The sequence below is a fragment of the Micromonospora sp. SL1-18 genome (assembly GCF_047921505.1).
Lineage (GTDB): Bacteria > Actinomycetota > Actinomycetes > Mycobacteriales > Micromonosporaceae > Micromonospora.
Window position 1 is genome coordinate 112,011 of the sequence record NZ_JBLROA010000001.1, and the last position, 54,873, is coordinate 166,883.

Annotated in this window: 61 protein-coding genes and 3 pseudogenes (2 of these 64 running past the window's edge); 32 read left to right on the top strand and 32 right to left on the bottom strand. The window is 70.3% G+C overall.

Going from position 1 to position 54,873, the window contains the following annotated elements:
• Positions 1–452: the 3' portion of a TSUP family transporter gene (locus tag ACNAW0_RS00625; RefSeq protein ID WP_416285643.1), read on the top strand. The gene continues 34 nt to the left of window position 1, outside the view; only the last 452 of its 486 coding nucleotides appear in the window; its start codon lies off the left edge, out of view; its stop codon occupies positions 450–452.
• Between the two features lie 32 nt (positions 453–484).
• Here the strand turns inward: ACNAW0_RS00625 and ACNAW0_RS00630 are convergent, their stop codons facing one another.
• Positions 485–2,464: a heavy metal translocating P-type ATPase gene (locus ACNAW0_RS00630; RefSeq protein ID WP_416285644.1), complete on the bottom strand. Its 1,980-nt coding sequence runs from the start codon at positions 2,462–2,464 to the stop codon at positions 485–487.
• Positions 2,465–2,585: 121 nt separating this feature from the next.
• On the opposite strand from ACNAW0_RS00630, the gene ACNAW0_RS00635 reads away from it, so the two are divergent.
• Complete coding sequence (locus ACNAW0_RS00635; protein WP_416285645.1) at positions 2,586–3,032, top strand: heavy metal-responsive transcriptional regulator; 447 nt, start codon at positions 2,586–2,588, stop codon at positions 3,030–3,032.
• 258 nt (positions 3,033–3,290) lie between these two features.
• Here ACNAW0_RS00635 and ACNAW0_RS00640 read toward each other — a convergent pair whose 3' ends face one another.
• Positions 3,291–4,754, bottom strand: coding sequence for a PepSY-associated TM helix domain-containing protein (locus ACNAW0_RS00640; RefSeq protein ID WP_416285646.1), 1,464 nt, complete (start codon positions 4,752–4,754; stop codon positions 3,291–3,293).
• A 475-nt stretch (positions 4,755–5,229) separates the two neighbouring features.
• On the opposite strand from ACNAW0_RS00640, the gene ACNAW0_RS00645 reads away from it, so the two are divergent.
• Both ACNAW0_RS00645 and ACNAW0_RS00650 read left to right on the top strand, forming a co-directional pair.
• Positions 5,230–5,931 (top strand): YcnI family protein, encoded by a 702-nt coding sequence (locus tag ACNAW0_RS00645; RefSeq protein WP_416285647.1) that lies wholly within the window; start codon positions 5,230–5,232, stop codon positions 5,929–5,931.
• A gap of 91 nt (positions 5,932–6,022) precedes the next feature.
• On the top strand, positions 6,023–6,529 hold the full coding sequence (locus tag ACNAW0_RS00650; RefSeq protein ID WP_416285648.1) for a superoxide dismutase: 507 nt from the start codon (positions 6,023–6,025) through the stop codon (positions 6,527–6,529).
• A gap of 258 nt (positions 6,530–6,787) precedes the next feature.
• Here the strand turns inward: ACNAW0_RS00650 and ACNAW0_RS00655 are convergent, their stop codons facing one another.
• The 5 genes from ACNAW0_RS00655 to ACNAW0_RS00675 form a co-directional block, all read right to left on the bottom strand.
• Positions 6,788–8,374: an FAD-dependent monooxygenase gene (locus ACNAW0_RS00655; protein WP_416285649.1), complete on the bottom strand. Its 1,587-nt coding sequence runs from the start codon at positions 8,372–8,374 to the stop codon at positions 6,788–6,790.
• A gap of 72 nt (positions 8,375–8,446) precedes the next feature.
• Entirely contained in the window at positions 8,447–9,244 is a 798-nt protein-coding gene (locus ACNAW0_RS00660; protein ID WP_416285650.1) for a metal ABC transporter solute-binding protein, Zn/Mn family, read from the bottom strand.
• A complete protein-coding gene (locus ACNAW0_RS00665; RefSeq protein ID WP_416285651.1) occupies positions 9,168–10,052 on the bottom strand; it encodes a metal ABC transporter permease in 885 nt (294 codons plus the stop codon). The genes ACNAW0_RS00660 and ACNAW0_RS00665 overlap by 77 nt, the downstream gene beginning before the upstream one ends.
• Positions 10,053–10,055: 3 nt before the next feature.
• Positions 10,056–10,688, bottom strand: coding sequence for a metal ABC transporter ATP-binding protein (locus ACNAW0_RS00670; protein WP_416285652.1), 633 nt, complete (start codon positions 10,686–10,688; stop codon positions 10,056–10,058).
• The gene (locus ACNAW0_RS00675; protein ID WP_416285653.1) at positions 10,685–10,816 is read right to left on the bottom strand and encodes a hypothetical protein; all 132 of its coding nucleotides are present in this window, start codon (positions 10,814–10,816) and stop codon (positions 10,685–10,687) included. Before ACNAW0_RS00675 ends, ACNAW0_RS00670 begins: the two co-directional genes overlap by 4 nt.
• A gap of 92 nt (positions 10,817–10,908) precedes the next feature.
• Between ACNAW0_RS00675 and ACNAW0_RS00680 the strand changes: the two genes are divergently transcribed.
• A complete protein-coding gene (locus ACNAW0_RS00680; protein ID WP_416285654.1) occupies positions 10,909–11,094 on the top strand; it encodes a hypothetical protein in 186 nt (61 codons plus the stop codon).
• Positions 11,024–11,404, top strand: a complete 381-nt coding sequence (locus ACNAW0_RS00685; RefSeq protein WP_416285655.1) for an acyl-CoA dehydrogenase family protein — start codon at positions 11,024–11,026, stop codon at positions 11,402–11,404. Before ACNAW0_RS00680 ends, ACNAW0_RS00685 begins: the two co-directional genes overlap by 71 nt.
• A 56-nt stretch (positions 11,405–11,460) precedes the next feature.
• Here ACNAW0_RS00685 and ACNAW0_RS00690 read toward each other — a convergent pair whose 3' ends face one another.
• Entirely contained in the window at positions 11,461–12,204 is a 744-nt protein-coding gene (locus tag ACNAW0_RS00690; protein WP_416285656.1) for an integrase core domain-containing protein, read from the bottom strand.
• Between the two features lie 349 nt (positions 12,205–12,553).
• On the opposite strand from ACNAW0_RS00690, the gene ACNAW0_RS00695 reads away from it, so the two are divergent.
• From ACNAW0_RS00695 to ACNAW0_RS00705, 3 genes and pseudogenes are all read left to right on the top strand, one after another.
• On the top strand, positions 12,554–13,732 hold the full coding sequence (locus ACNAW0_RS00695; RefSeq protein WP_416285657.1) for a ferric reductase-like transmembrane domain-containing protein: 1,179 nt from the start codon (positions 12,554–12,556) through the stop codon (positions 13,730–13,732).
• A 525-nt stretch (positions 13,733–14,257) separates the two neighbouring features.
• Positions 14,258–14,764, top strand: a complete 507-nt coding sequence (locus ACNAW0_RS00700) for a DUF1775 domain-containing protein (RefSeq protein WP_416285658.1) — start codon at positions 14,258–14,260, stop codon at positions 14,762–14,764.
• A 323-nt stretch (positions 14,765–15,087) separates the two neighbouring features.
• Positions 15,088–15,685, top strand: a pseudogene (locus ACNAW0_RS00705) (sigma-70 family RNA polymerase sigma factor).
• Here the strand turns inward: ACNAW0_RS00705 and ACNAW0_RS00710 are convergent.
• Positions 15,682–16,266 (bottom strand): (2Fe-2S)-binding protein, encoded by a 585-nt coding sequence (locus ACNAW0_RS00710; protein ID WP_416285659.1) that lies wholly within the window; start codon positions 16,264–16,266, stop codon positions 15,682–15,684. The pseudogene ACNAW0_RS00705 and the gene ACNAW0_RS00710 overlap by 4 nt on opposite strands.
• 330 nt (positions 16,267–16,596) lie before the next feature.
• On the opposite strand from ACNAW0_RS00710, the gene ACNAW0_RS00715 reads away from it, so the two are divergent.
• Both ACNAW0_RS00715 and ACNAW0_RS00720 read left to right on the top strand, forming a co-directional pair.
• A complete protein-coding gene (locus ACNAW0_RS00715) occupies positions 16,597–16,734 on the top strand; it encodes a hypothetical protein (RefSeq protein WP_416285660.1) in 138 nt (45 codons plus the stop codon).
• An 11-nt stretch (positions 16,735–16,745) separates the two neighbouring features.
• Positions 16,746–17,296 (top strand): annotated as a pseudogene (locus tag ACNAW0_RS00720) (HAD domain-containing protein).
• Positions 17,297–17,320: 24 nt separating this feature from the next.
• On the opposite strand, the gene ACNAW0_RS00725 reads toward ACNAW0_RS00720, so the two are convergent.
• Complete coding sequence (locus ACNAW0_RS00725; RefSeq protein ID WP_416285661.1) at positions 17,321–17,536, bottom strand: hypothetical protein; 216 nt, start codon at positions 17,534–17,536, stop codon at positions 17,321–17,323.
• Positions 17,537–17,624: 88 nt separating this feature from the next.
• Between ACNAW0_RS00725 and ACNAW0_RS00730 the strand changes: the two are divergent.
• Positions 17,625–17,900 (top strand): annotated as a pseudogene (locus ACNAW0_RS00730) (methyltransferase domain-containing protein); the annotation flags it as partial.
• Positions 17,901–17,968: 68 nt separating this feature from the next.
• Positions 17,969–18,211, top strand: a complete 243-nt coding sequence (locus ACNAW0_RS00735; protein WP_416285662.1) for a GTP-binding protein — start codon at positions 17,969–17,971, stop codon at positions 18,209–18,211.
• Between the two features lie 154 nt (positions 18,212–18,365).
• Here ACNAW0_RS00735 and ACNAW0_RS00740 read toward each other — a convergent pair whose 3' ends face one another.
• Together ACNAW0_RS00740 and ACNAW0_RS00745 are read right to left on the bottom strand one after the other, a co-directional pair.
• Entirely contained in the window at positions 18,366–19,013 is a 648-nt protein-coding gene (locus tag ACNAW0_RS00740; protein ID WP_416285663.1) for a choice-of-anchor M domain-containing protein, read from the bottom strand.
• 48 nt (positions 19,014–19,061) lie between these two features.
• On the bottom strand, positions 19,062–19,715 hold the full coding sequence (locus ACNAW0_RS00745; protein WP_416285664.1) for a choice-of-anchor M domain-containing protein: 654 nt from the start codon (positions 19,713–19,715) through the stop codon (positions 19,062–19,064).
• Between the two features lie 252 nt (positions 19,716–19,967).
• Here ACNAW0_RS00745 and ACNAW0_RS00750 point away from each other — a divergent pair, with 252 nt between their 5' ends.
• From ACNAW0_RS00750 to ACNAW0_RS00780, 7 genes are all read left to right on the top strand, one after another.
• Positions 19,968–21,428 (top strand): choice-of-anchor M domain-containing protein, encoded by a 1,461-nt coding sequence (locus ACNAW0_RS00750; RefSeq protein WP_416285665.1) that lies wholly within the window; start codon positions 19,968–19,970, stop codon positions 21,426–21,428.
• Positions 21,429–21,584: 156 nt separating this feature from the next.
• Positions 21,585–22,772 (top strand): WxL protein peptidoglycan domain-containing protein, encoded by a 1,188-nt coding sequence (locus ACNAW0_RS00755; RefSeq protein ID WP_416285666.1) that lies wholly within the window; start codon positions 21,585–21,587, stop codon positions 22,770–22,772.
• 64 nt (positions 22,773–22,836) lie between these two features.
• Entirely contained in the window at positions 22,837–24,429 is a 1,593-nt protein-coding gene (locus ACNAW0_RS00760) for a TIGR03773 family transporter-associated surface protein (protein WP_416285667.1), read from the top strand.
• A 2-nt stretch (positions 24,430–24,431) separates the two neighbouring features.
• A complete protein-coding gene (locus ACNAW0_RS00765; protein WP_416285668.1) occupies positions 24,432–26,033 on the top strand; it encodes an anchored repeat ABC transporter, substrate-binding protein in 1,602 nt (533 codons plus the stop codon).
• A 44-nt stretch (positions 26,034–26,077) separates the two neighbouring features.
• Positions 26,078–27,016 carry a choice-of-anchor M domain-containing protein gene (locus ACNAW0_RS00770; protein ID WP_416285718.1) on the top strand — a complete coding sequence of 313 codons (939 nt, stop codon included), beginning with the start codon at positions 26,078–26,080 and terminating at the stop codon, positions 27,014–27,016.
• Complete coding sequence (locus ACNAW0_RS00775; protein ID WP_416285669.1) at positions 27,013–27,756, top strand: anchored repeat-type ABC transporter ATP-binding subunit; 744 nt, start codon at positions 27,013–27,015, stop codon at positions 27,754–27,756. Before ACNAW0_RS00770 ends, ACNAW0_RS00775 begins: the two co-directional genes overlap by 4 nt.
• On the top strand, positions 27,756–28,685 hold the full coding sequence (locus ACNAW0_RS00780) for an anchored repeat-type ABC transporter permease subunit (RefSeq protein WP_416285670.1): 930 nt from the start codon (positions 27,756–27,758) through the stop codon (positions 28,683–28,685). Before ACNAW0_RS00775 ends, ACNAW0_RS00780 begins: the two co-directional genes overlap by 1 nt.
• Before the next feature lie 382 nt (positions 28,686–29,067).
• On the opposite strand, the gene ACNAW0_RS00785 is transcribed toward ACNAW0_RS00780, so the two are convergent.
• Complete coding sequence (locus tag ACNAW0_RS00785; RefSeq protein WP_416285671.1) at positions 29,068–29,640, bottom strand: hypothetical protein; 573 nt, start codon at positions 29,638–29,640, stop codon at positions 29,068–29,070.
• Between the two features lie 561 nt (positions 29,641–30,201).
• On the opposite strand from ACNAW0_RS00785, the gene ACNAW0_RS00790 reads away from it, so the two are divergent.
• Positions 30,202–30,462, top strand: coding sequence for a hypothetical protein (locus ACNAW0_RS00790; RefSeq protein ID WP_416285719.1), 261 nt, complete (start codon positions 30,202–30,204; stop codon positions 30,460–30,462).
• Between the two features lie 130 nt (positions 30,463–30,592).
• Here the strand turns inward: ACNAW0_RS00790 and ACNAW0_RS00795 are convergent, their stop codons facing one another.
• The gene (locus tag ACNAW0_RS00795; protein WP_416285672.1) at positions 30,593–31,354 is read right to left on the bottom strand and encodes a phosphopantetheine-binding protein; all 762 of its coding nucleotides are present in this window, start codon (positions 31,352–31,354) and stop codon (positions 30,593–30,595) included.
• A 49-nt stretch (positions 31,355–31,403) separates the two neighbouring features.
• On the opposite strand from ACNAW0_RS00795, the gene ACNAW0_RS00800 reads away from it, so the two are divergent.
• On the top strand, positions 31,404–32,126 hold the full coding sequence (locus ACNAW0_RS00800; protein ID WP_416285673.1) for a class I SAM-dependent methyltransferase: 723 nt from the start codon (positions 31,404–31,406) through the stop codon (positions 32,124–32,126).
• Positions 32,127–32,208: 82 nt separating this feature from the next.
• Here ACNAW0_RS00800 and ACNAW0_RS00805 read toward each other — a convergent pair whose 3' ends face one another.
• Positions 32,209–32,397: a hypothetical protein gene (locus tag ACNAW0_RS00805; RefSeq protein ID WP_416285674.1), complete on the bottom strand. Its 189-nt coding sequence runs from the start codon at positions 32,395–32,397 to the stop codon at positions 32,209–32,211.
• A 131-nt stretch (positions 32,398–32,528) separates the two neighbouring features.
• Here ACNAW0_RS00805 and rpmF point away from each other — a divergent pair, with 131 nt between their 5' ends.
• From rpmF to ACNAW0_RS00820, 3 genes are all read left to right on the top strand, one after another.
• A complete protein-coding gene (gene rpmF, locus ACNAW0_RS00810; protein WP_416285675.1) occupies positions 32,529–32,708 on the top strand; it encodes a 50S ribosomal protein L32 in 180 nt (59 codons plus the stop codon).
• Positions 32,705–33,943, top strand: a complete 1,239-nt coding sequence (locus ACNAW0_RS00815; RefSeq protein WP_416285676.1) for a GTP-binding protein — start codon at positions 32,705–32,707, stop codon at positions 33,941–33,943. The genes rpmF and ACNAW0_RS00815 overlap by 4 nt, the downstream gene beginning before the upstream one ends.
• A gap of 208 nt (positions 33,944–34,151) precedes the next feature.
• Entirely contained in the window at positions 34,152–34,610 is a 459-nt protein-coding gene (locus ACNAW0_RS00820; RefSeq protein WP_416285677.1) for a class I SAM-dependent methyltransferase, read from the top strand.
• 208 nt (positions 34,611–34,818) lie between these two features.
• Here ACNAW0_RS00820 and ACNAW0_RS00825 read toward each other — a convergent pair whose 3' ends face one another.
• From ACNAW0_RS00825 to ACNAW0_RS00840, 4 genes are all read right to left on the bottom strand, one after another.
• Positions 34,819–35,055, bottom strand: coding sequence for a transcriptional repressor (locus ACNAW0_RS00825; RefSeq protein ID WP_416285678.1), 237 nt, complete (start codon positions 35,053–35,055; stop codon positions 34,819–34,821).
• A gap of 410 nt (positions 35,056–35,465) precedes the next feature.
• Entirely contained in the window at positions 35,466–35,816 is a 351-nt protein-coding gene (locus tag ACNAW0_RS00830) for a methyltransferase domain-containing protein (RefSeq protein WP_416285679.1), read from the bottom strand.
• Positions 35,817–35,960: 144 nt separating this feature from the next.
• Positions 35,961–36,224 (bottom strand): type B 50S ribosomal protein L31, encoded by a 264-nt coding sequence (locus tag ACNAW0_RS00835; protein ID WP_416285680.1) that lies wholly within the window; start codon positions 36,222–36,224, stop codon positions 35,961–35,963.
• Positions 36,221–37,513, bottom strand: a complete 1,293-nt coding sequence (locus ACNAW0_RS00840) for a CobW family GTP-binding protein (RefSeq protein WP_416285681.1) — start codon at positions 37,511–37,513, stop codon at positions 36,221–36,223. Before ACNAW0_RS00840 ends, ACNAW0_RS00835 begins: the two co-directional genes overlap by 4 nt.
• 494 nt (positions 37,514–38,007) lie before the next feature.
• Between ACNAW0_RS00840 and rpmB the strand changes: the two genes are divergently transcribed.
• From rpmB to rpsN, 3 genes are read left to right on the top strand one after another with little or no spacing between them, the layout of a single operon-like run.
• Positions 38,008–38,244, top strand: coding sequence for a 50S ribosomal protein L28 (gene rpmB, locus ACNAW0_RS00845; protein WP_416285682.1), 237 nt, complete (start codon positions 38,008–38,010; stop codon positions 38,242–38,244).
• Positions 38,244–38,411 carry a 50S ribosomal protein L33 gene (gene rpmG / locus ACNAW0_RS00850; protein ID WP_013287204.1) on the top strand — a complete coding sequence of 56 codons (168 nt, stop codon included), beginning with the start codon at positions 38,244–38,246 and terminating at the stop codon, positions 38,409–38,411. The genes rpmB and rpmG overlap by 1 nt, the downstream gene beginning before the upstream one ends.
• 1 nt (position 38,412) lies before the next feature.
• Positions 38,413–38,718, top strand: coding sequence for a 30S ribosomal protein S14 (gene rpsN, locus ACNAW0_RS00855; RefSeq protein WP_416285683.1), 306 nt, complete (start codon positions 38,413–38,415; stop codon positions 38,716–38,718).
• Between the two features lie 407 nt (positions 38,719–39,125).
• Here the strand turns inward: rpsN and ACNAW0_RS00860 are convergent, their stop codons facing one another.
• From ACNAW0_RS00860 to ACNAW0_RS00890, 7 genes are all read right to left on the bottom strand, one after another.
• Positions 39,126–39,410, bottom strand: a complete 285-nt coding sequence (locus tag ACNAW0_RS00860; RefSeq protein ID WP_416285684.1) for an ArsR/SmtB family transcription factor — start codon at positions 39,408–39,410, stop codon at positions 39,126–39,128.
• A complete protein-coding gene (locus ACNAW0_RS00865; protein ID WP_416285685.1) occupies positions 39,407–40,237 on the bottom strand; it encodes a metal ABC transporter permease in 831 nt (276 codons plus the stop codon). Before ACNAW0_RS00865 ends, ACNAW0_RS00860 begins: the two co-directional genes overlap by 4 nt.
• Positions 40,234–41,103 carry a metal ABC transporter permease gene (locus ACNAW0_RS00870; RefSeq protein WP_416285686.1) on the bottom strand — a complete coding sequence of 290 codons (870 nt, stop codon included), beginning with the start codon at positions 41,101–41,103 and terminating at the stop codon, positions 40,234–40,236. Before ACNAW0_RS00870 ends, ACNAW0_RS00865 begins: the two co-directional genes overlap by 4 nt.
• A gap of 4 nt (positions 41,104–41,107) precedes the next feature.
• A complete protein-coding gene (locus ACNAW0_RS00875; protein ID WP_416285687.1) occupies positions 41,108–41,878 on the bottom strand; it encodes a metal ABC transporter ATP-binding protein in 771 nt (256 codons plus the stop codon).
• Positions 41,871–42,821 carry a metal ABC transporter substrate-binding protein gene (locus ACNAW0_RS00880; protein ID WP_416285688.1) on the bottom strand — a complete coding sequence of 317 codons (951 nt, stop codon included), beginning with the start codon at positions 42,819–42,821 and terminating at the stop codon, positions 41,871–41,873. The genes ACNAW0_RS00875 and ACNAW0_RS00880 overlap by 8 nt, the downstream gene beginning before the upstream one ends.
• A gap of 102 nt (positions 42,822–42,923) precedes the next feature.
• The gene (locus ACNAW0_RS00885; RefSeq protein ID WP_416285689.1) at positions 42,924–43,646 is read right to left on the bottom strand and encodes a TIGR03943 family putative permease subunit; all 723 of its coding nucleotides are present in this window, start codon (positions 43,644–43,646) and stop codon (positions 42,924–42,926) included.
• Positions 43,643–44,704, bottom strand: coding sequence for a permease (locus ACNAW0_RS00890; protein WP_416285690.1), 1,062 nt, complete (start codon positions 44,702–44,704; stop codon positions 43,643–43,645). Before ACNAW0_RS00890 ends, ACNAW0_RS00885 begins: the two co-directional genes overlap by 4 nt.
• Before the next feature lie 432 nt (positions 44,705–45,136).
• Between ACNAW0_RS00890 and ACNAW0_RS00895 the strand changes: the two genes are divergently transcribed.
• Positions 45,137–45,538, top strand: coding sequence for a Fur family transcriptional regulator (locus ACNAW0_RS00895; RefSeq protein ID WP_416285691.1), 402 nt, complete (start codon positions 45,137–45,139; stop codon positions 45,536–45,538).
• Positions 45,539–45,554: 16 nt separating this feature from the next.
• Here ACNAW0_RS00895 and ACNAW0_RS00900 read toward each other — a convergent pair whose 3' ends face one another.
• The 3 genes from ACNAW0_RS00900 to ACNAW0_RS00910 all read right to left on the bottom strand — a co-directional run bounded on the left by ACNAW0_RS00900 (position 45,555) and on the right by ACNAW0_RS00910 (position 48,087).
• Positions 45,555–46,538 (bottom strand): ATP-binding protein, encoded by a 984-nt coding sequence (locus tag ACNAW0_RS00900; RefSeq protein ID WP_416285692.1) that lies wholly within the window; start codon positions 46,536–46,538, stop codon positions 45,555–45,557.
• A gap of 129 nt (positions 46,539–46,667) precedes the next feature.
• Positions 46,668–47,705: an LLM class flavin-dependent oxidoreductase gene (locus ACNAW0_RS00905; RefSeq protein ID WP_416285693.1), complete on the bottom strand. Its 1,038-nt coding sequence runs from the start codon at positions 47,703–47,705 to the stop codon at positions 46,668–46,670.
• Positions 47,695–48,087: an SCO5389 family protein gene (locus ACNAW0_RS00910; protein WP_416285694.1), complete on the bottom strand. Its 393-nt coding sequence runs from the start codon at positions 48,085–48,087 to the stop codon at positions 47,695–47,697. Before ACNAW0_RS00910 ends, ACNAW0_RS00905 begins: the two co-directional genes overlap by 11 nt.
• A 1,081-nt stretch (positions 48,088–49,168) precedes the next feature.
• Here ACNAW0_RS00910 and ACNAW0_RS00915 point away from each other — a divergent pair.
• Positions 49,169–49,921 (top strand): YcnI family protein, encoded by a 753-nt coding sequence (locus tag ACNAW0_RS00915; protein WP_416285720.1) that lies wholly within the window; start codon positions 49,169–49,171, stop codon positions 49,919–49,921.
• Positions 49,922–50,408: 487 nt separating this feature from the next.
• Here ACNAW0_RS00915 and ACNAW0_RS00920 read toward each other — a convergent pair whose 3' ends face one another.
• From ACNAW0_RS00920 to ACNAW0_RS00930, 3 genes are all read right to left on the bottom strand, one after another.
• Positions 50,409–50,696: a hypothetical protein gene (locus ACNAW0_RS00920; protein WP_416285695.1), complete on the bottom strand. Its 288-nt coding sequence runs from the start codon at positions 50,694–50,696 to the stop codon at positions 50,409–50,411.
• Entirely contained in the window at positions 50,693–50,974 is a 282-nt protein-coding gene (locus ACNAW0_RS00925) for a hypothetical protein (RefSeq protein WP_416285696.1), read from the bottom strand. Before ACNAW0_RS00925 ends, ACNAW0_RS00920 begins: the two co-directional genes overlap by 4 nt.
• A gap of 606 nt (positions 50,975–51,580) precedes the next feature.
• Positions 51,581–51,742, bottom strand: a complete 162-nt coding sequence (locus tag ACNAW0_RS00930; protein ID WP_416285697.1) for a hypothetical protein — start codon at positions 51,740–51,742, stop codon at positions 51,581–51,583.
• A 7-nt stretch (positions 51,743–51,749) separates the two neighbouring features.
• On the opposite strand from ACNAW0_RS00930, the gene ACNAW0_RS00935 reads away from it, so the two are divergent.
• Positions 51,750–51,974: a hypothetical protein gene (locus tag ACNAW0_RS00935; protein ID WP_416285698.1), complete on the top strand. Its 225-nt coding sequence runs from the start codon at positions 51,750–51,752 to the stop codon at positions 51,972–51,974.
• A gap of 910 nt (positions 51,975–52,884) precedes the next feature.
• Positions 52,885–54,873, top strand: partial view of a DEAD/DEAH box helicase gene (locus ACNAW0_RS00940; protein ID WP_416285699.1) — the 5' portion only. The gene runs 1,308 nt beyond the window's last position; only the first 1,989 of its 3,297 coding nucleotides appear in the window; the start codon lies at positions 52,885–52,887; its stop codon lies off the right edge, out of view.

Here is a 54,873-nt window from a genome sequence, read left to right on the forward strand (position 1 = left end):
CCCACGCCCCGCTCGGGCCGCTCAAGCGGGTCCTCGGCGTTTTCCTCATCGCGGTGGTGCTTTGGCGCCGAGTCAATCCCCACCCGCGGCGGCCCGCGGACCGGGCGTTCGTCGGGGTGGGCGCGGGATCGGGGCTCGGGTCGGCGCTGCTGGGATCGGTGGGACCGCTGACCGCTCCGTTTTTCCTCGCCTACGGGATGACCCGCGCCGCCTACATCGGTACCGAGGCGGCCAGCGCCCTGGTCATGCACACTGCCAAGATCGCCGCCTACGGTGCTGGGAACCTGCTCACCGGCACCGTGCTCCTCTACGGCCTCGCGTTGACCCCGGCGACCCTGCTCGGCGCGTGGGCCGGTAAGAAAGTCATCGGACGCATCAGCGACCGACTGTTCGTGACCCTGGTCGAGATCGGCCTCGTCGCAGCCGGCGTGCTGTTCCTCCTCGGCTTCTGACCTGCCGCCCGCGCCATTCGCGCTTGTCAGATTCAGCGGTGGCGTAGCAGGCGTGCGGAGTTGGCGAGGATGCCGAGGTCGGGTACGGATTGGGCGGCTGCGGCGAGCATCACTGGCAGGATGCCGGTGGCGGCGAGGGTGAGGCCGAGGGCGTTGTAGCCGGCGGTGAAGCCGATGTTGACGCGGATCGCGCGGGCGGTGCGGCGGGCGATGCGTACGGCGTCGGCGACCAGGGTCCAGTCGTCGCGCATGAGCGCGATGTGGGCGGCTTCGATGGCGATGTCGCTGCCGGCGGCGCCCATGGCGATGCCGACGTCGGCTTGGGCGAGGGCGGGGGCGTCGTTGACGCCGTCGCCGACCATGACGACCCGGTGCCCGGCGGTCTGGTACTCGCGTACGACGGCGATCTTGTCTTCGGGGAGCAGGTTGGCGCGGTAGGCGATGCCCAGACGGTCGGCCAGCGGCGCGGCGGTCTGGGTGTTGTCGCCGGTGAGCACTTCGATGCGGGTCAGCCCGAGTCGCCGTAGTTGGGTGAGGGTGGTCTCGATCTCCGGGCGCAGGGTGTCGGCGGCGGCCAGCACCCCGATGAGTTGGTCGTCGGAGGTGACGGCCAGCAGCGTCTTCCCGGCGGCGGTCAACTGGCGTACGTGCGGGTGGTCGGCGGCGTGTGGCACCATCCGCAGTCCGCCGACGGTGACGGGCGTGCCGTGGATGCTGGCGCGCACGCCGTGGCCGGGGATGGCGGCGAAGTCGTCCGGCTCGGCCAGCGGCAGGCCGCGGTCGGCGGCGGCCGCGCGTACCGCTGCGGCGAGGGGATGCTCGGAGTAGCGTTCCGCCGAGGCGGCGACCGTGAGCAGGTCGGCCTCGGTGCGTCCGTCCAGGGGCACGATGTCGGTGATCTGTGGCCGGCCCGGGGTCAGGGTGCCGGTTTTGTCGATGAGCAGCACGTCGGCCTTGGCGAGCAGTTCCAAATATCGGCCGCCCTTGATGAGCAGGCCGCGCTGCGCTGCGGCGCCGACGGAGGCGAGCACGGCAACCGGGGTGGCCATCGCGAACGAGCAGGAGCAGGCCACGACCAGCACCGCGGCGGTGGCGAGGGTGTTGCCGGAGAGCAGGTACGTGGCGGCGGCCACGACGGCTACGACGGGCAGGTAGTAGGCGGAGAACTTGTCGGCGATGCGCTGCACCGGCGCCCGGTGAGTCTCGGCCTGCTCCACCATGGCGATGACCCGGCCGAAGGTCGAGTCACGGCCGACGGCAGTGGCCTGCACACGCAGCGCGCCGAGGCGGGCGAACGAGGCAGCGAACACCCCCTGGCCCGGACCGGCCTCGACCGGCATGGACTCGCCGGTAATCGCGGCTTGATCGATGGTGGCGTGCCCGGACAGCACGGTGCCGTCGACCGGGACCTGCTCGCCGGGCCGGACCACGACGATTTCCCCGACGCGGACCTGCTCCACCGGCACGTCGACCTCGACGCCGGCACGCTCCACCCGGGCGGTGCTCGGGGCGAGGGCGGTCAGTTCCCGCACGGCGCGGCGGGCCCGTTCCGTGGTGAACCGCTCGGCGTAGTTCGCCACGTGCATGAACAACACCACCACCACGGCGACCGGCCACTCGCCCACCGTGAGGGCGGCGATCACGCCGACGGTCATCAACGTGTGGGAGGTGACCCGCCGTCGCCACGCCGCCCGAGCGACGTTGGCGAAGATCGGGAAGCCGCCTGCGGCGACGAGCGTCAGACCCACCCAGAACGGCACCCGGTCGGTGAGCCGGTCGAACACCCCGAGCCATTCGCCGACCACGACGACCAGCAGCACCAGGCCCACCACCAGGCCGAACAGGGTCAGCACCGGCCGGGCGAACCCGAAACGGCCCGACGGACGGTCCGCCGGCGCGCATCCGTCGTCGCAACCGCAGCCGCCCATCTCGGGGGCCGGTGCCACGGCCGTGACGGGCAGCACGACGTCGCGTTTCGGCGACGCCGAAGGTGGTGGAAGCGTTTGGCTCATGGCAGCCCTCCCGGCACTCGCCCCCGCCGGCGACGGCCAGACGGGGTATTCGTTCATGCGGTTACGCTAAAACTTGGAGTCGACTCCAGAATCAACCCCGATCGGGAAGACGATCAGTGACATGCCCGACACCATCACACCGCGGACGACTTGGACGATCACCGAGGTAGCCCGCCGGACCGGCGTCACCGCCGACACGATTCGCTACTACGAGCGCATCGGCCTGCTGCCCGTCCCGCAGCGCACCGCCGGCTCTCACCGCCGTTACGGACCGGCCACCCTTGACCGGGTTCAGTTCATCCAGGGCGCGCAGCGGCTCGGCCTGACCCTTACCGACATCGGGAACCTGCTCGCCGTACGCGACACGGGCACATGCCCGTGCGAGCCCGCCGCCGGCCTGCTGCGGCGACGCATCAGCGACATCGACGCCGAGATGAGTCGGCTCGCCGCCCTCCGCGCCGAGCTGGTCACCATGGCCGACGCCCTACCCGCCGAAAGCTGCCCCAACCCCAGCCCAGGAACGTGGCAACCACCCCTGGGGCTGTCCCCAACCAGCCGGAGCGCTTGATGCAGTAGAAGGGCAGACAGCCCAGCAGGCCAGCGCCGACGTCGGCTCGGGCTGCGGACCGGTTTACCCGCCAACCCCGGCCCCCAGCCCTGCCCGATACCGTGTGGATCAACAAACCCGCAGATCTGCGGCCTGCCCATGCCCAGGTTGGTCGGTTTGTCCTGGGCATGGGCATAGCCCGACCGTTGACGCTGCCTCGAGTGTCCGGGCTGTGGGTGACGCTAACGGCTGTGCCGGGAGACGACGGCGGTCGGTGGCTTACTGGTTGGCTGGTGCCGGGGAGACCGGTGAGGGTTGGTCCCGCTGGCCACGGGCGGTGCTGATGATGACGTCGATGACGAGGAACGCGGCCAGCGGGATGCCGAACATGGGGATCACCCAGCCGATCGCGAACACCACCGGCACGCCGATGGCGATGGCCCAGGCGGGCAGCTTCTGCCAGGCGCCGCGGGCAGGTGGGGTGCCGACGATGGCGCGACGGTCGGCGCGGGTGGGGCGGCGTTGCCACCACATCCGGTATCCCCACACGATCACGCACAGCAGCCCGAGCGCGAGCGCGGCGAGCAGGATCTGGTTGGCGATGCCGAACAGTCGACCCATGTGCGCTTGGACGCCTAGTTTGGACAGCTGGGCCAGCAGCGGCCAGTCGGCGAAGTTGCTGCGGGCGACGACTGTGCTGGTGACCGGGTCGATGGTGGCGCGGTCCAGGTGCACCGGCCAGGTGTTGTCGACCTGGGTCACCGTCCACGCGCTGGCGGCGTCCTCGGGGATGCCGATCTCGACCGGCCCGGCCAGGCCGTGGTCGCGGGCGATGCGCAGCACGGTGTCCGCTGCGGCCGGGTCGACGGCGCTGTCCCCGCCGCCGGCGCCACCGTGGTGGCCGCCGCCGGCCGGCGGCGCGCCGCCTGCCAGGGCGGTGGCCAGCTGCGGCTGGTGCGCGTCGAGCGCGGTGAGAGCGTTGTCGAAGTTGCCGCCCGCGTACCGGGACCATGTCAGCCCGGTCGCGGACAGGACCAGTAGCCCGACGGCGATCCACACGCCGGTGGCCGCGTGCCAGCCCCGGGTACGACGCACGCCCTTCCCGGCGGTCAGGTCCGGCAGCAGCAGCCGGCGGGCTTTCGGATTCGCGCCGCGCTGGCGGCGCCACCACAACGCCAGCCCACCGAGGACCAGCACCCACAGCCAGCTCGCCGCGAACTCTGAGTAGTGGCGGCCGAGGTCGCCGAGGTGCAGGTTGCGGTGCAGGTCATCCAGCCAGGTGGTGGCCGGGGTGGAGCCCCACCACGTGGTCAGGGTGCCCTTCACCTCGGCGGTGTACGGGTCGACATAGACGGTGTGCTGTTTCTCGCCGAGCTCCGGCATGGAGAACACCACCTGGGTGGTGGCGTCGATGTCGCCGACGATGACACTCATCGGACTGCCGTCGGGGTGGGCAGCGCGGGCGGCGGCGACCTGCTCCGCGAGGGGCTTGGCGGTCGCGCCGGCGTGCGCCACCGTTAGCTTGTCGCCGTAGAAGAGTTGGTCGAGCTGCGGCGTCGCCGTGTACAGAAGGCCCGTCACTGCCGCGACCAGCAGGAACGGAGCGACCAGCACACCGGTGTAGAAGTGCAGCCGGACCAGCAGTGCGCTCAGGTCCGATGAGCGGCGGTTGGTGGACTGAGTTGGGGGTGGGGATGTAGTTGGTGCCTCGGCGGGCTGGTCGGAAACGTCGGTGACGGACATGGTTCCTCGTTCGGTCTCAGGGTCGGCCAGTGGCCGCCACGCTTGGTCCTGCGCACGACTGCACGCCGCGTCCCCACGTCACGGCGTGCCCGTCAGACGGCGGCAGGCTGCCGGCGCCCGTTGAATAGTCGATCGCCAGGGGCGGAAAGTTCCCCGCCACGGCAGCCCTGCATCGCGCAATCTCCGTCAACGAGGTCGGGGACTGGCCCCGCGCCCAACCGGGACCAACCAGATGCGCTCGGCTGCTGCAGGGCCGTCGCGCTGCAGCACGCACCGGCGCCCGACCCGTGAGGTCCGGTCTTGCTGTCCCGCCGCCTACCGTGGCATTCCGTCTCGGTGGCCGCTGGTGCCGCCGCAGCCGAGTTCGGGTTCGCCCGGTTCGAGGACGCCGGAACTATTCCCGCGTGACGGACGACTAGCAGAAGGTGCCGGGCACGCCGGCTGCCTTAGAAAGAGACGAAAAGGACGCCCTGATATGAATCGGTCCCTGCTCGCGAGAGCGGCCATCATCGCCGCTGCTGTCGCCGCCATCACCGTCGGGGTGGCTGGCCCGGCGTCGGCGCACGTCACCGTCAACCCGAAGGAGGCGACGCAGGGCGGCTACACCAAGGTCACCTTCCGTGTGCCGAACGAGAAGGACAACGCCAACACCACCAAGATCGAGGTCAACCTCCCGGCCAGCTCGCCCATCGGGTCGGTGTCGCTGAAGCCGCTGGCCGGGTGGACGGCGCAGACCGAGACGTCGAAGCTCGCCGCGCCGATCAAGGTCCACGACTCGGAGCTGACCGAGGCGGTCACGAAGATCACCTGGACCGCTGACGCCAACTCGGCGATCAAGCCGGGCCAGTTCCAGGAGTTCGACGTCTCCCTCGGCCCGCTGCCGGAAACCGACCAGCTCGTGTTCAAGGCCCTCCAGACCTACTCCGACGGCGACGTGGTGCGGTGGATCGACGAACCGACCAGCGGCGCCGAGCCGGAGCACCCGGCGCCCGTGCTGAAGCTGACGAAGCAGGACGCCGCCACTGCTGCCGCCGACCCCGTGGCCGTGGCCGAGACGAGCAACGACAGCGACAAGGACAGCAGCAACGGCAGTGCCTACGGCATCGCCGGCATCCTGCTCGGCCTCGCCGGCCTCGTCGCCGGGCTGCTCGCGTACCGCCGCGCCCAGCGCGGCTGACCCGGCGGACGCGCACCCGACCGCCGACCGGGCGCGGGCCGGCAGACGTACACCGGCTGCCGGCCCGCCGCATGGTGGTGCTCGCAAGACGATGCCAGGTCTGCGTGCTGACGACCCACCCCGCCACGATCAGTCCGGCCCGGCGGCGTACGTCAAGGGCAGCAACGACGCTCTGGAACAGCTGGCCGAGGCCCGCGACAAGGGCGACTTCGCCGCCCTGGTCGGGCTGGAGGAGAGCTTCGCGTTCAACCTGTCCGGGCACGTGTCCCACTCGATCGTCTGGAACAACCTCTCGCCCGACGGCGGCGGCCGCCCAGTCGGGGAACTGGCGGCGGCGATCGAGGAGCACTTCGGCTCGTTCGAAGGCTTCGCGGGTCAGCTGTCGGCAGCGACGAAGAGCGTGCAGGGCTCCGGCTGGGGCGTGATCGCCTCGGAGCCGCTCGGGCAGCGACTCATCGTGGAGCAGGTGTACGACCACCACGGCACCGTCGGGCAGGGCAGCAGCCCGCTGCTGGTCTTCGACGCCTGGGAGCACGCCTACTACCTGCAGTGCCGCAACGTCCGCCCGGACCACGTCGACCGGCTGTGGACCTGGTGAACTGGGCCGACGTCACCGCCCGCTTCGATGCCGCCCGCGCAGCCACGCCCAAGCTCTGACCGACGAGACGGGACCGGTTCCCATCGCGGCGGACCTCGTCCCACGCGCCGCCGGGGTCAAGGTCATCGCGGCAAGGCACCGCGGTGACCCCGCCGGCGCGGAGGCACTCCTCGCTTCGCTCGACTCGGCGCAGGCCCGCGCCCTTGGCTTCTACCTGCTCGCCGACCTCGCCCTCGGGCTTGTTTGGGCGCAGGCCGGTCAGCCCTGGACGATCTGGTCCGACAGTGCTGCGCGTGGTGCCCCGGTGACGCTCAGGATGCTGTCGAGCAGGGCTGCTTCGCCGCGCCAGGCGACGTGACCGTCCGGTCGGACGAGGACCGCTCCGGTGTGGTCGATGCCGCAGATGTTCAGGTAGCCGGCGAGGTTCGCCGGCGACAGCAGGTCGGGCAGCGGGTGGACGGCGACGGGGATGCCGTGTGCCCGCGCCCCGGTCACCGCCGCGTGCCAGGCTCCGGGGTCGCCGCCGGTGAGCAGGGTGAATCCGGCGCGGTCCAGGATATCGAGGGTGGATCGGGTGCGGTTCTGGTCCAGCCAGGCGTGGGGGAGTCGGTGGCCGGGTCGGCCGGTGGGGTTGAAGTCGGCGACCGGGTCGCCACCGGGAGCGGCGGTGCCGTCGGGCACCACGGCAGCCGAGGCGTAGTGGTAACCCAGGACGAGTCCTTCGCTGGGCCGACCGCGCGGGGGAGCGCTGGTGTGGTGGGCGGTGATCGTGTCGATCAGGCGCCGGTGGGACTCGATGGCGCTGGCCTGAGCGACCGGGCGGCGTTCGGGGTCGTAGGTGTCGAGTAGGGCGGCGCTGGCCCAGCCGTGGTGGACGGCGGCGAGTTTCCAGGCGAGGTTGTCGGCGTCGGCGATGCCGCAGTTCATGCCGAACCCGCCGTAGGGGGTGGTGACGTGGGCGGCGTCTCCGGCGAGGAAGACGGGCCCGGCGCGGAAGCGGTCGGCGACGCGGGCGGCGGCGTGCCACACCTGCCGGTCGACCAGTGTGATCGGCAGGTCCGGTAGTCCGGCGGCGGTGCGGATCAGATCGGTGCAGGCGGTGTCGTCGAGGTTGGCGAGACCGGGGTCGTCGCCGTCTGCGACGAGGTTGAACAGCCACCGGCGTTGGTTGTCGACGGCGAGGAATGCACCGTGCAGGCCCGGCCGGGTGATGGTGTACACAGCGCTGGGGCGGTCGACGACGTGCGGGCCGAGGTCGGCGTCGAAGAGGATGTTCAGGTTGTGCGACACCCCTGTGGGGCCGGTCATGCGTATGCCGAGCCGTTGGCGGATGCCGCTGCGGGCGCCGTCGGCGGCGACCAGCCAACGCGCGCGGATCTTCTCGTGCCTTCCGCCGCGCTTGAGCGTGGCGATGGTCCGGTCGTCGTCGATGCTCAGGTCGACCAGTTCGGTGCCGAAGTGGACGCGCCCTGGGTTGAGCCGTTCGGCATGGGCGCGCAGCAGGGGTTCGAGACGGTCCTGGGAGCAGAGCAGGGTGTAGGTGGGGCTCGGCACGGGCGGTCGGGAGTCGGGACCGGTGACGATGCGGGTGCCGTGCGGGTCGGTCAGGGTGCGGCCGGTGAAGAAGGCCAGGTGGTCGCGGGGCAGCCCGGCGGCGGTGATTTCCACCTCCAAGCCCCAGGATCGGTATATCTCCATGCTGCGGATGCTCAGGGCCCGGCCCTTGGGAAACGCGGCCGTCCGGGGGTGCCGCTCGACGAGCATCGCGGGGACGCGGAGCTGGGCGAGGCGGATGGCCAGGCTGAGTCCGACCGGCCCGCCCCCGATGACGAGTACGGGGATCATGTGGCCTCCTCGGTAAGGGCCGGTGGGGGTGCGGCAGCCGCACCCCCACCGGCCGGGCTGATTGGGTGTCGCTCAGGGCTTGAGCGCGGCGGTCAGCCGTTCGGTGTTGGTCTTGAAGACAGCGAGCAGTTCGAGGTCGGCGCCGGGGTAGTTGACGATGTCGACGCGGGTCGCGCCGGGGATGTCGGGGTTGGCGCCGGGCAGGTGCGCGTTGGCCAGTACCAGGGTCGGCTTCTTGGCGGTCAGGTCGGCGAGCTGGCTTGGGGTGACCGGCTGGGGCCCGTAGGTGCCCACCACCGTGATGCCGGCGAAATCGCCCCAGAACGCCATGAACAGGTGCGACGCCGCCGTCGGGGCCGGATTCGGCAGGGCGGCCTTCACCTGCTCGGACAGGGCCGTGTACTCGGTGTTGAAGGTGGAGATCCACGTGCCCGCGGCGGACGTGGTGCCGAACATCCCGGCGAGCCGCTGCACCTCGGCGGTGATTTTCGGCGGGGTGTTCTCCAGCTCTACGGGGACGAGTTTGCCGGAGCCGTCGGCGGCGTCCTTGAGCTTGGCGGCGAAGCCGTCGAACTCGGCGTAGAGGATGTAGTCGGCGCTGGCGACGGCGGCGAGATCGCTGGGCTTCGGGTCGTAGTCCGGTGGGTGTTGGACGCTGGGTGGTGCGATCACGGTGATGTTGGTTGCGCCGGCGGCCTTGGCCAGGGCGCCGACCCAGCTGGTGGAGGCGACCACCTTCGGCCCGTTCGCCGCCGCCGTCGACGCGCCGCTGCTGCTGGCGGGTGCCGGGTCGTCAGTGCTGCCGCATCCGCTGGCCAACAGGGACAGGGTCGCCACCGCGGTCAGCGCGGCGGTCCGTATCAATCGCATCATGTGCTCCTTCGGGAATCAGATAGGTGAGCAGGGTCAGGGTCCCCGCGACGAGGACGAGGACGGGGCCGGGCGGCTGGTCGAGCAGCAGCGCGACGGCGAAGCCGCCGCCGTTGCCGAGCAAGCCGAGCGCGACGGCCCACAGCACCATCGAGCGCAGGGAGCGGCCGAGGTTGCGGGCGCCCAGCGCGGGGAGGATGGTCAGGGCGTCGACCAGCAGCGCCCCGGTGAGTCGGATCGACGCGCCGATGGCCACGGCGACGACGACGAGCAGGGCGAGCAGCAGCGGTCCGGCGGCGACTCCGGAGCAGAGGGCGAGTTCCCGGTCGAACAGCAGCAGCGCGAGCTGCCGCCGCCAGCGCCAGAACAGCAGGTGGACGACCACGGTGAGTATGCCGAGGACAACGAGGTCGATCTCGCGGGTGGCGAGGATGGAGCCCCACAGCAGCTCGAACGCGCCGGTGGCGTTCACCCCGGACACGGACAGCACGAGCAGTGCGGCGGCGATGGCGAAGGTCATCAGTAGGCCCATCGCTCCGGGTAGTCCGGCGGGCCGCCGGGACAGCGGCGCCGCGCCCGCGCCGGCGAGGGCGCAGGCGGCCAGGCCGCAGAGCATCGGGTCCAGGCCGGTGAGCAGGCCGACGGCGATGCCGAGCAGCGCCACGTGCATCATCGCGAACCGCACGGCGATGATGTCCAGGCCGATGATGAAGACCCCGACGATCGGCAGTCCGACGGCGGCGATCAGCAGGCCGATTCCGGAGCGCTGTACGGCGGGCAGCGCCAGCAGGTTGAACAGTTGGTCCATAGCTCAGATCACCCGCAACCTTCCGGCGGCCATCTCCGCCACCCGGTCGCAGGCCCGCGACATCGCCCGGTCGTGGGACACCACGACCACGGTGACCGGCAGCCTCGCGAGCAGGGTGGCGATCTGTTCCTGGCCGTCGAAGTCCAAGGCGGCGGTTGGTTCGTCGGCGAACAGCAACCGGGCCCCGGCGGCGACCGCCCCGATGGCGCGGGCCAGGAATACCCGTTGCAACTGCCCGCCGGAGAGGGTGTGCAGCGGGCGGCGGCCCAGCCCGGCGACGCCGAGCCGGGCGGCGGCGTCGCGGGCCGCCTCTGGGTGGCCACCGCTGTCAAGCAGTTCGTCGACCAGCAGCGGAAACCGGCCCGGCGTGAGGCGTTGCGGCACCCAGGCCACGTCGCGGCGTCGACGCGCCCACTCTGCGCTGCGCCGCGCCCCGACGCCACCCACGGTGACGGTGCCGCCGGCTAGGGGATGCAGTCCAAGGGCGGCCCGCAGCAGAGTCGTCTTGCCGGAGCCGTTGGCGCCGGTCAGGGCGACGTGCTCGCCGGCGGCGACGTCGAGGTCGACCGCGTCGACCGCAGTGCGCCGGCCGTAGCGGCAGGTGACGGCGGTGAACGTGACGGCGGCGGCGGTCACGCTTCGACCCCGCCGGTGAGCTGTTCGACGCAGATCGCGTCCGCCCCTGAGCCGGCGCCGCCGGCCACGGTCACCCCGTCCAGCGGCGGACCGTCCACCCGGCTGTCCACCACTAGATCGCTACGCACCGGCAAACCCGGAGTGCGCTACGTTGATCGCCCACATGCACCAGTAGTCGGGTCGCGTTTGACTGCGGTTCCCTCGATTTTCGGGATTCGCCATGGATGACCTGCCGGTCCGCGTCGCGTCCTTCGTCACCGACCGGGTCATCCCCGCCGAACCCGTGCTCCTCGGCAGTGGAGCCGACGCCGCGCAGACCATGGCCACGCTGCAGTGTGCGGCCCGCGCCGCCGGACTGTGGGCACTGCCCTGCTCAAGCGCCTCGGCGGCCAGGGCCTCGACCTGACCACGTACCCACCACTTGCCGAAAGTCTTCGAAGCCGCACCAACATCGCCGCCGCCCGCCCCTCACCTCCGCCAGCGTCGACGCGATCACCATCGATGGCGATACCCGCATCGCCGTCGGCACCGTCAAGGTGGTGACCGCCCGCGCCCTGCACGCGGTCGTGGACCATGCCATCCAGGTACACGGAGCGGAAGGCCTGACCGACGACACACCGCTGCCGGCGCTGGCCTGCGCCGCCCGGATCCCCGACGGCCCCGACGAACTGCACATCACGACCGTGACCCGCCGTCTGTTCGCCCGGACTCCCTGACGCCTACCAGGGGTGCTCGTCCACCCTGTACCTGCCAAGAATGCCATCTGGGCAGCTCAGGCGGCGTGCTCGTATTCGTGAAGGACACCACCGAGGCGGTCGCGCCGGTGGATGTTCAGCCGGGCGAGTTGGTTCGGGTCGGTGATTGGTTCGGGGAGCGGCTTCAGCGGCCGGAGGTTCGCGATCCCCTGATGTGGTCGGTGTGGGTTGTAGAACCACTCGTACTCCCGCAGCGCATGTAGCAGATGCCGATGGTTCCAGATCAGCGTGCGGTCCAGCAGTTCGCGGCGGCAGGTCCGCACCCACCGTTTTATGATCGCGTTCATCCGGGGTACCTGGACGCCGCTGAGCACGACCTTGACGCCGGCGTCGGCCAGGATCGCGTCGAACAGCGCCGGATACTTGCCGTCCCGGTCCCGGATCAGGTATTTGACTTTCCCGCCGGTGCCTTCGAGATCCATCACGAGGTTGCGTGCGGCCTGGCCGACCAGGCTCCCTGGCCGGGCGCAGCACCAGGCCTGGATCGACCGTAGCGTGCGGGGCCGGCCGCGCCGCCTGGGCCGCGACAGCGTGGCGTGGCGGCGGGCGATCAGGTCACGGTGCCACTTAAGGATCGTGTCGGGGCTGGGCCAGCAGCCGTAGGCGCCGCAGGGTCGTCCTCGGCAGCGGGTGCAGCAGCGCGGCCAGCCACGCCGATCGACCGGCTCGAACCGGACCCGTTGCCCGCCGAGTTGGCGCTGCAACACCGCAAGTTGGTGACGCAACGACAGGATCTCGATGTCCCTTGTCGCGGTCGCCACCAGGCAGCAGTCGCAGCACCGTAAACGCGTTCGTGATGCCCAGGTAGGCCAGTCGCAGCAGCATGAGGCGGCATCATCGCGTAGTCATCGATGACGATGGTGGAGGGCGTAGCCGTCTAATTCAGACACCGGTACAGCCCGAGCATAGCCGTCAGGTGCCGAGCATGACCGAAGCCCGACCCTCGAAACCGCAGCTCACGAGTGGTGACCGAGTATCGGAGATAGGACAGCCTTTCGAGCACGATCTCGGAGGTGGTTGATGGGACGTCCCCCGGAGGTCTTCGTCCAGCCGGTCACGATGTCTGAGGGGCAGCGGCTGCAGCGGATCGGGCGGACGTCGAAGGACCTGGTGAAGCTGCGGCGGGCGATCGTGGTGTTGATGTCGGCGCAGGCCAGAGCATCCCGGACATCGCTCACTGTGATTATCGGGTGGTCCTTGTTAGCCTCGCAACGAAGATCGTTGCTGGCCGTTGAGGAGGCCTTGGTGTCCGACGTTCAAAAGATTCGCCAGCCACAGTGGTTCGACTTCGTCGCGTTTCGTCAAGACGTTCGCGCTGCCCTGGCCGACGCCACCGCGGCGCTCGTCATCACCCTGGCCGTCTTCTTCTGGCTCTACCAGCGCATCGAGTCCGGTTCGTCGATGACGCTGCAGGTGATGCCGATGCTGGCCGACGCCGACAAGTACTGGATGTACTGGATGTGCGAGGCGTTCGGATGGTCCGGCCTGCTGTGGGCGTGGATCACCGTGATGCTGGGGCTGCTCCGCTCCAGCCGTCACCTTGACTGGCTGCCGGTCTCCGTCGCCCGGATCGAGAAGTGGCACCGGACCACCAGCCTCACCACCATCGCGCTGATGTTCGGCCACGCGTTCTGGCTATTCGCCGAATTCGTCCGCGACAACGAGGGCCGACGCGGCTGGGGCGGGCGGACCTGGAGTGCGTTCGTCGACACGTTCGTCCCGGGGGCGTATGCCAGCGGCACGGGAAAGGTCGCCATCTTTATCGGGCTGCTCGCCTTCTACCTGGCCATCCCGCTCGGCCTCGCCTTCTACACGCGCAGGTCGATCGGCGCGCGGATCTGGCGGGTGCTGCACGCCTCGATCCTGGTGGTGTACGTCCTCAGCGTCTGGCACACCCTGCTGTACGGCACGAACGTGTGGTACGACGGCTGGTTCCGCACTACCGTCTGGCTACTCCAACTGCCCGTCGCCGCCCTGCTGCTGACCAGGCTGCTGGCACCGGCGCGCCGCCCCGGACAACGCAGGCTCGACCTGTTGGGACGCGCCGTAGCCCGCAGCTGCGCCGCGGCGACCATCGTCATGGTGCTCGCCGTGGCCGCCAGTGGGCGTGATGGCGGGCGCACTCCCGGTGCCGATGGCGCCGGACTCAACGTCACGCGCACCATGGTCTGGATCGGGCTCGTGGTGTTCATCGCCGCGGTCACCGCGTTCGTGTACCGAGCACAGCGCATCACCCCCTCACGACAGACCAGGACGGAGCGCGAGGAGGTCGAGAGTTCGCCCGTGTGATGCCGGGTAAGGGCGCTCCGTGTGTCATCGGAGGACGCGGCAGGCGACGGTGGTGATGTGAGGTTCGTCGGGGTCCTGCCATGAGCGTGCCGTGGCAGGCACCGAGTCTGCCAACGGCCGACCCTGGTAGAGCCCATTAGGGATACGACTACACCGACATGCGGAGATGGCTCCGTGGCCAGGGCACCACCCCACGCATCGCCCGCCGCGACGCCGAGCGGTATGCCCGGCTGAAGCGGGAGATCGCCGCTGCTGGGATCGCTCCTGGCAACTATGCGAGGGCGAAGACGGCCCTGATCCAGGCGCTGATGGACCGGGCACGGGCGGAAGGGCGCACCTCCAAGCTCTGCGGTGCTCGCGGGCGCGAGCGGACTCGGGGTGGTCGCGACGTTCACCGCTGGCCTGACCGAACGCAGCAATCTGAGCGAAGACGCGGCTGTGGGCCCTCAGGATACTGAGTCCGGTGCTGGGCTGGGGGCGGACTGCCTGACGGCGACGAGCATCGTGAGTCTCTGGAGGGATCGAGTGATCAAACTGATGCGACGTGCCGGTGTCGTCCTGGTGACCGCCGCCGTGGCGGTCGGCGTCGCCGCCGTGCCCGCCAGCGCCCACGTGGTGGCCACGCCCAACACCGCGGGCACCAAGTTCTTCCACACCGAGTTCCGGGTCGGGCATGGGTGCGCCGGCTCGCCGACCACAGCCGTACGGGTGCAGATCCCCGAGGGCCTGCACCTCGTCACCCCGGATCCGGTGCCCGGCTGGGAGGTCCGGGTGACCCGGGCGGTCGGCCAGGGTGTCGGCTACGGCCGGATCACTGAGGTGGCGTGGGTCGGCGGACCGCTGCCCGACCACGACGTCCAGCTGTACGGCCTGGGCTTCCGGATTGACGAGCAGGCGCCCGAGGTGCTGTGGTTCCCGACCATCCAGGAGTGCGAGGTGGGCGAGACCCGTTGGGAGCAGATTCCGCCCAGCGTGGCGGAGTGGCACAGCGTGCCGAGCCCGGCCCCGTACGTGATCAACACGGCCTGGTAACACGACCGGCGGTTGTGCCGCCGGTGCCACCCTCGGGGGACCTCGTCCGCAAGGGGACGGTCACCACCATCCGCTCTGGGCAGGCGACCCCGAGGGTGGCGGTGCCGGCCCGGGGCCGACACCGCGGTGGCCTGACCTCCGTTCTGGACGCCCGGCCGCGCGTCGACGGCGGCTGGGCCCCCGGCGGTGAAGCGTTGACGCCGAAGACATGGAATGTAACGATGCTCGGCCCCGGCACCTCAGGCCGTCGCCCGTACCACCCCTAAATGACCTCCATCCAGCGTTAGCTCTAGTTATAGATATCGATATGTGGTCTGTTCGGCATGCTGTCGACTAAGGTTGATGACGTCCAGATCACGACGTGGGCGTTAGCGGCCAAGGCTGGTGACCGTGTGGCCGCTACGGCGTTCATCGGGGCGACCCGGCCCGATGTGGTGCGGTTTCTCACGTATCTGATCGGCGTCCGTGAGGCGGAGGATCTCGCCCAGGAGACCTATCTGCGGGCGATACGCTCACTGCCCCGGTTCGCTGCTCGCTCGTCGGCGAAGGTGTGGCTTTGGCGATCGCCCGACGAGTGGTCGTGGACCACATCCGCTCGATCAAGGCGCAGCCCCGCATCACAGATTGGGAGAGTGGCAGATCGCCGCAGAGGGGGCCCACGCTCGACACTCGTCACGGCTCGAGGACCACGTGCTGCTGCGTCAGCTGCTTTGGGACCTGCCACAGGATCGGCGGGAGGCCTTTATTGCGACCCAGGTGAGCGGCCTCAGCTACGCGGAGGCCGCTCTGGTGTGCGACTGCCCTGTCGGGACGATCCGGTCCCGCGTTGCCCGTGCTCGCAAGAGCCTCGTCGCCGCCCTGCAGGCACGCGAAGGTCCCTCCAACGGTGAGCTGCCGGAGCGTCCGGCAGTTGGAAGTTAGCAGGTGTCACTCCTGCCCCTGACGGTTCTGGTGACGGCGGCATCCTGCAGCGGGCAATCGGCGCAGACGTGAGCGGCAGGGAGGCGATAGCAGAGGCAGCAACTCCGGCGGGTGACGCTGTCGACGATGAGCCCTCCGTCCTCGTCCACCGTGTGTCGCGCGGCGTCGCGTAGCAGCGGCGTGTCCAGAAGGCGAGCGGTGATCCGGCGTACGAAGGCATGGGACGGGCCGCCGCTGAGGGCGCGGGTGGCGCTGACGAGCATGGAGGCGCTGTTGCCCAACATCAGGCCGTGGGCGAGGCCGGCAGTCCGGCGGAGGGCCGCGTGCATCGGGTAGACATGGTCGTCGATGACGGTCTGCATGAGCAGTTCGGTTGTGGTGTTGTCATCGGCATGCCACCCATGGTGTCGGACGAGCGCGAACCGGGCACGTCCATCCGTGCCGTGCCGGCATCGCAGGTTACGCAGGTCTGGAATGATTTGGCCGACCGCGATCGCGCCGAGGGTGATCGACCACAGGCGCAGCGTGTGATCCAGGTGCATCGCGGAGGCTGCGACGCGCCGTTCGCAGTCGTCGAGCAATCGTCGATATGCCGCTCGCCAGCCCAATGAGATCCCGAAGCCGTCGCGTGCGCGCAGGCTACGCCGACGGGTACGGTCGTGGCTGCTTCCGCGCCGCGCGTGGCTGGACCGAGTCGCAAATTCACGCGGTGGAATCCGCCAACTCCTGTACTCGGTCGGACTTGCGGTCGCTGCCTCGGTTTTGGCGATCTCGGCCTTCGCGTTCAGCTACCCAGGTCTACTGCTGTTCGCCATCATGCTTCTCGGAGCGCTGATATGGTGCCGCAAGGACAACGGGTATTGGTGAACGACGTGATAGGTGCGTACGGCTCCACGCTGACGGAACCACGCATGATTGCCTACTTTCGGGCCGATGAGCCGCCGCGCGAGTGGCTGGACTCGGCTGCGCACCAATTCTGGCCGGATGTGGACTTCGGCAACGCGGGCGTACGCCGCCTCGCCGATCACGGGATCGGCACCGCGCGGTGACGGATCGTCCGCTGCTGTTTCTCGACGTGGACGGGACGCTTCTGCCCTTCGGCCGCGCCGCGGGCCCGATAGGCAATGACGCCAACCCTCTGCTGGCATGTCTCGACGCCCACACGGCCGCCGGCTCGCCGCGTTGTCTTGTGATCTCGTGTGGGCTACGACCTGGATGGCCGAGGCAAACGAGGTGCTCGCACCACGGCTCGGCCTGCCCCAACTGCCGGTTGTCGACTGGCCGTACGACGAAGGCGACGGCGGTTGGCTGCACTGGAAAACGCGCCGCCTCGTCGAGTGGGCCGCAGGACGCCGGTTCGCCTGGGTGGACGACGAGATCACCGACGCCGACCGGACGTGGGTAGCAGCGAACCACAGCGCTTCCGCGCTCCTGCCTCGCGTAGACCCACGCCGCGGCCTCACCGACGCGGACTACCAAGCGGTCGCGCGATGGCTGAACGAGGAGGACCTGCAACGCAATCACGATTCGATGACCGAATGGACACTGCGGACAGGGCGTCCAACGGTCAGGACAATTGCAGGTCGGCAGCGATTCTGGCCATGTAGTTAGGGTTCAACTCGGGCCTCGGACACGTTATTTCCACACGAAGCGTGATGGTTCTTCGTGTTTTGCCTGATCCCCGTCCTGTTGGGCGGGGATTTTTGCTGTGGCGGCGAGGCCGCTTCCCTGCGGGTGGAGCGTGTAGATCGCGGTCTCGGCTTCGAGGGTCCAGGTGTGGTGGTCACACACGATGATCATGTTGTTGGTGCGCAGGTAGGCGGCAACCTTGTCCGGGTCGGGGCTGCGCAACGCGGGATGACTGCTCTGTCGCCGGCTATGTCAGTGCGTTCACCACCCCTCGCGGCCGAACTGGGCGTGGGCGTCAGCGGTTGAGATGATGCGGTTATCTGCGGAGGTGCGAGCGTGCGGTCCTGGCTCGCCGAGCGCGTCGGACCGACGGGGCACCTGCTCGCCACCGACGTTGACGTCTCGTGGATGGCCGCGACGCGGACTACGAGGTCTGCTGCCACGCGGCGCCGGTCCACCGCCGGGGGACGGATTCGACCTGGTGCACGCGCGGCTGGTTCTTGTGCACGTCCCCCAGCGCGCTGCGGCGCTCGCCGCCATGGCCTCGGCGTTGCGGCCCGGCGGCTGGTTGCTGGTGGAGGAGGCTGACCCGATGATGCAGCCGCTGCTCAGCCCGGACGAGTCGGGTCCGGCCAAGCGTTCCCTGCCGAGACCATGGTCACCGCACTGTTCTCGGCAAGACCCGGCCGGTGGGACCCCGTGGTTCCCGTGGCCGTGTCCGGCGAGTGGCCCGACGACCCCGACGAGCGCGCGGAACTGCTCGCGCGGCGGGACCCGGTGTGCGGCGACCGCGACCAGGAACTGGTCTTCATCGGCGTCGGCCTCGATGCCGAGCGGCTCCACGCGGCGCTCGGCGAGCACGGCTGGCGGGAGCTATCCGATCCGTTCCCGCGGTAGGGACCTGGACGGCCCTGCACGCCCACGGGCACGAGGAACCCCGGCTGGGGAGTCCGCCGGGCGCGACCGGTGACGGTGCCATCGCGTCCGTTGCCCCCACGGCCCCCGCCCGGCTTGTGGCCGATGGTCGGGGGCCGTGGGTGTGGTTGCGGTGTCAGCCGACCTGGATGGTGTAGCTGACGGTGGGACTGGCGACTCCGGAGCCGCCTTGCGTGGTGGCCTTGAACACCAGGGTGTAGGTGCCCAGCGCCGAGAACGCCCAGTTGCCGTGGGCGTGCGTGCCGGCGCTGATGCCCCCGGGCCAGGTGGAGACCGGGCAGCCGGCGGCGGTGTTGGAGTTGAGCCGGTAGGTGGGGGTGCCGAAGGCGTTGGTGGTGTAGAGGGTGAATCGGCCACCGGCGGGGACGGAGGAGACGCTGACGAGTTCCATCTTGATCGGTCCCTGGTCCGCCGGCACGTCCTCGGTGTTCCAGCCGGCCCACAGCAGGTTGGTGTTCTCGGCCTGCGGGGCGACGTAGGCGGTGGAGCCGGCCGTGCCGAGGCAGTTCCAGGCGGATCCGCTGGGCACCGTGATGGCGGAGCTCGACGGCAGCCGCAGGGTCGTGCCCGCCGGGGTGAGGTCGTCGTTGGCGGGGTTGTACGTCCTGATGTCGAGTGTGAGTGCGCCGTTGGCGTAGTCGATGTCGAGGATGTCGACGTGGCCGGCCTCGATGGTGGCGGCGGACGCTGGCGCGGCGGCGAGACCGATGACGGTGGCGGTGACGGCGGCGGTTACCGCGAGCAGCCGCTTGGTGAGCCTCATGACTGATGTCTCCGTTCTACCGGCCGGAGGCCGGGCTGGGGTTGCGGGTCAGGACTGGACCTGGAAGGTGAGCCACGCGGGTTCTGAGGTCACCCGTTTGCCGGTGGTGGACAGGATCCCGGTGGCTTCGACCTTGATGTGGTAGGTGCCGGCCTTCTCGAACGCCCAGTTGGCGTGCAGGTGGCTGCCAACCGGCCTGGTGATCGCATCGGGAAGGCCGTCTTCGCTGTCGACGAGCACGTTCGGTGCGCCGACCGGATCGGTGGTGAACAGGCTGAACCCGTCCGGACCGATGACCCGGGTGACCCTGATCTGGACGCTGTCGCCGCCGAAGGTGCCTGCCGCCACCTCCTCGGTGGCAAGGCCCGGCCATAACAGGTTTTCGTCCTGGACCTCGGGGAGGATGTGGACGGTGGCGCCGGGAGGGCCGAGGAACCCGTACCTCGGGTCGTCCGGCACGGTCATGGCCGCCGCAGGCTTGACGACGAACACCACGTCGGCCGGGTTGCGTTCCACGTCCGGGTAGATGGTTTCGTCGTGGACCGAGATCTTGAGTGCGCCGTTCTTGAAGGCGACGTCAACCGCGTCGACGTGCCCTTGGGACAGCACCACGGTGCTGGCCTGGGCGGGTGCGGCCCAGGCCAGCACCCCGGCGGTCATCGCCGCCGTGACGGCGGTTTGTGCCGACATCCTGGCTCGCATGCAACTCCTTCCTCACGTCCGTGACACCGTGTCGCAGGTGATGGAAACGATAACCGTTTCCATATGGCTGTCAAATGGCCTGGTCCGCTCTGCGGCGCAGGGGTGTGGCGACGGGCCGGCCCACCCCTACGTCCTATGGGGAGCGTCTGGTGTGCGTGCCGCCGGGGCCGGTCATCTCGACACGGCGTCGAGGGGCGTGCTAGCTTCCCCGCAACCGACATCGGTTTTCATTTTAAACTTGGAAGGAGGGGAATGCGGGCGAGAAGACTGAACCGCCTTGCCGCCGCTGGCACGCTCTTGGCACTCGTCGGCGGCCTGGTGGTGGCTGTCCCCGGCCCCGCTTCGGCACAGCAGAGCGTGGTGCTGTCCGTAGGCCACGTCGATGCGGCCGATGTGCAGTACGCGGACGGCCAGTTGGCGTTGAAGGTCAACGACGACACCGCGAAGCCGGCGGTCAGCCGAAACCCCCGAGACGTGGTGTTCCAGGTACTGCCGCAGGCCGCGGTCGAGGTGCCGGACATGCCGGAGTACGCGTTTCTCGGGCCCGCCGGCTCGACGGTGTGGCTGCTGCCGATGACGCAGGATCCGAACCTGTTGTGGCCGGGGTGGAACACCACCAGGCTCCCGTCGGGAGTGTTCAGGGGTGAGAAGGTCAGCCTGAGCCTGGTGGACGTCTCCGGACCGGGCCGCGTCTCGGTGTTCATGACCGACCCGATCGGTCTGCCGCTGATGAAGTTCCGCAGCGACGACGGGCTGCCGGACACGATCGACGTACCGGTCGGCACGCACGCCCACGCCAACTGGGTGTTCAGCGCGCTGGGAAGCTACACGTTGACGGTCCGCGCCGACGCCACGCTCACCGACGGGCGGCAGGTGTCCACCGGCCCGGTGGCGTACCGGTTCGTGGTGGGTGACCTGCCGGATCCCAATCCGCCGGTGCAGTTGTCGATCCAGGGCCTGCAGCCGACGTACGCGCCCGCGGCGACGGTGACGCTGACCGCGGTCCAGACCCCGGCCGGCGACCTGAGCCGCTACCGCTGGTTCAGCAAGTGCCCTGGTACTGCGGAGTTCACCGCGGTACCGGGCGAGGCCTCGGCGACGTACTCGTTCACTGCCACCTCCGGGCTAAACGACTGCCAGTACCTGGTCCGGCTGTACCGCGACGGTGAGGTCGTCGCGGCGGAGAGCGGACCGGTGACGCTGACGGTCGATGACGCCGGCGCGCCGGTGCCGTCGCAAACGATTACGGTCACCATCGACGGGACACAGGGGGCGTTGGTCGTCAGCGTGGACCCAGACGACCGGACGGTGAGGCTGCCGGTGGTCGTCTTGTCCTCGGCCGGTGATCGGTGGCAGAGCAGCGGTGACCTGCGTCCGGTCACGGTGACCGACACCCGACCGGGCGCGCCCGGCTGGAACGTCGCGGGGCAGTTGAGCGACTTCGCCTCCGGGGCCGCACGGGTGGGCGGCAAGTACCTCGGCTGGGCGCCCATCGTGCTGGCACAGGCGAACGGCCAGGGTGTGGTGGCGGGCCCGGTGGTCGCGCCCGGCTTCGCCTCCGGCAACGGCCTGGCCGCCAGCAGCCTGCTCGGCTCCGCACCGGTCGGTGCCGGACGGGGCACGGCCCGGCTCGGTGCCGGGTTGAGCCTGGAACTGCCCACCGAAACCGGCGCGGGGCAGTACACCGCGACGTTGACCCTGACTGCCATCTAGATCCATTTCATCGTCTCGGCGGCTCCGGCGAAGGTCGCGGCCGCCGAGACGACGAAATGCTTGAGGACCTGACGGGCGGCCGGCGTTCGTCAGCCCGCACGGCCGGTGGTTCGCCCCTGACCACATCTCGACCCGAACGGACCTGCTGCCTCGATCATGCGCTCACCTCTCGCCATCGCTGTCGGCGTCATCCTGCTCGGCATGGCCCCGTCGCCGGCCCCGGCAACCACACCGACGCCCCCACCGCCACCCCCTGGCCGTTCTTCCACCGTCGCAGGGACGGCCGTCACCTGGGGAGTAAGCCCGTCGAGCCCGAAGGGCCCCAACGGACGCGCGATGTTTACGTACAAGCTGGACCCCGGTGCCAGGTTGACCGACTACGTCGCCGTGACGAACCACTCCGCACGCCCGATCACCCTGAGCGTCTACGCCAGCGACGCGGTCACCACGCCGCAGGGCGGCTTCGACCTGCTACCCGCGGTGCGACGGCCGGTCGACGTGGGTTCCTGGGTCAACCTCACCGCCCGGACGCTGACCATCCCATCGACGTCGCGGGTGGATGTCCCGTTCACCGTCACCGTGCCGGCCAACGCCACCCCGGGTGATCACGTCGGCGGCATCGTGGCGTCCCTCGCGGCCACGACGACCGACGCCCAGGGCAACCGGGTGGCGGTCGACCACCGGGTCGGCACCCGCATCTACCTTCGGGTCACCGGCGAACTCCGGCCGGCACTCGCCCTGGAAGACGTGCGGATACGGCACCACGGTTCACTCAACCCGTTCGGCGGCGGCGACGTCACCGCGACAGCCACCGTTCGCAACACCGGGAATGTCCGGCTCGGTACCCAGCCCATGATGGACGTCGCCGGGCCGCTCGGCCTGGGCGCCGGCACCGCATCCGGCACCGCACTGCCGGAGATCCTGCCCGGAGGCGCGGTAAGGACCACCGTGCGGCTGTCCGGGGCGCCTCCGCTGTTCCGGCTGGCCGTCACCACCGCGGTCACACCGACAGCCGTCGACGGACAGGTGCTCGACCCGCCCCCGGACACCCCGTCCCACCGGGTCACCGTCTGGGCCGTGCCATGGCCCCAACTGCTGCTGGTGGTACTGGTCGCCGGCGCCGTCTGGGCGTTCATGGCGGTCCGTCGCCGTCGTCGGCAGCGGGCGGCCGAGAACCTGGACCGGGCCATCGCCGCCGCGCGCGACCAGGGCCGAGCTGAGGCCGCCGCGACGACAGCACCGGCCACATCGCCCCTGCGCATCACGACGACTGGCGAAGGGCCGCCGCCGAGCGGACCCGACAACGCACCGACGCCCACGGCGACGCCGCAGGCCGGGCCGTGACCGACTGCTGGCCTACCCAGGCGGCCCTGACATCGACAGATGACGAATTCAAGGAGGGAGAACGATGGGAACGGCACGTTTACGCGCCGCTGCGACGGGATTTGCCGCAGCCCTGTTGGCGCTGACCGCAGGTGTCGTGCCGGCGAACGCCGCCACGGTGTCGGTCGACGCCGCCGGCGCGGATCTGGTGTCCCTGTCGGTCGTCGACGGGGACCTGTCGCTGCGCATCCGCGACGCCGGGCAGATGGCCCGGCAGGCGGTCGGGCATGACCCGGCCGACGTGACACTGGGCCCGGACGGCGGCGTGGCCGTACGGGTACCGCAGAACGAGGCGTTCTCCTTCCTCGGTGCCCCCGGGACGGCGCTCTGGTCACTCACGCCCGGGGACGCCGGCCTGCCCGCGCTCGACACCACGGGTGTCGATCGCGGCGAGGTCCAGCGGGACGCGGTGAGGCTGTCGCTGACAGCGGCGGAGGGGCCCGGACACTTCACCGCCTACACCCTGTCCGGGCTGGGCGCGCCCAGGCTGATACTCGGCGCGGACGCCCGGGACGTGGCACTGCCGGCCGCGGCCCGCATTCCGATGGTGTGGGCGTTCGACGCGGCCGGGGACTACCGGCTGACCCTCGCCGCGTCGGCGACGCTGTCCACCGGCCGGACCGTCACCACCGAGTCGACGTACCGGGTCAGTGTCCCGCCCATCCGGCCGGGACCGGCCGCACCGCTACCCGCCCCGGCCGCTGCGGTCAAGGCGCACGCGTCCCCGCTGGCGGGCGCCAAGGCGGTCCCGGGCGCCGCATCGGCCGCGCCCACGGCGATGTCCTCGCCCGCGACGCCTGAGGCCGCGAAAGCGGCCCCTGCCAGGGCGGCGACCACCGGCGTCCGCCGGGTGATCTCTGACGGGCACGTCGACATGGGGCCGCAACTGTCCGGCAACGACTGGACGATCCGCGTCCGGGACGACACGGCCAGCCCACCGGTGTGGCGTGAGGTCGCCGACGTGGTCCTGCACGTCAAGGACAACGCCAAGGCAACGGTGCCGGCCGGGGCGGGCTTCCTCGGCAGGCCGGGAGACACGATCTGGTTGCTGCCGCAGGCGCAGCAGGCCGGAATCGTCTGGCCGGGCTGGAACACCCAGCACGAGTCGGTTGTCACCGGCACCCGGGGCAACGTGACCTGGACTCTCGCCGGCGTCGACGGTCCCGGGCGCTTCACGCTTTTCCTGACCGGATCGTTCGGCAACGCCAACGTCCTGTTCGACTCGGCCAAGAGCCTGCCGCAGCGGCTGCCCATCCCGCCGAACACGCACGCGCACGGCAACTGGGCCTTCAGCAAGCCCGGCCTGTACCGGCTTGCCGTGCAGATGAGCGCTACGACCACCGCCGGCCGAACGGTCACCGACAGCAAGACGCTGACCATCGCGGTGGGCGACAACACCAACCCGAACTCCGGCTTCAGCGGCGGATCCGGAACCGGCGGTGCCGGCAAGCCCGGCAACGGCGATTCCGGCGGCACCGGCCGGTTGCCCCGTACCGGAGAATCCTGGGTCATTCCTGTCGTGGCTGGCGGGCTCCTGCTCGTGCTGACCGGAGCGCTGCTGCGGCTCGCCGCTCGTCGTCGCGACGCGGCGGCGGCTCCCGCCGAGCCCACCCGCTAGCCATGGGGGACAGGAGCACGGCCAGCCCGTGGCGGCGGCTTCTGGTGTTGCCGCTGCTCATCGGGGTCCTGACTGGTTGCCGCGCCGAGGTGGCGTTGAGCGCACACGACCAGCGGGTCCAGGTCATCACGACCACGGGGATCCTGCGGGACCTGGCGAGCCGGGTCGGCGGCGACCGGGTACGGGTCAGCTCACTGGTACCGGACGGAGCCGATCCGCACAGCTACGAACCGTCGCTGCGAGACGTGCGCAACGTCGTGTACGCCGACGTCGCGTTCAGCAACTACCTGCTGTTGGAGGAACAGGCCGTCATCAAGGCGTTGGACGCGAACCTGCGCGACGGCGTGCCGAACATCTCGCTGGCCGAGGGAGCGGTGAAGTACGCGGCGGAGATCATCCCGCTGGTCGAGGACGCGTCGCTGGACACCATCTGGCTGGGCATGCGCGTGCGTGGCACCGGGGCGGCGCAGGGTGCGAACCGCTCCTCCGACGTGCTGCTCAGCGCCACCGGGGTGGAGGGACCGGGCAGCCTGGTCGCCTACCTGACGGAGTCGTTCGGCAATCCGTTGTTCTACGTCGACTCCGCCGACGGGTTCGACCCCGCCAACGGCTACCGGGACGACACCGCCCGCCTGCCGCCGGATGCGCACACCCACATGAGCTGGGCGTTCACCAAGCCGGGCAGCTACCGGCTGACCATGCGGGCACAGCTCGCGGTCACCCCGCAGGCAGCACCGGTCCCGCTCGGCGAGCAGACGTTCACCTTCGCGGTCGGGGTGGATCCGCACTCGGTGCCGGGCATGTCGGGCGCGGAGGTGCTGAACTCCGGGCACGCCGATCTCACCGCGGACATCGATGAGGGGCGGCTGTACCTGTTCGCGGATCCGGAGGGCAGCGGCGAGGCCAACCAGCGGGTGTACGACCCGGCCCGCACGGTGATCGAGGTGCCGAACAAGGCGCTGCTGGAGGTGCCCAGCGACCGAAAGTTCCGGTTCGTTGGCCGGCCCGGCACGCGGGTGTACCAGTTGCCGCAGGCCGTGCTCGGCAAGCACGTGCACGGGGAGATCGACCCGCACCTGTGGCAGAACGTCCGCAACGCTATCTCGTACGTGGAGCTGATCCGGGACACGCTCCTCGGGGTGGATCCGCGGGGCGCGGCGACGTACCGGGCCAACGCCGCCGCCTACATCGCCGAACTTGAACGGCTGGACGGCTACGTCCGGGACCTGGTCGCCCAGATACCGCCCTCGCGGCGGCACCTGGTCACCACGCACGACGCGTTCGGCTATCTGGGTCAGGCGTACGGGGTCCAGATCTCCGGCTTCGTCACCCCGAACCCGGCCACCGAGCCCAGCCTCGCCGACCGGCGCCGGCTCACCGAGACGATCCGCAACCTCGACATTCCCGCTGTGTTCCTGGAGCCGAACCTGGCGGCCCGCTCCACCACCCTGACCGAGGTGGCCCGGGAGGAGCGGCTGCGGGTCTGCCCGATCTACGGCGACACCTTCGACAAGCACGTCACCAACTACGTGGACATGATGCGGTCCAACGCCCGGTCACTGCGCGATTGCCTGACCGGAGCGGCCCGAGGGAGGAACAAGTGACGGCAGGACGGACGCGTTCGCGCGCGGCGCGAGCGGCGACGGCGATCAGCCGATGGGTAGCCCTGACCGTGGTCGCGGTGCTGGCGACGCAGACGCCCGCCGTGGCCGGACAGCCGGCGCCCGGCCCGAGTCAGTCGATCGCGGCGGACCAGCCCATCGCCACCGGCCGGGCCGTGCTCGACGCCGGACACGTAGACATCGGACCCCGCTACGTCGACGGCCGGTGGACACTGCTCCTCCACGACGGCACACAGCAGCAACCGGTGTGGCGCAGCCCCGACGAAACCGTGCTACGCGTCTCCGACGCCGCGCTGCAGGCCGTTCCCGACGACCCCGCATACGCCTTCCTCGGAATCGACGCGGGCAAGCGGGTCCATGTGGTGCCGCAGGTGCAGAACCAGGACGTGGTCTGGATCGGCTGGAACACCCAAGACCCCCAGGTGATGCGGACCATCAACCGCGGCGCCACGCTGAGCCTGGTCGGCGTACGCGGACCGGGCACGCTGACCACGTTCCTCCAGGCGGGCAACTTCGCCGCGCCGCAGGTGTTGTGGCGCTCCGCCGAGCCGGCGGCCCAGCCGTTCTGGGTCGAGGTCAACACCCACACCCACGCCAACTGGGTCTTCTCCACTCCCGGCGTCTACCTGGTCACCGTGCAGGTGTCGGCCGACCTGATCAGCGGCGAGAAGGTCTCCGCCACCCAGACGCTGCGCTTCGCGGTCGGCGACGCGACCAGCACCGACGAAGCCTTCGCGGCTGCGATGGACCGTAGCCCCATACCGGCTGGCGAGGCGGCGGCCGGTGGATCCCGCGACGCCGCCGGCCCGCGCGCCGCCACCTCCCCGTTTTCGCTGGTCGTCGTGCTGGCAGGTGCCGCGTTCCTGCTCACTGCTGGCCTGGTCCTGGTACTGCTGCGGGGGCGCGACGCGAAACGCCGGGCCGAACGGGAGCGCAGCACGTCGCCGTCGGAGGGCCAGCCATGAGAGCACTGGACATCGAACACCTGGACGTGGACCTCGGCGGCCGGCCGGTACTGCGCGGCGTGCGACTGCACCTCGACCGCGGGGAACTGGTGGGGCTACTCGGCCCCAACGGTGCCGGGAAGACCACCCTGCTGCGCGCCATCCTGGCGCTGATCCGCACCAGGGGCGGCCGGGTGCTGGTGGAGGGCAAACCGTCCCGGCCCGGACGCTCGGCGATCGGCTACGTCCCGCAGCGCCACGAGTTCACCTGGGACTTCCCGATCTCCGTCGAGCAGGCCGTGCTGAGCGGCCGGACCGGTCGGATCGGGCTGCTCCGCCGGCCTGGTGTGGCCGACTGGCGGGCGGTCGGCGACGCGTTGGAACGGGTGCAGTTGTCCGCGCTGCGCGGCCGGCCCGTCGCGGAACTCTCCGGCGGGCAGCGGCAACGCGTCCTGGTCGCGCGGGCCCTCGCGTCGGCGCCGAGCATCCTGCTGCTCGACGAGCCGTTCACCGGGCTGGACATGCCCACCCAGGAACTGCTGGGCGACCTGTTCGCCAGCCTCGCCCGGGAGGGGCATGCGGTCCTGATGACCACCCACGACCTGGTTGCCGCGATGGAATCCTGCACCCGGCTGGTCCTGCTCAACGGCCAGGTCATCGCCGACGGGCGCCCCGAGGACCTGCAGGACGTCGAGGTGTGGATGCGCACCTTCGGCGTCAGCGAGACCTCCCCGCTCCTCAAACTCGTAAAGGCCGACTAGTGTCCATCACCGACTTCCTCACCGACCTGCTCAACCCCGACCTCGCGTTCCTGCCCAAAGCCCTGGCGATCGCGGTCATGTCCAGCATCGTCTGCGGCGTGGTCGGCTGCTACGTCGTGCTGCGCGGCATGGCCTTCATCGGCGACGCCGTCGCGCACGCCGTCTTCCCCGGCCTCGCCGTCGCCTTCGTCCTGCAGGGCAGCCTGGTGCTCGGCGGCGCCGTCGCCGGCGTGGCGACCGCCCTGCTGATCGCGATCTTCTCGCAGAACCGGCGGGTCAAGGAGGACTCCCTGATCGGCGTCTTCCTGGTCGCCACGTTCGCCCTCGGCATCGTGATCATCTCGCAGGCGCCCGGCTATGCCGGCTCACTGCAACAGTTCCTGTTCGGCTCGATCACCGGCATCCCGGACCGCGACCTCTACCTGGTGGGCTTCACCGGCCTGGTCATCCTCGGTCTGGTGTTCGCGCTGCACAAGGAGTTCGTCGCGGTCTGCCTGGACCGGGAGATGGCCCGCTCGATGGGCCTGCCGGTCTTCTGGCTCGACATCGTCCTCTACGTCCTGGTGACCCTGGCCGTGGTGATCTCCCTGCAGACCATCGGCAACATCCTCGTCCTGGCCCTACTGATCACCCCCGCCGCGGCAGCCCGCCTGCTCACCGACCGACTCGGCGTGATGATGCTGCTCGCCCCGACGATCGGCGGCACGTCCGCGCTCGTCGGGCTGTACCTGTCGTGGAGCTACGACACACCGGTCGGCGGCACCATCGTCCTGGTCGCCACCGTCGTCTTCCTCGCCGCCTGGTTGTTCGCCCCACGCCATGGACTGCTCACCAAACGCCGCATGCGAATCCAACGGCCCACCGGCGAGGCAGAACCAGCCATCCGCCCGGCCGCCGCGGCCGTAAACGGTCACGACCATCCGGTGTGACGATGGCGGCCGCCCTCACCCTGGACGACGTCGCCCGGTGGCGGCGCGACTGGTAAGCCATGATGCGCCATGACCAGCCCGGCTGCGACGACCTTCTCGCCGCCGGCCTCACCGCTGCGGAGACCTGGGGGCATGCTTTCCGACGGGTGCTCGACGTCGGCAGGGGACCGGGCACCACCGCCGAGACGGTGCTCCGGCGGTGGCCGGACGCGAGCGTTACGTGCTGGACGTCGACCCGAGTATCCGTGCGAGGTCACGGGAGCTCACCATCGTGGTGGCTCCCGATGAGGGCACCGTGTAGCACTCGTGCACACATCGAAGATCAGGGCTCTCGGCGCCACGCGCTGAAGCCGGGCGGCGATGACCAGGGCGGCGATCCGTCTCAGCCGCCGGAGCCTTCGGCGGCGCTATCTGGCGTGAAAGCACCCTCCGCATCGCCAGCGTTTAGGTAGACGTGTTGGTGGCCCCGGCCGGCATCGATATTGATCTGGTCAAGCTGGGCCGCGGCAATCGACCATGTGACCGACGCGAGGGCCGATTGCCGCGCCGCCAGCGCCAACTGGTTCTTACGTACGGGGGCGGGGCTGGTGACGGCCAAGGCGACACAGTCGACCGCGATGGCGCCCTGATCCACCGCGCTTCTGAGGCCGCCACGGGCCACGTTGGTTGCGGTCATGCCCGACGGTGCGTCGTCGAACTGTTCGGTTAGCTGGCGCATGGTCTGCTGCCACTGGTGGACCTGAGATGCCTCGGGCGTCCGTCCGGCGTCCGTGTCCTGCTTGATGGCGAGAACGATTGGCGAGAGCTGGTCGGCTGTTTCGCGGGCCATCTCGGTGAGTTCGATGATCTGCTGGACGTCGCGCTTGGCGTTGGCTTCGCGCATCTGGGCAATGTCTGCTTCGGTCGGGCTTGGCTGGCCCACGGCGAATCCGATCAGTCCGCCGACCAGGCCCACAGCCAATGCCGCTGCGGCAGCGCCCGCGCCCGTCTTTGTCGTGGGTCGCTGTCGGGCAGGTGAGGCCAGGAGGTAGGAGGGTCTTCCGGTTCGACGGGACATGGCATCCCTCGCATCGATGGTCGTTTGGCTCGGAGCGTAAGTCCTCCGACCACGCCCAGTCGATAGTTCTGCTCACGGAATACAAAGTTTCATCCGTCCACACGAAAGCTGCCCGGCGGGAGGCGGACAGGACGCACAGCAGTCGGGCGATCAGGAGCGTTGGCTCGCTCTTCAGCCTGACGCCACAGTGGCCGGTGGCGGGGTAAGCGTGGCCTCGTATGGCGACAGCTGGTGCTCGGGCCCAGCCCCGGTTGCCCGACCGGTGCAGGGGCTCAACGGCCCACAGTGCTCACGGGTGTGCCGGTTCGGATGGAAATCGGATCTGGAAGCGGCTCGTGGGGTTGGGCTGACGTCTGATGCCGATCACGTCCGGTTGGGGCGGATCGCCGGCGAGTTCGTCACGGCGGGCCTGGATGACGGCGGGAAGCGGGCAAAACGCTGCGTTGCCGACAGGTTCAGCTGACCGGCTTCATCGCTCCCGGGCCGGACGGGCAGCCCATGCTTGCCCGCATCATCCTCGGTTGCTGCGCTGCCGACGGCATACCCGTCAAGATCGGCCTCAGTGGCGATGTGCCCCGTCTGCCCGCCGACAGTTGGGTGCAGGTCGTCGGCCGGTGGGTTCCGCGGACTGCCAAGGACCCCGTCAATGGGTTCGACATCCCGTACCTGGAGGTGGACACCTGGCAGAAGATCGCGCCACCCAAGGACCCGTACGAGTAGGGCGCGCCGGAGGCCGTCGGGGCGTTCGAGCCACAGATATGCCCATGGACGCCCCGCCAGGCCGAGGACTGCGACGAGGCCGTTCATCCTCGTTGCGGAGCTATTGGCGTGGCAGTCGGCCAAGGGGTTGTCAGCGAAGTGGGACGGGTAGGCCGGCGCGAAACAGGCCCAGTTCGAGCCAGACGGCGGCGCGTACGCCGTCGACGGTGGCCTGGCTGACGAGGGTGAGCGCCAGACGAGCGTCGGGGTCCGGGTCGCCACGCAGGTCGAGCACGTGCAGCGGCGGAACCGCGCCGGGATGCTCGAGTGGCAGCACGTGCTGGTGGCCTGCCGGCGTGACCCGGGCCCGCAGGGTGGGCTGGTGGGCGGCCAGGCGCTGCAGCGCGTCGCGCAGCGCCTCCGGCGCCTCGTCGGGGTCGACGTCGGTCAGGGCGAGGTCCAGGTAGTAGTGCGCGGAGTCGTAGGACAGCTCCCAGCCGTCCTGCTGGCCGACGAAGTAGCCCTGCTGCAGCGGAAGCAGCGGGAACGGCGCTGCCGGGTCGGCGCGGCGACGCAGGTCTACGGGCAGGGGCCGGTCGCCGATCATGGTGCCGGCGGCGCGGCTGGCGACCAGGGCGGCCAGTTCGGTGAGCGTGGTGTCGACGCGTACGTCGGACAGGGCGAGCTGCACGCCGAGGCGCCGGCGCACCAGCGCGGACATCCGTACGGCCAGCAGGGAATCGCCGCCCAGACGCAGGAAGCTGACGTACGGGGCCAGCGCGTCGGGGGCGATGCCGAGCAGTTTGGCCAAGATGCCGGCCAGCACGGTGGTCTGGTCGTGCTCGGTGGGGGCGGCGGTCGGGGTGAATGTTATGGGCGTCGCAGCCTCCAGCGGTGATGGCCGGCGTGTCACCCCGGCAGCCTAGTCGAAAATGAGAACGGTTTCCACTAACCTGGCAGGCATGAAAGATGGGTACGAAGTCTCCGGGGAGTTCATCGACGTCCTGAGTGGACCGGCGTGGCAGGTGCTCCGCGATCCGGTGCGGGCAGCACTGCGCGGTGTCGATCCCGAGCACGGGCCGGTGCTCGACGTCGGCGCCGGCACCGGCCTCGGTACGCAGATACTGGCTGACGCCTGCCCCGCCGCGACGGTGCTGGCCGTGGAGCCGTCGCCGGTCCTGCGCGCGGTGCTGCTGTCCCGCGTCGCCGCCGACGCGGACCTGCGCGATCGGGTCACCGTGCTGGCCGACGACGCACTCGGCGCGCCGCTACCCGAGCGGCTCGGCGCGGTGCTCGCGGCCAACATGATCGGACACCTGCCCCCGCAGGAACGGCGCGAATTCTGGCACCGGGTCGCCGCGCGCCTGGCACCCGGCGCGCCCCTGGTGGTCAACCTCCAGCCGCCGGCCGAGCTGGCGGTGGTCGGGTTCACCACCTTCGGCGCGGTGCGCATCGGCCGGTACACCTATGAGGGCGGTGGCGCCGCCGAGCCGGTCGGGGCCCACACGGTCACCTGGCGGATGAGCTACCGAGTGCTCGACGCCGGCGTAGTGCTGCGGGAACACACCGTCGACTATCTCTGGCACGTACTGTCGGAGCACGACCTGAGGGCCGAGTTGGCCGAGGCGGAGCTGCGCGCCGAGGTTGGCCCCATGGGTGTGGTGCGTGCCGTACGTGCCGGGTGAGGCAGCGGGACCGCGACGGCCGGTGGCGGCAGAGCACCGGCGGCTAACCGGGCCGCCAGGAAGACGTGCTGACCGAAGGCACTCAGCGGATCGTCGGGGTGCGGCAGGTCCAGCACGCCGGTGACCCGGCGGCGGACAGTTGCGCCAGCCAGTGGGTGCGGGTGAGGAAGATCCGATCAGTGCCAGCGCGTAGGTCGCCGCTGCCGGCCGCCGGGCTGCCCGGGCGGGCGGCGGCGGGGCGGCTGCGCCGGCCGAGGGCCTGGTGTCGCATGCCTCGGGATGGAGCCAGGGCCGGTGGAGGAACTCATGGAGCCCGGGGACCCGCCGTCGAGGACTTTAACGAAAACCGTTATCGTTTGCGGGTCCTGTCAGGCCCGGTCCGACAACTGAAGGAGACCTGCTGTGGCCGTACCGAAGCGGAAGACGTCGAGATCGAACACCCGGCACCGGCGGGCGCGGTGGAAGGCCCAGGTGCCGCAGCTCACCCCGTGCCCGTGTCCGCGCAAGGAGATGGTGGTACCGCACCGGGCCTGCGCGCACTGCGGGCTCTACAAGGGACGTCAGGTTGTGGACCAACCGTGACCGGGCGCCTGCCGGTGACCGTGCTCTCCGGCTTCCTCGGGGCCGGCAAGACCAGCCTGCTCAACCACGTCCTGGCCAATCGGGACGGGCTGCGGGTCGCAGTGATCGTCAACGACATGAGCGAGGTCAACATCGACGCCTCGCTCGTCCGTGACGGTGGGGCATTGTCGCGGACCGAGGAGCGGCTGGTGGAGTTGACCAACGGCTGCATCTGCTGCACCCTGCGCGACGACCTGCTCGACGAGGTCGCGCGGCTGGCCCGACAAGGCCGGTTCGACTACCTGCTGATCGAGTCCAGCGGCATCTCCGAACCGATGCCAGTGGCCGCCACGTTCGCCTTCGGCGTCGAGGACGGGCAGGTGCTCGACGACCTCGCCCGGCTGGACACCACCGTCACCGTGGTGGACGCCGCCGGGCTGCTGGCCCGTATCGAGGCGGGGGAGACCCTCGAACAGCGCGGGCTGGCCGCGTACGAGGGTGACGACCGGAGCATCGCCGACCTGCTGGTCGACCAGATCGAGTTCGCCGATGTCCTGGTGGTCAACAAGACCGACCTGGTTGACCCGGACGACCTGGCGGTGGTGGAGGCGCTGCTGACCCGGCTCAACCCGGCCGCCCGGCAGATCCGGGCGACGCACGGCCGGGTGCCGCCGGTGGAGATTCTGAACACGGGCCGGTTCGACCTCGACCGCGCGGAAACCGCGCCGGGCTGGGTGGCGGAGCTCAACGGCGAGCATGTGCCGGAGACCGAGGAGTACGGCATCTCCAGCATCGTGTTTCGCGACCACCGGCCGTTCCACCCGCAGCGGCTGTGGGACCTGCTGGCCGGCGGCCTGGACGCCTTCGGGGTGGTGCGCTCCAAGGGGTTCCTGTGGCTGGCCAGCCGCCCGGACGTGCAGGCCCTGTGGTCCCAGGCCGGCCCATCGGGACGGTGTGACCCGGTCGGCGTACCGGTCGCGGTGTCCGGGGAATGGCCAGACGACCCGGACGAGCGGACCGAACTGGAGTCCCGCTGGCATCCCGTCTTCGGCGACCGGCAGCAGGAACTCGTTCTCATCGGAGTGGGCCTTGACGCCGACGGCCTGCGCGCGGCGCTCGCCGGCTGCCTGCTCGACGACGCCGAGATCACCGTCGGGGAGGACGCCTGGCGGGCACTGCCCGACCCGTTTCCCGAATGGGACCTCGGCGACCTGCACGACCACGATCGTCCAGAACCGACCACGGTGCCGGTCTGATGATGCCGACGATCCTCGCCCCGCAGAACGTCACCCGGTGGCGGCGCGACTGGGAAGCCATGATGCGCCACTACCAGCCGGGCCGGAAGGATCTCGTCACGGCTGGGCTGGACGCGGTCGACGCGCTGCTCGGCCGGCCGCCACAGCGCTCGATGTCGGTGGCGGACCGGGCACCACCGCCGACGCCATCCTCGCCCGCTGGTCCGACGTGCAGGTCACCGTGCTCGACGTCGATCCGGTGCTGCTGGCACTGGCCGACGCCGCCCTGCCCACTGGTACCCGCACGGTCTGCGCCGACATCGCCTCACCGGACTGGATGTCGCTCGCTGGTGGCCCGTTCGACCTGGTGCTGGCCATCATGACCGTGCACTACCTGCCAGAGCAGCGCCTGTGGGACTGGTACGCCGAGGCGCGGAAGGTGCTGCGCCCATACGGGCTGCTCCTGGTGGCCGACAAATGCGCTGCTGGCCCTGCCGGCGTCCGAGCGCATACCGTAATCGCCGCCTCGTCGAACTCCACAGGCGTTACGGCGGTGCTCCGCGACGGCCACCGTGCTGCGCTGCCGCGCCGGAAACCGGAGCGACGGACGTCGGTTGCGCCGGTGGAGCCGTATCAGGTGGATGAGGTCGTCACCCTGAGCCGGCAGTACGACCGGCGGCCGGACTGACGGCGCCGTGCCGGCTCTCAGAGACATTCGCCTGCGGCGAGCGGCACGGGGAGGCAGCGGTCGGCGACGGGGGCGCGGCGCAGCTCGCGCAGTAGCCGTGCAGGCCGATGCGATCGGGCGGGTGGCGAGGCTTCAATCGCCGCGTGCACGCCGGCGAGCCAGGTTTCCAGAAACTCCGTGGGGCATTCGGTGTCCGGCCGCAGCGGACTCAGAGCAGATGCTGACGGGAGGTGTCCGCGCAAGGCCGGTAAGCGTGCTCGCCGTCGACGTCGAAGGTGTGCGGCAGCCCGGCTTCGGCGAGTCGGTGCAGGACCCGGTGAACCGTGCCGAGGACGATCCGACGGCCGGCGCCGGTCAGGGCGGCGTGCACGGCCTGCGTGGTCATCGGCCGGGTCCGGCCGGCCAGCACCGCGAGGATGGCCTGCCGCTGCCGGGTAGCGCGCACGCCGCTGGCCCGCAGCCTGCCTCGTCCGCAGGCGGCGCGGTACTGGTCATCGCCGGTCAACCGCGCCGGCCGACGTGAACGCTGCGCGCCTCGAGGCCGCCCCGGTCGGCGCGGTGCCCCAGCCCGGCGGGGGGCGACGGGGTCGAGGAGCCGGTCCCAGGCGAGCAGATCCGCCGGTGAGCAGGCCCCTGCCCCACAGCCAGCCGACGCGGTCAGCGCGGCGATCCACGACCCGGCGCCGGGACTCCGGCAGCGGCGGCGACGGTTCGGTGAGGGTGGTGGCGGTCGTGGCCCGGTCCAGGCCGGCCCGCCGCGGCGCCTCACCCCACCTGTACGGCATGGGACGGCACTGAGTAGCGCGACGCGCATCCGGGCGAATCATCGGTCCTCCGTCACCTGCAGGCGCAGCTCTAGGCCAGGCTCTCCGACGCCGACGTCCCCGGCAGGTGGCGGGCGGGAAGACCGCCCTCGGCGAGGGCGAGCCGGCCGCCGGGAGCCAGGAGGCCGGTGAAGGCGTGGACGGCACCTTGCTGGGCGCCGAGGTGGTGCACCACGGCCGAGGCCCAGACGAGATCAGCCCGCACTCCGACGGCATTCCGAACAACGTCGGCGGTGTCGGAGACGTCGGCCCGCAGGACGTCGACATGCGCGTTTCGGCCCACTCGTCTCGGATCCGCTCGCGTGCGACGTGGAGGATCGCGGGTCCGGCGTTGACGGTGGATCCGGCCGCAGGCCATGTGGCGGGCCAGGGCGAGTGTCATGTCGGCGGCGCCACAACCGACGTCGCCGCGAGCCGGTCGCCGGGGGCGACCAGCTCGCGGGCGATGGCCTGGTACCAGGCCCGGTCGTCTACGACGGCGTCGGCGAGGCGGGGTGTGTGGCCGCTCAGTCGATACGCGCCGTGCTCATCGTGGTTGCTGTGGACCGCGGCGGGCGTACTTGGCGCGGAACTTCTCTACTCGGCCCTCAGTGTCGAGTAGGCGCTGCTTTCCGGTCCAGAAGGGGTGGCTGGCCGACGAGATCTGGACGTCGATGACGGGATAGGTGTTGCCGTCGGTCCACTCGATCGTCTGGTTGCTGGTGGCGGTGGAACGGGTGAGGAAGGCGAAGTCGGCGGCGCGGTCGCGGTAGACGACGGGCTTGTAGCTGGGGTGGATGTCGGGCTTCATGCAGGCTCTCCCTGGTTGTCGTTGTCGGTCTTGTCGAGGTCGGCGAGCGGGAAGCAGCCGGTGAACGGGTCGTCGTAGCTGCGCCAGGTGTCCTCGCCGTCGGCGAGTTCGGCGTCGGTGAGCAGGCAGCCGGCGAGGGTGCGGTGCAGGCCGGCGGGGTCGAAGTCGAGGCCGATGAAGACGAGGTGCTGGTGCCGGTCGCCGTAGTAGGGGTCCCAGTCGAGGGCGGCGGCGAGCCGGCGGTGGTCGGACACCTCGTCCCAGTACGGGTCGGGGAGGGCGGCCAGCCAGCGGCCGAGGGGGCCGAGGCTGAGGCCGCCGCCGGCGAAGTCCCAGGCGACCACCGTTTCGGGTTGGCTGGCCAGCCATAGGTGTCCTCGGGAGCGGATGACCTCGGCGTTGACCTCTTCGAGCACGTCGTGCAGCCGTCGGGGGTGGAACGGCCGGCGGGCGCGGAAGACCACCGACGTCACTCCGCAGTCGGGGTGTGGCTCGTGTACGCCGAGGGGGTAGCCCTCCAACCCCCGGGTCAGGACGCCGGGGGTCTCGGGGTGGTGGCGACGGGTGCCGCGCAGCTGTCGGGTCAGTGCGCCGGCGTCGATGGTGTCTCCGTCGACACGCACCTGCGTTGCCCACGGCACCATGCGCTCCAGCAGCACCGACAGCCGGCTCGTGTCGTACGCGCCGTCGCGGGACTGTCCCCACAGGACGAGGGTGTCGGCGAACTCGATCTGCCGCACGATGACGTCGGCCAGTGCCCGGTCGTCGTTGTCGGCGGCCTGGATGCCGAGGGTCTTGAGGTCGTCGGTGCTGGCCAGTCCGTCGAGCAGGTGCTCGGCGTCAACGACGGTGACGTACGAGTCGACGTGTAGCAGGTCGGCCAGCGGCGCGCCGTCGACGAGGCAGTGCGCGCAGACGGCGGCGACGGCCTCTGGCTCCACCACCTCGGGCAGCATTAGTACCAGGTCGCGGTGCGGGTGGGCGCGCGCCAGCCGGGCGAGGGTCGGCAGCACGTCCTCGCGCAGAGTGCAGGACACACAGCCGTGCGCGAGCGTGATGCGCTCGTCCTCCAGCACTCGCGAACTGTCGCGCACGATCCGGTGCACGGTGCCGGCACCGAGGCCGGCGAGATCCTGCCGGACCAGCAGCAGGGAAGGGTCCGCCACCAGCAGTGTGCGGGCGACGGCGTACGTCGCGGCGGGCCAGAAGCCACTGAGCACGGTCAACGACGGGCGGGCGTCGGCCGCCGGGGTTTCGGTGTCGGCCGGTGCGAGCGGGGACGTCGACATCACTGTCCTCTCGACTTAGTTGAAAACGGTTGTCATTATAGGCACGTGGGTGACGGTGAATGGCAGGCGGGGTCTTCTCGCATGAAGCGCTGGGGCGGCCCGGCGAGGCGGTCGCATGGTGGTCGCGGTGCGGGTGCCACTCCTCCGGGGTCTGGTCGACACCGACGTGGCCCACCGGCTGTGGCAGCCGAGCCGGCTCGCCTCCCCTGCGGGCCCGCGACTCCACCGGGCGTCCCGCTCTCGGCCGTTTGACCTGAGGCTCGCGCTGGCGCAGCTGCTCGACCATCTCCGGGCGTTCCGGTGTCGGCGCGTCGGCGTCCACGTGCACCGACTGCGCGCGAAGCTCGCCGCCGACCTGTCGGGCCGCATCGTGGTGTCGCCTCCGTGGGGTCGGTCGAGGTCGTTCGGGGGCCCCGGTTGGAGGTAGTCCAGTGGGCACGGTAAGAATGAAAACGATTATCGTTACGGTTGACCTCGTCCCTGGAGGAGTATCTGTGTCCCGTCGCTGTGATGTCACCGGCGCGAAGCCGAGCTTCGGCAACGCCGTGTCCCACTCCCACCGGCGCACCCGCCGCCGGTGGAACCCGAATCTGCAGAACCACCGCTACTGGCTGCCCTCGGAGCGGCGCTGGGTCCGCCTGACGCTGACCGCCAAGGCGCTGAAGACCGTGGACCGCAAGGGCATCGAAATGGTCGTCGCGGAGCTGCGCGCCCGGGGGGTGACGGTCTGATGGCCCGGCAGACCGACGTCCGCCCGATCGTCCGGCTGCGCAGCACCGCCGGCACCGGCTACACGTACGTCACTCGCAAGAACCGCCGCAACGACCCCGACCGGCTGGTGCTGCGCAAGTACGACCCGGTCGTCCGCCGGCACGTCGAGTTCCGCGAGGCGCGCTGATATGGCCCGGAAGAGCCTCGCCAACCGACAGGCCCGCCGCGCCGATCTAGTCACTCGCCACGTGCAGCGCCGCGCCGAGCTGAAGCGGACCATCGCCCACCCGGACACCGCCCCGGCGGTACGGGACGACGCCGTCCGCCAACTGGCGCAGCTGCCCCGCGACTCCAGCCCGGTGCGGCTGCGCAACCGGGACGTCATCGACGGCCGACCGCGAGGTGTACTGACCCGCTTCGGATTGTCGCGGGTGCGGTTCCGGGAGATGGCGCTGCGGGGCGAGCTGCCGGGGATCCGCAAGGCGTCCTGGTGACGACGCCAACCACCGCGCCGGCATCCGAATCGACGACGTCGGCATGCCCGACGGACGCGGGTGCGAGAAGAGGAATGACCAGGCCGTAGGCCGCGAGACATGGCGGAGCTCGTCGCCTGGAGAGGACGGCCGCCGGCGTCTCGTTCGCGCCGGCGGCCGCCCTCGATCGCCGGAGCATGCCGCCCATCACGGCGCCGCGGCCGGCTTGGCCGCGTTCCATGTCTTCCGCAACGCCCAGCCCGGGCTACGCACAGACCGAGGCTTCGGCAGCTCCACGGGGATTCGGCATGTTCGATGCGAGTCCATTGGGACAACCCCGACGCGGCGTGGCTCCTCGCCCGACAGGGCGAGGAGCCAGAACCGCATCAACAGTTCGTCCGCGTCGGGCCCGTCGACGCCCGGCACGCTCACGTGCAGTACTTGAGCACGTCCAAGACGAGCGAGATGGCGGGGACGCTGGTGAGCGTGTAGTGCATCCGGCCCTGCTGGCGGTAGCGGCGTACGAGGCGGGCGTGGCGCAGGTGCCGAAGCTGGTGCGACACGTGCGGCGCGGGTAGCTGCAGCAAGCCGCTGAGCTCGGTGACGCACGCGTCGGCTCGGGTGAGCTGCTGCAGGATGCGGATGCGCGCCGGGTGGGCGATGGTGCGTAGCAGCTCGCTGATCTCCTCGATCGAGGCGGACTCTGCGGTCACGACGCGGTGAGGAAGATCGTGCGGAACCCGTCGCGCAGGCGGTGCACCGCCAGCGACACGAGCAGGACGGCGGCGGCGGTCAGCGAGATGCTGCCACCGGCAGCGACATCCCAGAGCCGGGAGAACCACAGCCCCGCGGCGGCGCTGCCGGCACCGAGCGTGGCGGCGAGAGCGGTCATGGGGACGAGACGATCGGTCCAGGCGCGGGCGGCCGCGGCGGGGGCGACGATCAGCGCCAGGGCGAGGATGGTGCCGACGGCGGGCACGATCGCGACGACGACGAGGTCGACTAGCAGCAGGAGAGCGAGGTCGAGCAGCCGGACGCGGTACCCGGCGGCGTGGGCGCCGGCGGGATCGAAACCGGCGTACAGCAGGTGCCGGCCGCCGACGGCGAGCGTGGTGGCGGTGAGCGCCAGCAGGGCGACAATCACAATCAGGTTTTCGGTGGTGACGGTCAGGATCGAGCCGACGAGGAAGGCCGACAGGTCCCGGCTGAAACCGTTCTGAGTGGCGACCAACGCGACGCCGAGCGCGAAGCCGGCGGAGAGGATCACTCCGGTTGCGGCGGTGGCCTCTTGACCGCGGGTACGCATCAGCGCGGTGACGGCGGCAGCGGTCAGCAGCCCGGCGACCACGCCACCGAGGTAGATGTTGAATCCAAGGATGGATGCGGCGACCACGCCGGGGAAGGTGGCGTGGGCCATGGTCATGGTGAAGAACGACAGCCGGCGCAGCACGACGTGCACGCCGACCAGCCCGGTGAGCATCCCTACGGCGACGGCTTCGACCAGGGCGCGGCCGAAGGCGTCCTGCAGCAGCCAGCTCACCGGGTCACCGTCGCGGCGGGCGGGTGCGGCCGGCGGCGGAGGTGGCCGGCGAGCAGGGCGAGCAGGTAGCAGGCCACGAGGGTGAGCACCACCGCGGCGGCGGAGGTGAGCCGGATGCCGTAGCGGACGGAGGCGGTCCAGCTGGCCAGCAGGCCCAGGTAGGCGGCAAGGCCGGTGACGGCGGTGGCGATCACGGCCATGGCGATGAGCCGGTCGGTCAGCAGGCGCGCCGTGGCGGCCGGCACGATGAGCAGGGCGATCACCAGGATCGTACCGACGGCCTGCACAGCGGCGACGACGACCAGCGCGACGGCCGTGTTGAGCCCGAGATCCAGCAGGGTGAGGCGGTACCCGGCGGTGGCGGCGGCGATGGGGTCGAAGGCCCGCAGGACCAGCGGCCGGGCGGCGACGGCGAGGCCGGTGAGCACGATCGCGGCCAACACGGCCGTCTGCGCGAGCTGAGCGGGGCTGACGGTGAGTAGCCGGCCGAACAGGAACGCGGTCAGGTCGCTGGTGTAGGAGTGTCGACGGGATACGAGCATCACGCCGAGAGAGAACATGGCGGTCAGCAGCACGGCCACCGTGGTGTCGTCGCTGAGCCGCCCCCAGCGGGTGAGCACGGTGAGCGCGACCGCGGTGAGCAGGGCGGCGACGAGCGCGCCGCCGGCGATGCCGGTCCAGCCGGCGACGAGGAAGCCGATGACCACGCCGGGGAAGACGGTGTGGGTCAGCGCGTCGGCGACGAAGGCCAGCCTGCGCAGGAACACCAGCACGCTGACTGGCCCGCACACCACGGCGAGCAGGAGCAGTTCGGCGAGGGCGCGGCCCATGAACGGCACGCTGAACGGGGCGACGATGCCACTCATTCCGTCACCGTCCGTGCCGCGCGGTGTGCAGGTCGGGGGCCTGGCTGCCGTAGCCGTAGGCGCCGGGAAGCTCTGCGAGGATCCGTCCGGTGGGGCCGGTGACGGCGCGGCCGTCGTGGATGAGGCAGGCGGTGTCGGCGAGGCCGCGGGCCAGGCGCAGGTCGTGGGTGCTGAGCAGCATGGCGGTGCCGGCGGCGGCGAGGTCCCGCAGTTGCGTCACGATGACGTCCTGGCTGGTGACGTCGAGACCGTTGAAGGGCTCGTCCATCAGCATCAGTCCGGCCTGGGCGGCGATGGCGCGGGCGAGCAGGACCCGTTGGCGTTGGCCTCCGGAGAGCAGCCCGAAGCGGGTGCGTGCGCAGTCGGCCAGCCCGACTCGGGCCAGCGCGTCCACGGCGATGGTGCGGTCGGCCGGACGGATCTGCCGTAGCCAGCGGGTGGGCCGGTAGCGGCCCATGAGCACGACCTCGGCGGCGGTGACGGGGAAGTCCGCGTCGAGGGTGTCGACCTGCGGCACGTAGGCGGCCGTGCCACGCGCCTGCCGCGCCGGCCGTCCGGCGACGGTGATCGCGCCGGCGACGATGTCGGCGAGCCCGACGACGGCCTTGATGAGGGTGGACTTGCCGGCGCCGTTGGCACCGACGAGGGCGACGATCTGGCCGGGCTCCACCGTGAGATTCACGTCGGTGAGGACGGCGCGGCGCCGGTAGCCGACGTCGGCCTGCGCGAGGTGCAGGGCGGAATCGGCTACCGGCGCGGCGGTGGGCTCAGCCACCGAGGGCTGCCACGATGGTGTCGGTGTTGTGTTCTTCGGCACCGAGGTAGGTGCCCTGGGGGGTGCCTTCGGGGCCGAGGCTGTCGCCGTAGAGGGCGTCCTCTCCGCCGACCACCTTCACGCCTGCCTGCCGGGCGATCGCCTCGGCGGCCTTGGGCGGCAGGGAACTCTCGCTGAAGATCGCCTTGGTGCCGCTGGCCTTGATCTTAGCCACCAGGTCGTTGATCTGGGTGGCGGACAGTTCGGCGCTGGTGTCCAGGCTGGGGGTCACCGCGCCGACGAACTGCAGCTGGTAGCGGTCGATGTAGTAGCCGAACGCGTCGTGGTTGGTGACCAGCTTGCGGTCGCCCGCTGGCAGGGCGGCGAACTTGCGCTCGTTGTCCGCGTCGAGCTTGTCCAGCTTCGCCGCGTACGTCTGGAAGTTTGCGCGGTAGGCGTCGGCGTGGCCGGGGTCGGCGGTGATGAGGGCCTTCTCGATGTTCTCCGCCATGATCTTGGCGTTGCGGGGGTTGTGCCAGATGTGCGGGTCGCCGTCCTTCGTCTCTTCGTCGCCGGGGTCGCCCTTGCGCAGGGCCACTCCCTGCGAGGTGTCGACGACCGTGCCCTTGAAGCCGGCCGAGGAGATGGTGTCGTCGAGCCATTCCTCGAGTCCGACGCCGTTCTTGATCACCAGCTTTGCCGCGCCGATCGCCTGGATGTCGGCGGGGGTGGGCTCGTAGTCGTGGGGGTCCACGTTCGGCTTGATGATCTGGGTGACGCTGACGGCGTCGCCGCCGACGTTGCGCGTGAAATCGGCGACCTCGGGCGTCGTGGCGATCACCGCGACAGTGCCGCTCTTCGCCGCCGTCGCGGTGCCGGTGCCGGTGTTGGCACCGCAGCCGGCGGCGGCGCCGATCGCCGCAATCGCCAGGACGGTGCCGAGCGTACGGATGGATAGGGTCACAAACGCTCCTTGCTCATTGGATGAGCGGAACGGTAGTCATTTCCAATAAGCGCGTCTAGCTGTCAGGTGCTCATATCAACACCCGTGCAACCATCGCCGGTCCTACTCGTACGGCTCGGCGGGCGCGGGGATCTGCTGCCAGGTCTCCACCTGGAAGTAGGGGACGTCGGCGTCGTTGACCGGGTCCTTGGCGGCGTGTGGGATCCACCGGCCTGTGGCCTGCACCCAGGTGTCGGCCGGCATCCGTGGAATGTTGCCCCGCAGGCCGACCTTGACGGGTACGCCGTCGGCAGCGCAGCAGGACAGCACGATGCGGGCGAGCATGGGCTGGCCGTCGGGCCCGGGGGCGAGGAAGCCGGTCAACTGGATGCGGCGGTCCTGCAGGGTCCGGCCGTGGTCGTAGACGGCCCGGTAGCCATAGTTGAGGAGGGTGAGCTCGGCCGGGTCGCCCGGCGGCAGGGGCGGGTAGGCGACGTCCCGGGTGTCGGTCAGGGCGGAGCCGGCGCGTGAGGCGGTGTCGGCGCCGAGTGCCGGCGGGACGACGAAGAGCAGGGCGAGCGCCGGCAGCAGCAGCAACCAGCCGACGGCCGGTCCCGAGCGGCCGTGCCCGTGCCCGTCGTCGTCCGGCCCGGCGTCGGGCCGGTTGAGATGTCGCAGATCCTGCAGGAGTGCCACGATCGCGGTGACGACCAGCAGCGTTCCGGCGGCGATGAGGAACGGTCGCAGTCCCTGTTTCACGTAGCGCAGGTACAGGTCGGTGATGCTGGCGCGCAGGATTGCGCCGCCAAGGAAGGCGAGCACCACCGCTTGGGTTCCACGACTCACCAGATCACCGTCCCGAGCGTGGCCGCAACGAGCACGGCGAGGGCGAAGGTGGCCGGTGCGAACCGGGCGGCGAACCGCCGGCCGAACATTCCGGCCTGCATGGACACGAGCTTCAGATCGACCATCGGGCCGACTACGAGGAACGCCAGCCGGGCGGTCAGGGAGAACTGGGACAGCGACGCGGCGACGAACGCGTCCGCCTCCGAGCAGATCGACAACAGCACCGCCAGGGCCGCCAGCGCCAGCACCGACAGCACCGGTCGGGCGGCCAGGTCGTGCAGGAGCTGCTGGGGTACGGCGACGTTGATAGTCGCCGCAGCCACGGCGCCCAGGGCGAGGAACCCGCCGGCGTGGATGACGTCGTGCCGGCAGGCGGTCCAGAAGGCCGTCATCCGGGGCAGCCCGTCGAGGTGGGCGCGATGCGGCAGGCGGATCCACTCGGTGCGGCCCAGCCGCAGCCACAACCATCCCATCAACAGGGCGACCACCAGACTCGCGCCGCCCCGGGCGGCGACCATCTCCGGGTTGCGGGGGAACGCGACCGCAGTGGCGGTGAGCACGATCGGATTGATCGCCGGCGCGGCGAGCAGGAACGCCAGCGCCGCGGCGGGAGTGACGCCGCGGCGGATCAGCGATCCCGCGATGGGCACCGACCCGCACTCGCAACCGGGTAGTACCACGCCCGCGACGCCGGCGACCGGAACAGCGAGGGCCGGGTGGCGGGGCAGGGCCCGCGCCCAGAATGAACGGGGTACGAACACCGCGATGACGGCTGACAGGACCACCCCGAAGACGAGGAACGGCGTCGCCTGCACCATCACCGACACGAAGACGGTCAGCCAGGTCTGCAGGCGCGGGTCCGCCACCAGCGCGCCGATCGGTCGGTGCAGGGTGCCGATGAGGATGAGCAGGAAGCACAGCACCTCGGTCGAGCCGACCGCCCGTTCTTTGTCGGGGGCACCAGGCTGGTCGTCTACGCCGGCTGGGGCGGCCGGCGTGACGGGGGCTGCTGGGTCAGTGGTGCTCAGGCGGATCACCTCTCCGATCGACCACAGCATCCTACTGTGATCGTCCAGTCACGGAGCGTCCGAAACGGGTGATCAGGTTGAGCTCGCCGAACACTTGTCGGCCGGCAGCGGGCGCGGCATTCACTGTGGCCGCCGGTAGCGGTGGCGCTCGCATCGTTGGCAGAGAATCACTGTGCCAGGTGCGGTGCCTGCGGCCAGGCGGGGGAGTCCCGGTAGACGACCTAGGCAATCGGCGCCGCCTAGCCGCCGACCTGCATCCAGGCGGGCGCCCCGTCAACCGCCTGGAGCCGCGACCCACGACTCCTCCATTCGCTGGACCACCGGCGCCGGGCGGTGACGGCACGAGGTGTGAACATATGCGCAATGCATAATGGGTTCCGATATCACGTGACCACCAGCGTCACGGGAGGACAGGAATCGGGCGTCGAAGAAAGGCGCCGCGACGAGCGGAGACGGAAGACGGTGACCGAGGCAACGCCCAATGCGACCCGCAATACCCGGCAGCGCGCCGAGGTGCTGGCGCTGCTGCGCGAGGTGGAGGGCTTCCACAGCGCGCAGCAGCTGCACCAGATGCTCATCGACCGCAAGGCGCGGGTCGGCCTGACCACCGTCTACCGCACGCTGCAGATGCTGGTGGACAGCGGCGAAATCGACTCGACCCGGCTGCCGGGCGGGGAGTATCTGTACCGGCGGTGCAGCCAGAGCCGGCACCACCACCACCTGGTCTGCCGAGAGTGCGGGCGCACGGTCGAGGTGGCTGGCCCAGCCGTGGAGCGGTGGGCCGACCAGGTCGCCAGCCAGCACGGCTTCACCGACGTCGGTCACACCCTGGAAATCTTCGGCACCTGCGGCAAGTGCGCCTGACCGGCACTGCTCTGAATCAGGCGCCCACCACCGCAGGCTGGCTAACCGCCTGCGGCCCCATCCGGAACTCCGGGTCGATCTGATCGGTGAGATCCGCCCCGGCACGCTCGTTGGCCCACGCGGCGGCGTTGCGCCGGTGGAACTCATGCGCCCAGCGGGTGAAGGCCGCCCAATCCTGCACCGTGTCGTCCACCGCCTCCGCCAGTTGGGCAAGGGCTGCCAGGTTAGCGGCCTCGAGCTCGGCCAGCGCGCCGACCGCGCCCCGCTCCGCCCGGCGCACATAGCCAGATCTGCTGAACCAGGTCAACAGCTCGCCGCCGACGTGCTCGCGGAGGAACTCCACGTCGCTGGCGTCCTCGACCTTGTTCCCGACCACCGACAGGGCCACGCCGTAGTCGCGGGCGTAGCCGGCGTACTGCCGGTAGACCCCGACGCTGCGCACGGTCGGCTCGCACACCAGGACAGTGCGGTCGAAGCGGGTGAACAGCCCGGATGCGAACGAGTCCGCGCCCGCGGTCATGTCCACCACGACGTACTCGCCGGGCCTGTCGAGCATGTGGTTGAGCAGCAGCTCGACCGCTCCCACTTTCGAGTGGTAGCAGGCGACGCCGAGATCCTCGGCGGCGAACGAGCCGGTGACCGCCAGCCGCACCCCACCGACCTCCCGTACGCAGGCGGCGTAAATCGGGTTGTCCTCCATTACCCGCAGCAGCCGCGAACCGTGCCCCGGCGGAGTCGTCTTGACCATTCGATCCGCACTGGTGATGCGGGGGTTGGCGCCGCGAAGGTAGTCCTTGATGGCCGGCATGTGCTCACCGAGTGGCTTCACCGGCGGCGTGTCCGCCTCGCCGCCGAGGGCGGCAGCGAGGTGCTGGTTGATGTCGGCGTCGATGGCCAGCACCGGCAGGCCCTGGCCGGCGAGATGCCGGGCGAACAGCGCGGCGAGAGTTGTCTTGCCGCTGCCGCCCTTGCCCACGAACGCGACCTTCACCGCTGACACCCTCCCACTCTATTGGAAACCGTTTCCATGAGTGGGAGCGTACGTGATGGGTTGGGCCTGTCGAGCGGTATCCGGGCGACTCGCCGCAACGATTCGCCATCGGGCAGTTCACCCACTTCTCGGTCGTCACTACCTCCGGCGCAGCACCTCGCTGCTGAGCCGCCGTATGGTGCGTAGGGTCGTCGCGCGGTTCCCGGTCACCTCGACCAGAAACAGCAGATGCCGCACGCCGGGAAGTGCCGCGGCGGCGTCCACGGCCGCCCGGCACCGCTGCGGCGACCCGACCGGGTGCATGGCGATCAGACGCCGAACGTACTCGTCGATGTCGGGCGGGCCGGCCGCGGCGCCGTCGATACGGACGTACTCCCTGGTGCCGGCCAGCAACTCCGGCAGCCGCTCGCGCACCGTCCGGGCTGCATCCGCGTCGGTGTCTTTGACGTGCGCCAGATGGGCGCTGGCGTGCGGCACCTGCGCGCTGTCGTGACCGTGCGCGGCGGCGACCTGCGCGTACCGAGCGAGCAACGACCGCTTCTCCGCCAGGTCGGCATGCAGCCCGAGCAACAGCGGGAGGCCATGGCGGGCAGCGAGGTCCACGGTGGCGGGCGAGGTCGCCGCGACCCACGTCGGCACCCGACGACGGGGCCGGGGCACCACCTGCACCGGCCGGAAGGGAAACCTCCCGTTGCCGGCGACCTGCGCCGCGCCGGATAACCACCGCAGCACGATCTCCACCGCGTCGGCGAAGCCGTGCGTGTAGCGACCCAGGCCGGTGCCGAACACCTCGAGGTCGACCCACGGCCCGCCCCGGGCGACCCCCAACCGAAACCGGCCCCCGGACAGTTCGTCGAGCAGCACCGCCTCCTCTGCCAGGCTCACCGGATGTCGGACCGACAAAACGCAGGCAGCGGTGCCGACGGTGATGCGGCGGGTCGCCCCGAGCAGGTGCGCGGCGAAGGTGATGGCGGACGGGCACACACCGTAGGAGATGAAGTGGTGCTCGGCGACCCAGACGCCGGCGTAGCCGGCGGCCTCCGCGGCCAGGCCGTAGCGGTGGGCGTCCGCCAGCGCCTGCGCGTGGGTGCCGCCGGTGCGGTGCCCGGCGAGCAGGAACAGGTGCCATTGGACCTGCTCGCCGGGCCGCGAGGCGCCGGGCGGTTCAGCAGTCACGCAGCTCTGGCGACTGGTTGAGCAGTTGTCCCCGAGTCGAGATGAACCTGCGGTACGTGCCGGAGTCGATGGCGCCCAGCCGGAACGCCGCCACCCGGTGGCAGTTCTGGAACGCCAGCGTCACCCCGAAGTGGCGCTCCAGGCTCGCCCGGATGGCGTCACTGGCCAACGCGCGCAGCAACTGCCCGCGCTCCGCCTCGGTGGGCGGCGGTACCACGTTGTCGGCGAATTCGGCGTCAGACGATTCCAAGTCGGCGACCACACGACTGACGGTGTCCCAGGCATACGGGAGGGACTCCCGGACGCAGGCGACGAAGGCGTCGTCGTCCACGGGGCCGGTCTCGGCGGCTTCGAGCAGGGCAGGCGGCACGGTGAGAGACATGGTCCTCCTCAGGGCCTTAACGACCATGATTGCCGTTAGCGTTACGTTCCGAGCACATCACGTCACCGGGCGCACGTCAACAGTCGACGCCAGTTCCCAGCCCAGGCAGGCAACGCTGGTCCTCCCTGCTCGGTCGGGCGCGTCGCCAATGTCGCCTGATACAAGCCGCTACCGCACGCGCGTACGTCGGCCGCATCTTCGTGCCCCTTCGCCTTTTCATCGGAGTGGCAGTGCCGCCGCCCACCGCGATATCGGATGCCAAAAACCAGAGATGAAACCGGTTATCACCGCGACAGATCGCTTGTGGAGCTGATACCTCCGTGTCCGGATCCCGCCAACGCCGTCGCCCCCTGTCAGAACGACGGCCTGTAGTAGTCTGGTGCCAGAGTACGGCACCGGCAGGTATGGGCGATGCCGCCGCTGGGATCCGGCTAACGGCGGCGAGTTCCACGACCTGGCCGAGGACTGGCCGGCCGGCTGGAACCAGGGCTATTCGGACGGCCAGGCGGCCTCGGTGCCGGTCGGCGGAAGCGCGCCACGGGTCGGCGAAGGCTCATCGGGCCAACACGGCCACGATCACAGCGAACACCACCAACGACGGCCACTGCGGTGACCGCCGCACCGGCCACAGGCGCTGCGTCGGCTGATTGCCTAATCGCAGACGCCGGCCGGTCGCGCGGCGTGTCGTAGGGCCACTGGACGTTGCCTCCGACGGTGCATCCTGATGCGCGATTCGGGCGCCGGGACGGGGCTCGGGTTTGCGCCCGCCTCGGCTCGACGGAGGCCGCACACCACCGGCGCGGCCCCCTTCAATTCACAGGCGCTGCCACCAGGCAGCGGCGTTACGCGGTTCTCCCCAACGTGCGCGGAACGCCCGCTGTTCGACCAGTGGTTGTCGGCCCTGCCAGTCTTGCTGTCGACTCCAGGGCAATCCCGGAAGACGGACGGAAGCAAACGTCCTCGGGATCTGCGGGAACTCGGCCGCCACCGGCTACGACCAACACGGCGGTGGCTGTGCAGCCACCACGTGCGGGCGGCGTGGCCAGCAAGCACGGAGGTGTTGATCAAGGAGTCTTTGCTGATGAGTGCAGGATCGGTGGCCAGGCTGGTGGCCGCCACCGCGGCCGGGGTGCTTGCCGCTGCGACCGTGGGAATCGGTGTGGCATCTGCCCACGTGACGGTCAATCCACGGGAGGTGACCCAGGGCGGCTACGCCAAACTCGCCTTCCGGGTGCCGAACGAGCGGGACAACGCGAGCACGACCAAGCTGGAAGTCGCCTTGCCGGCGGACGCGCCGGTGGCGTCGGTGTCGGTCCGGCCGATGGCGGGATGGACGGTGCAGGTCGACAAGGCCACGCTCGCGAAGCCGATCGAGATGCACGGCAGCCAGGTGACCGAGGCGCCGTCGAAGATCACGTGGATGGCCCAGGGCGAGGCGAACGCGATCAAGCCGGGCCAGTTCCAGGAGTTCGATTTCTCCACCGGTCCGCTGCCCGAAGCCGACACGATGATCTTCAAAGCACTGCAGACCTACTCCAACGGCGAGATCGTGCGCTGGATCGAGGAACCCAGCACCGACGGCTCCGAGGTCGAACACCCGGCCCCCGTCCTCAAGCTCGCCAAGGCCCCGGCCAAGGATGCAGCCGCCAAGCCTGCGGCCGGCTCGAACAACATCGCCACGGTCCGCACCAGCGACACCACCAACACCGACGACGGCCGCACCACGTGGGCCCTGACGGCCGGCATCGCCGGACTGATCGCCGGCCTCGCTGGACTGGCCTTCGGGCTGTTGGCTTGGCGGCGCCGACCCGCCGCCACCACTGCGGCGGACTGACCCCCTTCTCGGTGACCTCGGCCGCCGATCAACGGCGGCCGATACCGGCTTGAGAAGCACCGAGGCCGAAAGATGCGGAATGCAACGATCACGTGGCCCCCGCGCAACGTAGACGGATGCCACGTGCGGGCATCCAAGGCGACAGGGGCGGGACAACCCCCTCCAGCCCTCCGGGTTCCCGTCCCTGTCGCCGGCCAACGAAGGCCTCGAACCGAAACACAGGCCTGGCCAGCCGCGGGAACGCGTCCGTGATACCGGCCAGCACGAGGGCCCGTGGACCAGCCTGCACGCCTGGTACCGGTGATAGGTCAACCGCAGGTGTGCACCGCCACTGCCTCGGCCTTGATCAGCAGCATGTGCACCTTGCCATCAGCGACGCTGCCAGGGTTTCGGGCCGCCGTCGTAGACCAGCGTGCGACAGCATCAACCCTCGGGCTGGGCTGCCAACGACGCGGCAAGCCACCCCTCAAAGTCGTGAACACGCACGTCAGGCGGCTCGATCCGCAATTTGGTTGATCACCTGATGCAGCTCCGACAGCCGCACTGTGACGGTCTTGTCTTGCTCGGCGGTGCGCTTGGCATCGGCGACAAGCTCGCGCAAGGCCGCTGACGGGTTGATGCCGCGGCGGGTTGCTTCGTCCTCTAGCCAGGTGGCGAGGTCGTCAGGGAGGCGGGTGGAGTAGACCATCGTGACCTTCCTGGCGGTGGTGTCGACGGTTGCGTCGGTCCAGTCGATGGGCTGCTTGGCGGCTTCCATTGCTTCGTCGCGGTTCATGATTTGCCCCTGTTCAGTATTGCCTCGGCGTGGGTGAGTTCTTCGCCGGTTAGGTGCCGTGCGGTCACTACCAGGTAGTGGTCGTCGGTTTCTTCGATGAGGGTTACCGCGAGGATCCGCTGGTCAGGGGTGTAGGCGATGACTTGCAGCACGGCCCCGGTGTGTTGTCGGATCTTGGGGTGGGCGTGGCGTAGCACGTAGGAGACGTCTTGCCATGCAACCTGGTTGGCGGCGATGGCGGTGTAGCTGTGGTCATCCCAGCGGTATTCCTCATCCACCCATCGAGTCTACATCTGTAAACACGCTGGTGGGAGAATGCGGTGCGATTACGCGACCTGCTGGAGGCAGCCGCGCAGAGGTCGCCGCTCGGGTGCGGTTCGCGTAAGGAGGAGCTCGCCGCGCTGCTCGGCGCCCGGGATCCAACGAACCCATCCGCTCTGTGCGCGCCCTGTGAGAGGAGCCTTGCTCTCAAGCGCCGGCTGTGCGGGTGACCAGACCGAGACCATTGCGGGGCAGCGCGCAGTAGTCCGCGGAGGTGCACGGCGCCGGTTGGCACAGTCATGACACCTTCTCGCCCGAGCAGTGAACGGCTCGTCCGTCCGCTCGCTCCTAGCACTCCTCTGCCGGCCCGTCCACGCCCCCGTCCGGCGCCGATGCCGGCACTACCCGCCCGGATCTCCCTGCCGGCATCCGTCAATGCTCCTGATCTGCTGCTGGGGATGGCTCTTCCGTCCCGCTGTGGCCGCGTTGGAGAGCAGCACATCCTGCACGCGCTCAGCTGGCAGCCGGGACACGGTCTCGACATTCAGCCACACCAGGGGATGCTCGTCATCGGCTCGGCGTACGGCAGCCGGCACAGGGTCGGCAGCAGAGGCGCCCTGCCCCTACCAGCGTCTGCGCGGCGACTGTGCGGGATCGAGCCCGGCCAACCGGTGCTGCTCGCCGCTCTCATCACCCGAGACCTGCTCGTTGTGCACCCCATTCGAACGGTCGCCCACCTCGTCGCCGATCTGCACACCCAGCTGGCGGGAGTCGGCAATGTCCACTGATCCGATGGCTATCGCCACCGCACAGCAGGTATTGGCCCACCTCGGTGTCACCCTGACCGACCTCCAATCCCACACCGGCGAGTCGGCCGTTCCGCCGACGGTCGCCGAATACCTGCCCCGCGTCTTCGCCGCAGCCGGTCCCGGCGCGCGACGCACCTACGGCACCTACTGGGAGCGGATGGCCGCCGCCTGGGGCGACCGACCGGTGGACGCGGGTTGCGGCCAGTGACGTCGAGGCGATGAAACAAGAGATGATCGCCACGGCTCGGTCGCGGCGTAACAGCCGCAACGGCCGGCATGCCGGCGAGCACGTCATCGCCGCCGCTCGCGCCTTCTACTCCCGGGCTGTCGCTGACGGTCTGATCGACGCGTCGGCCAGTCCTGCCCATCGTGTCGCCAAACCCCGCCGCCTTCCGAGCACGCGTCTGCGGCGGCGTGGTCAGCTCGGGAAAGCGTGCCTGCCACAACGCCCGCAGCCGGGCCGGGAGCCACAAGCTGGGCCACAAACGGCGCAGCGTCGGGCCGTGCAACCACCGGCACAGGTCCGTGACCGAATTGGCCTGGTTCAGTACCGTCTGGTACGTCAGCTGCAGATCGCCGGCGTCGTTCAGGTCGTAGGTGCTGTCGCCGGACCAGTCCAGCCACCGATCTAGCGTCACCACACCGCGAACCGGACCGCGCAGGTCGGACAGGGAGGCGGCGACCACGAAATGCCGCTGGTCCACATACCGCGACCCAGGCGGTGCACCACTGCCGCTGGCCATGTCTCCACCTCCTGCCCAGATCGTACGTGTGAGCGGCGTCGCCGGCTGGCACGACATCGACCTGCCGGCCATCTGACGTCCCGGGGTCGGCCTGCAGCCTGACGCTCATCGCCGAGGACGAACTCCCCTCCCCGCTCGCCGATCACCACACGGGCGGCCGGGCGCCTGCCAGGTGACCGCCTTACCCGGGACCGGACTGCCGCCGCCCGCGCGGGTTCGACTTCTCGCGCTGGCCGTCGGCAGCCTCCGGCTGGCCATCCCGGGCCGCGGTCCGCTATTGCCCGAGACGACGGGGCGGACGGACCGGGTGGCGCCGGGCACTGCCCAGCTTGCGGAAGGATACGCTCGCGGCTGCCTGGGCCAGATGTCGTGGAGGTGACCTTGGCGCGGCTGGTGCTGACCGAGGATGAGGAGTCCGTGCGTGTCGCGGTGGGGACACGCTCCTTCGTCCAGGCGCGTGCTCACCTCGACCAGGGCGAGCTGGTCGAGGTGCAGTGGGATTCGCGGGCCGGGCAGGCTCATGCTCGGCTCGGTGGCGACCTGTCCGGCACGGTGATCGCCATCGCGCGCACCGATCCGAGTGGCGACATCACGGCGGTGGAGGGATCGTGTAGCTGCGGTGACGATCCGGGCTGCGCCCATCCGGCCGCGTTGATCCTCGCCGTCTTGTCGGCCCGAGGTGTGCCCTGCCCGCGGGCCGTGGCGCCACCGCCGGTGTGGGAGACGGCGCTGTCCCCGCTGGTCGGTACGGCGCCCGAGCCTTCCGCCGATCCGGAGTCGGACCGGGCCGGCGTCGGGTTGCAGTTCGATCTTGCGGCTGCCGGGCAGGCCGGCGCGGAATCATCGTGGCGGATCGCCCTGCGCCCTGTGGTGCCAGGTCGCAGCGGGTGGGTGCGGTCGGGGATCTCCTGGTCGAATCTCAGTTACGCCTGGTACGGGCAGCCGAGGCGGGTGGAGCGGCACTGGCAGCTCCTCAAGGAGATCCTGGCGCTGTCCACGGCGGCCGAGGACCGGCACTACTACAGCGGCTACCAGCAGACGGTCTACCTGGACGCGTTCGCGAGCCGGCGGATCTGGGACTTGCTCAGCGAGGCTCAGGAGACCGGGTTGCCGATGGTGCAGGCCGGAAAGACGGCCGGGCGGGTCATCGTGTGCCGGGAACCGGCGCGGGTGTCAATACGGGTCGACCGGACCGGTGACGGCCTGCTGCTCGTACCAACCTTGCTGGCCGACGGCATGCTGGTCGCCCCGAATTCGTCCCTGCTGGTGGGCCAGCCGGTCCACGGCGTCGCCTGGTGGGGCGTGCGGGGCCAGGCCACCCCGCGGCCACGGGACAGGGTGCTGCGGCTCGCGCCGCTGGCGCGGCCGCTGGAGCCGGGCATCGCCGGCATGCTGGCAAAGCCGGCGATCCAGGTTCCCGCCGACGACGAGGCACGGTTCTTCGAGCAGTACTATCCGAGCCTGCTACGGCAGGCGGAAGTGGTCGCGGTGGATCCGTCGGTGCGGTTGCCCGATCTCGGGGCGGCGGCGTTGACGTTGACGGTGAACCGCATGGCCGGGCATCGGCTCTCGCTGAGATGGGAGTGGGTGCTTCCGGTCGGTGACCGCCAACATCGGGAGCCGCTGTGGGCGCCAGCACCCGTCGCCCACGCCGCCGACCGGGAGAAGGTGGTGCGGCGGGTGACCGAAATGGTCGCCGACCCGGCGCTGGGCCTGCTGGAGGCAACGCCTGCGGGGCCTCAGCTGGCGGCCACCGCCGACGTGGCCGGCGACACGATGATCCGGTTCCTGAACGATATCCTGCCCCGGCTGCCCGACATCGACGGCGTCGACGTCGTTACGCAGCTCGACGACGCGGGCCCCGCCTACCAGGAGACGCTGCAGGCTCCGGTCATCACGTTCGCCGGCGCAGACATCAGCGGGCAGCCGGACTGGTACGACCTGTCGGTACAGGTGACGGTCGACGGCGAGCAGGTGCCGTTCGACAAGCTCTTCATCGCGCTCGCCGCGGATCAGCAGTACCTCATCCTGCCCAGCGGCACGTACTTCAGCCTCGACCGCGCCGAGTTCCGCCAACTACGCGACCTGATCGCCGAGTCTCGCGCGCTGGACGACCCGCCGCCCGGCGTGCTGCGGATCGGGCGCTTCCAGGCCGGGCTGTGGCAGGAACTGGCGGAACTCGGCGAGGTCACCGGCCAGGCCGCCGCCTGGCAGGAGGCGGTGCGCTCACTGTCCGACGCGGGCAACCGCGTCGAGCATCCGATCCCATCGGGGCTGAAGGCCACGCTGCGGCCGTACCAGCAGGACGGGTTCCGGTGGCTGGCCGCCCTGCACGAGCACCGACTCGGCGGGGTCCTCGCCGAC

What these genes read in the sequence shown, in the direction of transcription:
- ACNAW0_RS00630 (WP_416285644.1), bottom strand. Translation starts at nt 2,464, where the DNA reads ATGAGCCAAACGCTTCCACCACCTTCGGCGTCGCCGAAACGCGACGTC.
- ACNAW0_RS00635 (WP_416285645.1), top strand. Translation starts at nt 2,586, where the DNA reads ATGCCCGACACCATCACACCGCGGACGACTTGGACGATCACCGAGGTA.
- ACNAW0_RS00640 (WP_416285646.1), bottom strand. Translation starts at nt 4,754, where the DNA reads ATGTCCGTCACCGACGTTTCCGACCAGCCCGCCGAGGCACCAACTACA.
- ACNAW0_RS00645 (WP_416285647.1), top strand. Translation starts at nt 5,230, where the DNA reads ATGAATCGGTCCCTGCTCGCGAGAGCGGCCATCATCGCCGCTGCTGTC.
- ACNAW0_RS00650 (WP_416285648.1), top strand. Translation starts at nt 6,023, where the DNA reads ATGCCAGGTCTGCGTGCTGACGACCCACCCCGCCACGATCAGTCCGGC.
- ACNAW0_RS00655 (WP_416285649.1), bottom strand. Translation starts at nt 8,374, where the DNA reads ATGATCCCCGTACTCGTCATCGGGGGCGGGCCGGTCGGACTCAGCCTG.
- ACNAW0_RS00660 (WP_416285650.1), bottom strand. Translation starts at nt 9,244, where the DNA reads ATGCGATTGATACGGACCGCCGCGCTGACCGCGGTGGCGACCCTGTCC.
- ACNAW0_RS00665 (WP_416285651.1), bottom strand. Translation starts at nt 10,052, where the DNA reads ATGGACCAACTGTTCAACCTGCTGGCGCTGCCCGCCGTACAGCGCTCC.
- ACNAW0_RS00680 (WP_416285654.1), top strand. Translation starts at nt 10,909, where the DNA reads ATGGATGACCTGCCGGTCCGCGTCGCGTCCTTCGTCACCGACCGGGTC.
- ACNAW0_RS00715 (WP_416285660.1), top strand. Translation starts at nt 16,597, where the DNA reads ATGATTGCCTACTTTCGGGCCGATGAGCCGCCGCGCGAGTGGCTGGAC.
- ACNAW0_RS00735 (WP_416285662.1), top strand. Translation starts at nt 17,969, where the DNA reads ATGGTCACCGCACTGTTCTCGGCAAGACCCGGCCGGTGGGACCCCGTG.
- ACNAW0_RS00740 (WP_416285663.1), bottom strand. Translation starts at nt 19,013, where the DNA reads ATGAGGCTCACCAAGCGGCTGCTCGCGGTAACCGCCGCCGTCACCGCC.
- ACNAW0_RS00745 (WP_416285664.1), bottom strand. Translation starts at nt 19,715, where the DNA reads ATGCGAGCCAGGATGTCGGCACAAACCGCCGTCACGGCGGCGATGACC.
- ACNAW0_RS00750 (WP_416285665.1), top strand. Translation starts at nt 19,968, where the DNA reads ATGCGGGCGAGAAGACTGAACCGCCTTGCCGCCGCTGGCACGCTCTTG.
- ACNAW0_RS00755 (WP_416285666.1), top strand. Translation starts at nt 21,585, where the DNA reads ATGCGCTCACCTCTCGCCATCGCTGTCGGCGTCATCCTGCTCGGCATG.
- ACNAW0_RS00760 (WP_416285667.1), top strand. Translation starts at nt 22,837, where the DNA reads ATGGGAACGGCACGTTTACGCGCCGCTGCGACGGGATTTGCCGCAGCC.
- ACNAW0_RS00765 (WP_416285668.1), top strand. Translation starts at nt 24,432, where the DNA reads ATGGGGGACAGGAGCACGGCCAGCCCGTGGCGGCGGCTTCTGGTGTTG.
- ACNAW0_RS00775 (WP_416285669.1), top strand. Translation starts at nt 27,013, where the DNA reads ATGAGAGCACTGGACATCGAACACCTGGACGTGGACCTCGGCGGCCGG.
- ACNAW0_RS00800 (WP_416285673.1), top strand. Translation starts at nt 31,404, where the DNA reads ATGAAAGATGGGTACGAAGTCTCCGGGGAGTTCATCGACGTCCTGAGT.
- ACNAW0_RS00805 (WP_416285674.1), bottom strand. Translation starts at nt 32,397, where the DNA reads ATGCGACACCAGGCCCTCGGCCGGCGCAGCCGCCCCGCCGCCGCCCGC.
- ACNAW0_RS00830 (WP_416285679.1), bottom strand. Translation starts at nt 35,816, where the DNA reads ATGACACTCGCCCTGGCCCGCCACATGGCCTGCGGCCGGATCCACCGT.
- ACNAW0_RS00835 (WP_416285680.1), bottom strand. Translation starts at nt 36,224, where the DNA reads ATGAAGCCCGACATCCACCCCAGCTACAAGCCCGTCGTCTACCGCGAC.
- ACNAW0_RS00840 (WP_416285681.1), bottom strand. Translation starts at nt 37,513, where the DNA reads ATGTCGACGTCCCCGCTCGCACCGGCCGACACCGAAACCCCGGCGGCC.
- rpmG (WP_013287204.1), top strand. Translation starts at nt 38,244, where the DNA reads ATGGCCCGGCAGACCGACGTCCGCCCGATCGTCCGGCTGCGCAGCACC.
- rpsN (WP_416285683.1), top strand. Translation starts at nt 38,413, where the DNA reads ATGGCCCGGAAGAGCCTCGCCAACCGACAGGCCCGCCGCGCCGATCTA.
- ACNAW0_RS00870 (WP_416285686.1), bottom strand. Translation starts at nt 41,103, where the DNA reads ATGAGTGGCATCGTCGCCCCGTTCAGCGTGCCGTTCATGGGCCGCGCC.
- ACNAW0_RS00890 (WP_416285690.1), bottom strand. Translation starts at nt 44,704, where the DNA reads ATGCTGTGGTCGATCGGAGAGGTGATCCGCCTGAGCACCACTGACCCA.
- ACNAW0_RS00910 (WP_416285694.1), bottom strand. Translation starts at nt 48,087, where the DNA reads ATGTCTCTCACCGTGCCGCCTGCCCTGCTCGAAGCCGCCGAGACCGGC.
- ACNAW0_RS00915 (WP_416285720.1), top strand. Translation starts at nt 49,169, where the DNA reads ATGAGTGCAGGATCGGTGGCCAGGCTGGTGGCCGCCACCGCGGCCGGG.
- ACNAW0_RS00920 (WP_416285695.1), bottom strand. Translation starts at nt 50,696, where the DNA reads ATGAACCGCGACGAAGCAATGGAAGCCGCCAAGCAGCCCATCGACTGG.
- ACNAW0_RS00935 (WP_416285698.1), top strand. Translation starts at nt 51,750, where the DNA reads ATGGCTATCGCCACCGCACAGCAGGTATTGGCCCACCTCGGTGTCACC.